This window comes from Pleurocapsa minor HA4230-MV1 (genome assembly GCA_019359095.1).
Lineage (GTDB): Bacteria > Cyanobacteriota > Cyanobacteriia > Cyanobacteriales > Xenococcaceae > Waterburya > Waterburya minor.
The window spans coordinates 57,672-99,455 of record JAHHHZ010000033.1; the positions used below are offsets into that span (position 1 = coordinate 57,672).

The following is a 41,784-nucleotide window of genomic DNA, read 5'->3' on the forward strand; positions in this document are numbered from 1 at the left end:
GCCACGATCGCGGAGTATTATTTCATACCGATGCTGCCCAAGCGATCGCCAAAATTCCTTTAGACGTGGCAGCAATGAAGATTGATTTGATGTCCTTAACTGCTCATAAAGTATATGGGCCAAAAGGAATCGGCGCTTTATATGTGCGTCGTCGCGACCCCAGAGTTAAGTTAGCTTCCCAGATTCAAGGAGGCGGACAAGAAAGAGGTAGGCGATCGGGTACTCTCTATACCCCACAGATAGTCGGCTTTGCTAAAGCTCTCGAAATTGGGGTGAAATCCATGAAAAGTGAATCAGAGCGTTTAATGCAGCTTAAAAAACAACTCTGGTCGATATTTGAACCTCTAGACGGTATTTATTTAAACGGCGATTTTACTCATAGCCTGCCGAATAATCTTAATTTGAGTATTGAAGGGGTCAACGGTTCGGCTTTATTATTAGCCTTACAGCCATTAGTAGCAGTGTCTTCTGGTTCGGCTTGTTCTGCTGAATCTACTGCACCTTCCCATGTTTTAACTGCTTTAGGTAGAGATGAAAAACTAGCCCATGCTTCTCTGCGGTTTGGCATTGGTCGGTTTAATACCCCAGAAGAAATTGCCACGGTGGGAGAAACAGCGATCGCCACGATTAAATCCTTACGTCAAGCTAATTAAAGGCAAATCAAAACTAGTTTAAACATTCTGTTTTAAACAACTAATGCTACCAATAAGATACAAAGAGCCACATAAAACAGTTAATCGGTCTGGATCTCGATCAGATTGAGCGATCGCCATATCCAATGCCTGAGTAACATCCTGATGGGTTTGGCAATTGTTGAGACGAGGGCAAACTTGAATTGCCAAAATAGCTAATTCTTCAGGATTGGCGCTACTGTGACCTGGCACGGGAACTAAGTGTACTTCATCATTGGGCCTTAACAGCGCCTCAAAAATGTCTTCGTGATCTTTGGTAGATAACATCCCCATCACCCAGATAACAGGCTTATTGAGGGTGTCTACATACTGTCGTAAGGCGATCGCTGCTGCGGGATTGTGAGCGCCGTCAATTAACAAAGGACGATCGTTCCAAGTTGTCCACTGCAATCTTCCTCGCCAACGAGTTTTATTGATACCCGTTTGAATTGCTAGTTCGGGAATGTGCCATCCCTGTTGTTGTAAAATTTTGATGGTGGCGATGGCGATCGCCGAATTACTCAACTGGACTTGACCCAATAGAGGGAGAGGATATTGCAAATCTTGGTACTTTGCCCAGGTAGTTTGGTTAGATCCAGTAATTTTAACCTCGGTAGCGGGTTCAACTATGGTCATGGGTGCGTTTAATTCTTCTGCCTTGGCTTGAACTACTTCTTTGGCCGATAAAGGAAGTTGACCGACGACTACAGGGCAATTAGCCTTAATCACCCCTGCTTTCTCTCGGGCAATATCAGCTAGAGTCGGGCCTAAACGTTGCCAATGTTCTCTACTTAAGGAGGTAATCACGCTAACCAAACTACTATCCTTAACGTTAGTAGCATCAAGCCTGCCACCCAACCCCACTTCGATTACTGCCAGATCGACTTGCGATCGCGCAAAATAGAGCCAGGCTGCTGCGGTAATTACTTCAAATTGGGTCGGACTTTCGGTATCAATCGCGATCGCTGACTGGATTTCTTGTAATATTTCTACTAAAGCATTATTGGCGATCGCCTGTTCGTTAATTTGAATTCGTTCTGTCCAATCGACTAAATGCGGTGAGGTGTAGCGTCCGACTCGATAACCTGCTTCAGTTAAGATCGAGGAGAGATAGGCGCAGACTGAACCCTTGCCATTACTTCCTGCCACATGAATAATCGGTACTCGATCCTGAGGATTACCCAAGTCTGCCAGTAGCTTTTTAATTCGGTCTAAACCGAGGTGAACGCCGAAACGCTGAAAAGGATCTAGAAGAGTGCTAATCCTGTTTTCTTTAACTACCATGCCCACAACTCCGCCGAAATATCGCGACACAAATAATCATAATCTATGCTACGGTCAGAGTCTTTAATTTTTTGGAGAATTATTAATCAACTTATACTTGCTTCACCAGGAGTCAAGCTAGTTTGGCGAGAATTTTGCTCAAGCAATGTAGTTTCATGTCAGATCGGGTACTGAAACTAGATAAGATAGATAGCAAAGTTGCAGTTGCAGATCATAATTCCTCATATAAGATAAAGCGCTGATTTATGGCACAGATAGAAACTAGAACCGAACCCATGATTCTCAACATGGGGCCTCATCATCCTTCAATGCACGGTGTTTTGCGCCTCATTGTTACGCTTGATGGGGAAGATGTAATCGATTGTGAACCTGTAATCGGTTATCTTCATCGAGGCATGGAGAAAATTGCGGAAAATCGCACCAGCGTTATGTACGTCCCCTATGTAAGCCGTTGGGACTATGCAGCAGGCATGTTTAATGAAGCCATTACCGTAAATGCCCCTGAAAAGTTGGCGGGTATTGAAGTGCCAAAACGCGCTCAATATATCCGCGTCATCATGCTGGAGTTAAACCGCATTGCCAATCATTTATTATGGCTTGGCCCATTTATGGCAGATGTGGGCGCACAAACTCCCTTCTTCTACATTTTTCGTGAACGAGAGCTAATTTATGACCTTTGGGAAGCAGCCACTGGACAACGGTTAATTAACAATAACTATTTCCGTATTGGTGGTGTATCGGTCGATCTGCCCTACGGTTGGCTTGACAAGTGTGAAGATTTTTGTAATTATTTCGACCCAAAAGTTGATGAATATGAAAAACTGATTACTAACAACCCCATTTTCCGTCGTCGGGTGGAAGGAGTCGGCACAATTTCTCGCGCTCAAGCCATTAACTGGGGCTTATCAGGGCCAATGCTACGGGCTTCTGGAGTTAAATGGGATTTGCGCAAAGTAGACCACTACGAATGCTATGACGACTTTGACTGGGATGTCCAGTGGGAAACGGCGGGCGATTGTTTTGCTCGTTACCTAGTGCGGGTTCGTGAAATGCGCGAAGCGATCAAAATTATCCGTCAGGCATTAAAAGGTATTCCTGGTGGCGCTTACGAAAACCTCGAAGCACAACGGATGGCTGAAGGGCGTAAATCAAAGTGGAATGATTTTGAATATCAGTATGTCGCCAAAAAAGTTGCCCCCACCTTTAAAATCCCCGCAGGCGAACACTACGTTCGATTGGAAACTGGCAAGGGTGAACTAGGTATCTTTATCGTCGGGAATGATAATGTCTTCCCCTGGCGTTGGAAAATCCGCGCCCCTGACTTTAACAATCTACAGATTTTACCTGAACTATTGAAAGGCGTTAAGTTGGCGGATATTATGCCTATTCTCGGCAGCATCGACATCATTATGGGGTCAGTAGATCGCTAGAATAAGAAATTCAAGCTACATTTTACTAAAGGTGGGATTATCCCGCCTTTTTTATTTATTTAGGATCTCCATTTAGTCTGACCCTTTATGATGTAAGTAAAGTAGTTTCATACCATTAAAGTCATGGACACTTCAGCTAATTTTCAGGCGATCGCTCAACAAAATCAAACTAGCACCGAAGAAGCACTGCAACTCTTTGATGAACTAGAACCTGTAGACATCGAATTTATGCTTGGTAGATGGCAAGGATCGGGTTTTCCGACTCATCATCCGATGGATGGTTTACTTGAAGCTTTCAACTGGTATGGCAAAGAATTTATCTCTCCAGATCATGTCCATCCTTTACTGTTTACCGATGGTAATAGTATTTTTAAGGTTGACCCTAACCCCACAATAATGAACCTGGGACTTAGTTTCCCTATTCCTAAAAATGAAGGTCTAAAACCTTTTTATAGTGCGATGAATAAGCTACTCAAAACAGAAGAGAGTAAAGCCAGAATTCGCATGATGGAACATCGAGGTAAAGTCAGCGCCACGATGATTTATGATTATCTACCTATTAACGACGTGTTTAGAAAAGTAGATAACAATACTGTTTTAGGTTTAATGGATTATAAATCAATACCCCAACCCTTCTTTTTTACCTTAAAAAGAGAATAGCAATTTTAGTTATTTTAAGCCTAATTTTTTTCTTAACTCTGTTGCACCCATAAATAATAATGGAGTGACAATTAAACCTGTGACAATAAAGTGTAAAGGAAAGTGAAAATAGAAGTACCACAAGATTAGAACCCCGTAGGTAGAATCCATATGATCGATGAAATAAAAAAGCTGATTATTTTCATCACCAGGGGGAATATCCAAACGACGTTTAATAAAAGAATTGGGTAACTCGGCAAGATTAAATATAAAACCAACTAATAGACCAAACTCAATTAGATTGAAGTTAGAAAAGGAAATTGCTTGCCGAGAAAGAACAGGAATTATTATTTCTAATAGATTTAATAAATAAACACTGGTGACCATCGCCAGCGGTAAACTTATTAAGCCACGCCATTTTTTGTTTTCCCCAAACCAATCAATTTGAATGGGAACATTCAAGGCTTGAAACGGACTGGTTTTCCACAAAAAAGCTTCAATAACTCCAGCAATAAATAGACTAAGAGCTAGCCAAAGTAAATTTAAAGTATCTGGAATAAAGTATTGTGTCCAGCCCATTATATATATCTAAATCCCAGAAACAATATGATTTTTTAGTAATAATATCACTAAGCGTCATAATTACTACTTGGCTAATAATATTAGCAAATGTCGATTTTAGACAACTAAGCGATCGCTTGGAGATAAAGATTAATTAAATTAACTTTCCTGGTGTCTCTTGAGCATTAATCACTAAAAAATTGCCCCGCCAAATCAGTAATATCGGTTTCGGGTATTTCTGACTGCTGCCATTGCGCTACGGTGTTTAAACTACCATCAAGAAACATACTCTGACAGGCTTTTCGCTGAATTTTGCCACTGGAAGTTTTAGGAATACTACCAGTTTTGAGTAAAGCTACGGCAAAGACATTCGCCATATTTTGTTCTCCCACTGCTAGACGAATTGCCCCGATAACTTCCTCGGCGTTGAGCGTACGTAAATCAGTACGATTGACTTCATGAGCGATCACTAACTGTTCTTCTCCCCCTAGATCGATGCTAAAGGCGGCACCATGATTAGGACGAAGGGCAGGATGGCAGCTTTCCACTGTTTCTTCAATGTGTTGCGGATAATGATTTCGCCCCCAAAGAATCATCATGTCTTTAATCCTTCCCGTAATATATAGTTCACCGTCTTGAATAAATCCCAGATCCCCTGTACGAAGATAAGTCTTATTTGAGCTATCAGCTAATCTCGCTTGAAAAGTCGCCTCGGTTTGTTCTTCCCTTTGATAGTATCCTTTGCCAATACCTGCCCCTGCTGCCCAAATTTCGCCGATGCGTTTCGTAGACGGCGCGGATGCGCCATCGCCTTCACACTGAGTTTTAGTTTCAGGATTAACGATAATCACTTCGTCTCCCAGCCAAGTATGACCACAACTAACGACTGCTTTAGCATTAGGATGCTCCGCGTTTACAACTAACACCTGGTCTTGCGTTAAAGCTTGTCGATCAAGATAGGTAATAGTCGGATATTCAGAGGCATCGATACCCGTAATCAACAATGTTCCCTCAGCCATACCGTAACAGGGGTAGAAGGCTTCTTTTTTAAATCCACAGGGTTTATATAACTGACTAAACTTGGCAAGGGTTTCTGCCCGCACAGGCTCCGCTCCTGTAAACGCCACTTCCCAATGACTAAGGTCTAAACTAGCTCTTTGCTCGTCGGTAATCTTTTGGCAAAGAAGATCGTAGGCAAAATTTGGCCCGCCACTAGTAGTTATCTGATATTTAGACAATGCCTGTAACCAGAGAAAAGGCTGCTGTGCCAAAGCGATTGGTGACATTAATACCGCAGGCAATCCAGCAAATAGAGGCTGCATCACCCCGCCAATTAAGCCCATATCGTGAAACATGGGTAGCCACATCAGGATTTTAGTTTGAGGATGATGACCAAAAGATTGATAAATAACTTCAGAGTTGTGCAGCACGTTGCCATGAGTCACCATTACTCCTTTGGGTTGTCCCGTTGACCCAGAAGTATATTGTAAAAACGCTAAAGTATCACCGTCAATTTTAGGCGATCGCCAATGCTCGGCCAAACCCAGATCGACTCGATCGCTCTCTATCCAGGGTAAAGCTTTGAGCTTGAGCGCCATGGTGGGATGAGCTATTAACTGTCCTTTGACGCGATCGGCAAATTCGTGGGTAGTTAAGGCAATGGAGGCTTGACAATCGACAATCCGATCTTGATACTGGCTAAGTGATTTAATATGCTGTCGGGGATAGTCGGTAACGGCAACAACTCCAGCATAGAGACAACCCATAAAAGCAGCAATAAACTCTAAACCAGCAGTATAGGGATAAACCAATAAAGCGCGATCGCCTGGCTTAACTTTAGTCAACAACTGTACGGCGATCGCTCGTGCCTGAAGATCTAATTGTTGGTATGTACAGCTACCAGATTCATTTTCGCCATCGGCTAAAAAGGTATAGGCAGTTTGATAGGGTACAATTGTCGCTTTATCAAGTAAAACATCTACTATGGTGGAATTAATTACCATTCGTTTACCATTCTTTAAACAATGACTGTAAGATTTCCCTATAATGTAGTCCAATAACGGAGGAAGGTAAAATCGTGGGGAGTATAAAAGTAGCAATTGTCGGTATAGGAAACTGTTCCAGTTCTCTTATCCAAGGAATCGAATACTACCGAGATAAACAGGCAGAAGATGCCATTGGCTTGATGCACTGGGATTTGGGAGGCTACAAGCCTTACGATCTTGAGGTAGTTGCTGCGTTTGATATTGACCAGCGCAAAGTAGGCAAAGATGTCGCCGAGGCGATTTTTGCTCCTCCTAACTGTACAACTGTTTTCTGTGAAAATGTACCCCAAACTGGAGTGAAGGTACAAATGGGCGCAATTCTAGATGGTGTGGCAGCCCACATGCAAGATGCTGATGAAAAATATACTTTTGTAATTAGCGATCGCCCTGAACAGTCAAAAGCAGATATTGTCAACATTCTTAAACAGTCTGGGACAGAGGTTTTAGTCAATTACCTCCCTGTGGGTTCTCAAGAAGCCGTGGAGTTTTATGCTGAATGCGCTTTGGATGCAGGAGTCGCTTTTGTTAACTGTATTCCTGTCTTTATCGCTAGCAAGACATTGTGGGCAGAAAAGTTTAAAAGTCACGGGATTCCCATTATCGGCGATGATATTAAATCGCAGTTTGGGGCAACCATTAGTCACCGCACTTTAGTCGATTTGTGCAAAAAACGCGGGGTTAAAGTCGAACGTACTTATCAGCTCAACACTGGCGGTAATACTGATTTCCGCAACATGCTCGATCGCAGTCGTCTAGATTCTAAAAAAGAGTCGAAAACCGAAGCCGTACAGGGCGTAATTGCTAAACGCCTAGAAGATGAAGATATTCATGTTGGGCCTAGTGATTATGTCCCTTGGCAAAAAGACAACAAGGTAGCATTTATTCGCATTGAAGGTAAATTGTTTGGCGATGTGCCAATGAATTTAGAAATGAGACTTTCCGTCGAAGATTCTCCCAACTCCGCAGGGGTGGTCATCGATGCCATTCGCTGTTGTAAGCTCGGTCTAGATCGCGGTATTGGTGGCGTACTAACAGCGCCTTCTGCTTACTTTATGAAGCATCCACCAGAGCAGTTTACTGATGATCAAGCCTATCAAATGACTGAGGCTTTTATTGTCGAGCAATAATCTAATCTTATTAGCGTTGGTAATTTAATGTATTACGTACAAAATGTTTCTGTTCGTAGCCATCAGCTATTAGCTTTTTAAATGCGATTAAGAAAATGATAATTTTGAAATCATACTTTGATTTACCAACTGCATCTTATTTTTAAATTGATCGTTAGATCTTAGGGGCGATTGAATTGATTAATCGCCCTGACAAGCTTTTACTTGGCTTTTAACCACCACTAATTTTCTCTTTAGTGCTTAAAAGTGTTGCAGTAAAATCATCTCCCACAAATACTTTTAATTCTTTATTCTTGAGGCGATAGCTACTTATGATATGCTAGGCAATCAAATCTACATGACAACTTTTGAAGAAGTTGAAAAATTAATCGAAACTGCTATCAATTTTCAAATAAAAGAATTAAGATTAAATTTTTCATGTAATTATAAATCAACTATACCTGATTCTATTGGTGATATCTCAAGCTTAGAATATTTATCCATTGATGACTCTCCTAGATTTATTGAAAAAATACCTGACAGCATAGGTAAGTTGTCTAACTTAAAAACGCTTTATCTTAAAGATTTTAATTATGCATTAGAATACTTACCAGAAAGTATTGGTAAGCTTAAAAAATTAGAAAAACTTTATATCACTGACTGTTGGCGACTTAAACAATTGCCAGAAAGTATTGGTGAATTAGAGAATCTCAAAGAACTTACACTTCTCGGTTGTCATAGTTATCTCACCTATTTAGAGAAATTACCAGATAGCATTGGACAGCTTAAATCGCTCACATATCTTTTAATTCACAATACTTCTATACATTCATTACCTGATACTATAGGCAATCTAGGCAATTTAGAACGTTTAGAAATTGGTGGTAATGAAAATTTACTAACACTACCTAATAATATTGGCAAATTACATCAGCTAAAACATCTCGATATTGAAGGAGGATATTTAACATCTTTACCAGATAGTATTGGTGAACTGCAAAATCTTCAAGAATTAAATGCTCAAAGCAATCATATAAAATATTTACCAGATAGTATTGGTAACTTAATTCGGCTAAAAGATTTAAATCTTAGTTATAATTGTCTAGTACAATTGCCAGACAATATTGGTAATTTAACCAAGTTAGAACATTTAGAACTTATTTGTAATAACTTAACGGGATTACCAGAAAGCATTGGTAATTTATCTGCACTGAAATATCATATAGATATTTATGATAACCCTCTTAAATCGCTTCCTGACAGTGTATCAAAATTACGAGTAGATATAAATTGGTAATTTATTCAAGCTTTTGATTTGCAAAAATTAGTGCGATTGGACTTTTTTTGTTTAAGTTTTTCGATTTTCCAATTTAAGCTGCAATTCAAGTTAGCTTAATTGACTTCAGAACCCAATCACAGCAAGCATATCAAATACGCGACAGATTTTTAACCACCACTGAGTTTCGCTTTATAGCCAATTTTGGTCAGCGTCTCTAATAGTTTCTGTTTATGATCGCCCTGAATTTCCAAACTGTTATCTTTCACCGTCCCGCCACTGCCACATTGGCTTTTTAACTTCTTCAATAGCTGACTAAGAGTTTCTGGTTTATGCTGAAACCCAGTGACAATAGTAACAGTCTTACCCTTTCTACCCGATCGCGTTGTCTGTATTCTTAAATCTTGTTGGTTGGGTGGTAAATCAGGAACTCCCCTTGCCATAGCTTTGGAGTTATCTACGTTGCCGAACTCTTGATATGCAATCGGATTTTGCTTTGATTTCTTTTGACCAGCCATATTTATTTGATTAATCATTAATTTGCTGATAGCTAAAACAATACTATCAAGTTCTTACACAACCACAGCAGTACCAAGATATGATGTTTGTGCAATTAAGGTAGTATTAATTAAGCATCATGTCTGTAGGAAAAGAACCATCAGAAATTTTAGAGCGCAAGCTAGCTTACAAAGGGCGTAAGTTTGACTATGAAGTTGTGAAACTGCGTTTACCTAATGGAGTGGAGGGAGAATGGGAATGTATTCGCCATCCAGGGGGAGCTTTAGCTGTTCCCGTCACCGCTGATGGTAAGTTTGTCCTGGTTAAACAATATCGCTTCACTGTAGAAGGTAGATTGCTCGAATTTCCAGCAGGCACAGTAGAAGCCAATGAGTCTCCTTTTGAGACAATTAAGCGAGAAATAGAGGAAGAAACGGGCTATAGAGCGAATAAATGGCAAGATATGGGCAAATTTATTCTCGCCCCTGGATATTCTGATGAATATATTTATGCTTTTTTGGCACAAGATCTAGAAAAATTAGCTATCCCACCACAGCAGGATGAGGATGAGGATCTTGAGGTGGTGTTAATGAGCGAGTCGGAATTAGAAGCAGCTATTCTAAACGGTGAACCGATTGATGGCAAATCCATCGCCTGTTTTTACATGGCGCGGGCTTATTTAAAATCAAGCTAGATCAAGTTAACTCCTGGAAACGTATAGTTATTTTAGAGCTTTTAAAATATTTAATAGAACCATGAAACTCAGAATTAAATTTTGTCTACCCGCATTTATCTCCAGTGTTTTCACTTTAGTTATTGCCTTGCTCGTGACGATTTCCTGGGGAGTTGCTCCTGCTTGGAGTGCTGATTACAATAAACAATCTTTGATTAACTCAGATTTTTCCCACCAAGATCTAAAAGATGCTAGTTTCGACCATACTAATCTGCGAGACAGCGATCTGAGTTTTATTGATGCTACGGGGGTACGTTTTTTCGGGGCAAATTTGGCTCAAGCTAACTTGGAAGGTGCTAACCTCAGCTACGCCAGTTTAGAATCAGTGCGTCTTACCCGTGCCAATTTAACCAACGCAATCTTAACAGGAGCATATCTAACTAACGCTTTGATGAATGAAACAATCATTACAGGAGCAGATTTTACCGATGCTTTGCTCAGTCCTACCACGGAAAAAAAGCTCTGTGAAGTTGCCAGTGGCACTAACCCCACTACAGGTCGAAATACAAAAGATACGCTGTATTGTCCTTAACATAAATATTTCAGTAATTAAGCGATCGCCATCATTGTTGGTAAGCTAAAAGCTAAGAGCCAAAAGCTATATGCCCTAAAGGACTAGCTGCGCGTCGCGAAGCGGTATCCTTTAGGAAGAGCTTGTTAATCAAGCATGAAAAGGTAATTTCTCACTAGTGAAGTTATGTTGATAATTCTGAGAATTCTTAAGATTCTCTTTATATTTGTGTTAGCTTTTGAATGTGTTCAAATTTACTTTATTGCGGATAGTCGTTAGGCTAAAATTCAACATTATGAGAAATACTAGTATAGAATCAAGAATCGTCCATGCGGTTTGGTCTTCTGTATCAGCTATCAACCAACAGGTGTTGTTGCAGCTAGACGATCAAGATTTAATCCAGCAAATCATGCGCCAGATTGATAAATCTTCGAGTTGGAGTTCGGAAGAGCGCCAGAATTTAATTGGCTATATTAGCTCTAAAGTGATGTTGATTAGAGATATCGCAGGGTCTTAATTTTGTTGCCCCAAATCACAAATTTGGCAAAAATGTCACAATATAAAGAATTAAATCTAGTATAGTGACCCAGAGTCCGACCCTATAGAACCACTTGTGAATCTAATCGCTGCTAATTCTGAGTTAAATCCGCAAGAATTATTTCCCTTTGAGCTAGACGAATTCCAACATAAGGCGATCGCCGCCTTAGCAGCAAACAAATCTGTAGTCATCTGCGCTCCTACAGGTTCAGGAAAGACTCTAATTGGTGAATATGCCATTTATCGCGCTCTAAGCCATGGTAAGCGAGTTTTTTATACCACTCCCCTGAAGGCGCTTTCTAATCAAAAGTTTCGCGATTTTCAGGAACAGTTTGCCCAAGGAGACTCGCGCAAGATTGGGCTACTCACAGGAGATACGATTATCAATCCGAATGCTGATGTGGTAGTTATGACCACAGAGATTTTTCGGAATATGCTCTACGAAACGCCGATCGGCCAGTTAGGTACATCTCTAGCCGATGTTGAAGCGGTGGTGCTGGATGAGTGCCACTATATTAGCAATCGCTTTCGGGGGACAGTCTGGGAAGAATCAATTATTTATTGTCCACCCCAAATTCAGCTAGTAGCTTTATCTGCAACGATTGGTAATCCCCAGGAGTTGACCGACTGGATTACGAAGGTGCGTAATTCTAAGCCGAACAATGCCACCAAATATGAGTGCGAACTAATTAATTCTGATTTTCGCCCTGTGCCTTTGCGCTATTACTTTTGCGATCGCAGTGGGCTACACCGATTGTTAAATCAAACGGAAACCGAGATCAGCCCCAAACTTAAGTCCGTCGCTTCCCGTCAAGGACAAAAGCCCAAACGCTTGAAAATTAAAGACTGTCCCAAAATTTATCAGGTGGTGCAGCAGCTACAAAATAAAGACATGCTCCCAGCGATCTATATTATTTTTAGCCGACGGGGTTGCGATAAGGCAGTAGAAATGATCGATGGTCTGGCTTTAGTTTCCGCCGAAGAAGGTCAAAAAATTGAAAGTATTTTACTGTATTTCTTTTTAACTAATAATGTTGAGCTTCAGACAGCATTGTTAACCCATTTTGGTTCAGTTAACGCCGAATTAGCTGAATTACTGCGAGATTATCTAGCCGATAATGAGCAGGCAGAGATGAACTTAGCTAATTATTTAACAGCCAATCCCAATCAAAAATATTTACTGTGGCAATTCTTGTGTGAGAATTCCCAAATTGCTCGCATTGACCAGATTGAGCCTTTAATGCGGGGAATTGCGTCCCACCATGCAGGTTTGCTCCCCGCCTGGAAAGAACTGGTCGAAAGACTGTTTGAAATGGGACTGGTCAAGATTGTTTTTGCTACTGCTACTTTAGCAGCGGGAATTAATATGCCTGCCCGTACTACGGTCGTGTCTGCTCTTTCTAAACGTACCGATGGGGGACATAGTATGCTTAGTCCCTCAGAATTTTTGCAGATTGCAGGTAGAGCTGGTAGAAGAGGCAAAGATCAGGTGGGTCATGTTGTGACGATCCAAACTCCCTTTGAAGGGGCAAAAGAGGCTGCCTTCCTGGCAACTTCAAGCGCGGAACCCCTAAGAAGCTGGTTTACTCCTTCCTATGGCATGGTGCTGAACCTACTGCAAAAATACACTTTACCTGAAGTCAAAGAATTACTAGAACGTAGTTTTGCCGAATATCTGTCGCAAAAAAGACTCGCTCCCGAACAAACGGCGATCGCTGAAATTACCACCGAACTGGCGAGGTTAGATATTTCCCTGGCTGCCATTCCCCCAGGAAAATTAGCTGGCTATCAGAAACTGCGAGAACGGGCGGTTGAAGAACAGAGATTACTCGACATTTTGCAACAACAGGCAGAAATTAACCAAAAAAATCAGCTTAAGCCTTTAGTTCCCCAAATAGAGCCAGGCAGAATTATCGGCTTAAAAGGTAAACATATTCGCGTCAACTCCCCTCTGGCTGCGGTATTAATTGCTAAAATTCCTGGTTCAGGTAGAGCGCCTAATTTACTTTGTTTAGCGGCCGATAACTATTGGTATGTTGCTGCTAACGCTGATGTTACTGAAATTAACCCTGGAACTTTGACTGATGCAGAAATAGCCGAAATTGCTTTACCTCCGCTAGATAACGTCAAACTAGGCAAATGGCTTAAAGGAGATGAATTCACCGCCCTCATTGTCAAACAAATAAGCGATCGCATCATCCCCATTGCTCCTGCTGCCGAAGTAACCGAACAACAGCAGAAACTAGATCGACTACAGCGAGAGATTGATTGCCATCCCGTACAACAGGTAGACAATCCTAATCAACTGCTCAAAAAATATCAAAAGCGACTGCAACTACGGGATAAACTACACAAAACTCAGATTAAGTACCAAAAGCAAAAGTCGAATCAATCCTATTACTGGGAAGAGTTTCTCAATCTGATCGAAGTTTTACAGGAATTCGAGGCTTTAAAAGAATACAGTCCTAGTTTCTTAGGTCAAGCAGCAGCGACTATTCGCGGTGACAATGAACTTTGGTTAGCCTTAGTCTTTGTCTCTGGGGAATTAGAACATCTTGAACCCCATCATCTGGCAGCTACCGTCTGTGCTTTAATTACTGAAACTCCCCGCGCTGATGTTTGGTGTGATTTTCCTCCCCCACCTGAAGTGTTAGACGTTTTGGGAGTCAACAAATCAACCGAAAGCAGTTCAGCCATCAGAGAAATTAGAACTCGTCTGTTTCAGGTACAGCGTCGTCATGGAGTTGGTCTACCCGTTTGGCGCGAATATGGACTGGTGGGATTATGCGAACAGTGGGCGTTAGGAATGAATTGGCAAGATCTTTGTGACAGCGTTAGTTTAGCAGAAGGAGATATTGTCAGAATGCTCCGCCGTACTGTTGATGTGCTGTCGCAAATTCCGCAAATTCCTAATATTTCTAGTACCCTATCTAACAATGCCAGAGAAGCAAACGCAATGATGAAGCGTTTCCCAATTTAATATGAAGTCCGTTTAGACAATTCCAATTAAAACTCGCGCAAAGACGCAAAGGCGCAAAGATTATTGTAAGAAGTAATTAAGCGGACTTGATATAAACCGTCGCTAGCGGGAAACTCTCACTTTGAGATGGACTATTCAAGGAAGTAGGAAATAGGAAGTAGAGAATTAAAGTATAGGGTTTAGAGTCTTTGGAGGATATTAGTGCCATGGGTATCAGTCCCACAGGTACTGTAAAGATGATGTTTTGTGGCTAAAGCCTGAACTATTTCTGTTTTTCCAGGACTAGGCTGCCAAATTTGAGGGTTGTTATAAGCATAGTAAGTTTCTACAGCATCAATATTCAATTGCGCAGCAGCAGGAATTAACTGGCTCGCTGAGAGACGATAGCGTTCTGGGTGAGCTAAAACAGCCAGTCCTCCAGCTTGATGAATACTCTCAATTACTCGTTCGGCTTGAGCAGCTTCTTCATGGGGTCTATTTCCTTGCAGATATGAGCTGATTGCAGGATGCTCTGGATTGAATCCATAACCTAAGATATGTACTTCCACTGACAATAATCTGGAAGTGATTTCTGTACCTGTCCATAGCTGAGGTAAGTTTTTTCGCTCTAAACTAATAGTGTCAAGATAAGATGCTGCTTCTTTAAAGCCATCTACAGAATGATGATCTGTAATTGCCAAACCTTTTAAGCCGATCGCGATCGCCTGCTGGATTAAATCTACTGGCGTTAATTGACCATCTGAAGCAATAGTATGTAAATGAAAGTTGTATGAGTGAGGACAACTAGCAGCATCAATTGTCTTCCAAACACTCATCAAGTGTCCAATATCCTGTGCTGTCGGTTTGAGAGAATATGTCACAACCATATGCGTCAATAGATAGCCGAGAAGTGTTTCTAATTGTTACAAATAACATAACAAAATAAAAGACCCCTTGGGAAAGCTTTGAATAACCAATAACTATAAAAAAATTCTTAAATCCCTTGACAGATATGACTTTAAGGTCATCAAAAAAAATGATATCGATCCCAAATAAAAGATATAGAATTAGTTAATAATTTTTACATGACGACTTTGCTACCTGCTGTCCTTCCTGTGGGCTTGATTATTTTGATTGGCTTTGTTGTCGGTCGTACTATTCCTCTACAGCGTTCAACCCTCTCTCAGCTATCCCTTTACGTCTTATCTCCCGCTTTGGTGATTAGTAGTTTATATCGTACTGAGGTGTCTTTAGATAGTTCCAGTAAGCTTTTACTTGGCTTTGCTTTAACATCCCTCAGTCTCTACCTAATTGTCACCGTCATCAGTCGTCTCTTGAGCCTACCTGCTCCTTTAAGTCGAGCTATTACCGCCGTAGTTATGTTTCCTAATAATGGCAATATGGGTCTGCCAGTCGCCACTTTCGCTTTGGGGACAGCAGGATTAGATCGGGCAATTATCTATATGCTGGGTTCTGCCTTTTTGATGTTTTGCTTTGGCCCAGCAATGATTCGAGGTAAGGGGATCATTGAGGGTTTTAAACTTACTCTCAAGCTACCGCTGTTGTGGGCATTTTTATTTGGTCTAGGCTTGCATTACTGGTCGCCAAAAATTCCTTGGGGATTAGACAAGGGTATTGAGCAGTTGGGTGCAGCAGATATTCCCATCGCCTTGATTTTATTGGGAATTCAATTATCCCAGACTCGTTTTCGACCAGAGATTAAAGAAATTATTTTAGCGATCGCTCGTTTGACCTGCGCGCCGATGATTGCCTATGTCATTGGTAGACTACTTCAGTTAGAAACTCTCAATTTACAGATCCTTGTTTTAGAGAGTGGGATGCCCACCGCAGTTAGTTCCTTCGTGATTGTCAGTGAGTTTGGTGGAGATCAAGATTTAGTAGCCAGGGCAATTGTTACTTCTACTTTAATGAGCTTTATTACGTTGCCGATTTTATTATCGTTTTTGTTAGCTCTTGGCGCTTAGTTGTCTATTTAAAAGGTTTAATTAGGTAAAAGATATTGAATCACTACTCTTCAACACTCGATCATCAAAAGCGTTTTTGGCAATTAGCGATCGTCAATGTCATTTCTAACCTGATGGTGCCATTGGCTAGTCTGGTTGATGTGGCATTTTTGGGTCATTTGACGGAAATTCGTCATTTAGCGGGGGTGGCGATCGCTACAGTGTTATTTAATTATATTTACTGGACTTTTGGTTTTCTGCGCATGGGGACGACAGGATTAACCGCCCAAGCCAGAGGTAGAGGAGATACGCAAGTTGAGATCCTAATTTTGTTACGCAATAGTGCGATCGCTGTAGTTATTGGAATCATTATTCTCTTGCTACAGCAACCCCTAAGAGAAATTGGCTTTAACTTACTCCAAGCCGATCCTGAAGTGCTTCAAGCAGGGAGAGCTTATTATAACGCCCTGATTTGGGGTGCGCCTCCTACTTTACTCAACTTTGTCTTATTCGGTTGGTTTTTAGGGCGAGAACAAGGAAAAGGAGTCTTGCTCATGTCTTTGGTCAATAATGGCGCTAACATTGCTCTAGATTATCTGTTTGTGGTTCGCTGGGGACAGTCAAGCGCGGGGGCGGGTGGAGCAACGGCTATTAGTCAATTAATCACCCTAATTATGGGATTAGCTTTGGTATACCGCGAACTGGCGGGGATATCTTGGCAACAACAGCGATCGCAGATCTGGGAATTATCTGCCCTCAAGACTGCTTTTTTCCTCAATCAAGATATTTTGATTCGTACCTTAGCCTTAATATCCACCTTTGCTGTGTTTACTAACCTCAGCGCCACAATGGGAACAACGATTTTAGCTAGTAATACGCTCTTATTGCAGGTGGTTACTTTGGCAGCTTATTTTATTGATGGTGTTGCCTTTGCTACTGAAAGTATTGCGGGAAATCTCCACGGACAAGGGACAAAAGAACAACTGCTGCCGTTATTAAAATTAGCGGGTAGCGTAAGCTTGCTCGCTGGCTTGGGTTTTGCTGCCGTGTTTAGCTTTTTCCCTCGGCCTTTATTTGGTTTATTAACCAGTCACGCAGAAGTAATTCAGCAAATTAGTAATTATCTCTGGTGGTTATTTCCTGTATTGGGTTTTGGTTCAATCGCCTACATGCTCGATGGCTATTTTTTAGGCTTAACCGCAGGTAAAATTTTGCGCCAATCTACTCTAATTGCAGCAATCATTGGTTTTACACCGATGGCGATCGCTGCTTGGTATTGGCAAACTAATCACTTACTCTGGCTAGCTCTAGCTCTATTTATGGCAACTCGAAGTATTACTTTAGGCTGGAAAATTAATTATTCAGGCATCACTACTTGTAAGCTAGATTGATACAACTCAATAATATTGATGCGAGAAGTAGGATGTTGAGAAAAATATTGAAGAGTATCAATTGGTTAAGTCGGCATTGGTTATATTGTTTAATCTCTGGACTAATCGCGTTTTCGATTGTTTTTGTCCAGACTTATGGGCTGAAATCCTCAGCTTCATCATCTCCAGTGATTGCCGCAGCACCACCAGAATTAGTGGATTTAGAGCAATTTTCTGATTTAGTGAGCAAGTTAGAGGCGAGATGGGAAAAGACTTATGAACAGTACTTTGACCGCGATTTTGCTCATCAATCGAACTTAGGTAATCAAATTGCCAAGCGTTTACAAGAAGTTCAAGAGCAGACAAATATCTCTCCAGCGGTTATTTGGGCTATGCCAACAGATAATTTTTTAGAATTAATCTTAGTTACTCCTAAACAACAGCTTGTGATTAAAAAAATCCCTGGAGCAAATCTGGAGAGATTGACCAAGAGAATTAATGAGTTAGGAGTGGCAATGAGCGATCGCACTTCTCTTGATTATTATCCTCCAGCCAGATTAATTTACGATTGGATCTTTAAACCTCTCGACCCCTATTTAGAAGCCGAAAACATCGATACTCTATTGCTTTGCACTGGCCCCAAACTGCGTTCTCTTCCTTTTGCAGCGTTACATGATGGAGATAAGTTTGTCATCGAAAAATATAACTTGGCTCTTATTCCCGCTTTTAGCTTGACAGATACTAATTATCAAGCACAGCTAGATCGACAGGTTTTGGCAATGGGAACATCCGAATTCGAGAACTTGCCTCCGCTGCCTGGAGTAGGAATTGAGCTAGAAACTATTGTGCCAAAGTTATGGTCAGGACGCAAAATAATCGATCGAGATTTTACGGTGGCTAATCTGCAAGATGTTCACCAACGAGAAGGCTTCGAGATTATTCATATCGCTTCCCACTCTGAGTTTAATCCTGGTTCCCCTGATGATTCGTTTATTCAGTTTAGCGATCGCCGATTAAGTTTGGCTCAAATTGAGGAGTTGAATTTAGAATTACCTCCCGTTGATTTATTAGTTTTGAGTGCTTGCCAAACCGCTTTAGGAGATGAAGATGCGGAGTATGGTTTTGCTGGCTTAGCGATGCAAGCGGGGGTCAAATCTGCTTTAGCTAGTCTTTGGGCAATTGATGATACAGGAACGGTTGTACTGATGAGTGACTTTTATCAGCAGTTGAAATCTACCCCTAGCAAATCAGCAGCATTGAGACAAGCCCAAATGAATTTGCTGCAACGGAAAATTTTTGTGGAAGAATCTCAAATCCAAGGCTTAGACGTAGCTGTCGATCTGGCTCAAATAAGTTCAGCTGAGCAAAATCAAGACTTCACCCATCCTTATTATTGGGCGGGATTTACCTTGATTGGCAATCCTTGGTAGATCAATAGCTCTAAGTTGTAAGCTTTAAGCTCTAAGCTCTAAGCATTTTGATGGGCGATCGCTTATACAGAGCATGGCATTACTATACTCCTGCACATGCTCTTGCTAACTCTAGGCTACTGTTGCCTGATTCAACAGATTTTGGACATCTGCGGTTTTCATCCGTGCGCCCAAGGTAGTAACTATCTTAGATGACGCTAAAGACGCTAAACGCCCTGCCTCTGGATAACTCATGCCGTTAGTAATACCGTAAAGAAAAGCACCTGCATACATATCTCCTGCACCAACAGTATCGATCGCCTTCACAGGAAATGGCTCAATCTCGATTAACTGTTCACCGTCGAAAACCACTGAACCTAATGCTCCGCGAGTCACGGCAAACCTTTTAGCTAAAGTTTTAAGATATTCAATTGCTTCATCAAAATCTTCGGTTTCTGCCATTAATAAAGCTTCTGACTCATTAGCAAACAGAAAATCTACCCCTGAACCAATAATTTCTAGTAGTCCCGATTTAAAAAATTTGACCATATTGAGATCGGCTAGGGTAAACGCCACCTTATTTCCCGCAGCTTGGGCAGTTTCTCTGGCTTTAATTGCCGCTTGCTTGCTGCTTTCGCCACTAACTAAATAACCTTCAATATAAGTATATTCAGCCTGTTCAATCGCTTCAGGAACAAGTTCGGCATCACTAAATTCCCCTGAAATCCCCAGAAAAGTATTCATCGTGCGATCGGCATCAGGAGTCACAAAGACTAAACATTTGCCCGTTACACCTGATTTTGCTACCTGGCTTTCTAAATTAGTTACTACACCACAGTCGATTAAATCTTGGGTATAAAAATTCCCTGGTTCGTCATCTGCTACCTTGCAAGAATAAAACGCTTTTCCGCCAAACTGACTAACCGCAATTAACGTATTGGCTGCTGAACCACCACAGGAACGTTTTTGCTCATAGTTCGCTAAATTACTGACAATTTTATCCTGGCTATCTTGGTCTAAAAGAGTCATCACACCCTTTTCAATTCCCAGGTTTTGTAATACTTCTGGTGATACTTCAAACTCAATATCTAATAGAGCATTACCCAGAGCGTACACATCATATTTCGCCATAAATTACCTCAAGTCATTAATCTAATTAACTTTAAGCAAGATAGCATTATTAGCACTTGGGTATCAGTTGCGATCGCTAATTAAAGAATCTATAATTACACCCTTTTTAGGCGAACTTTTTTGAGGCTATCAGGAGATAAAGGCTGGTTATCTAAGTCAGAGAGAGCATTTGCTTCAATTTCTGAATCACTCATAGAATTAAGCCTTTCTAAATCAGTTAAATCTTCTGATTGTTTCGCTTTGTCAATCGTTGTCCGAGTAATAGAGTTTTCTTTCATATCTGGTTGTCTGAAGCACTAAGAGATCGCTATCCAGTTTTACTCAGCTTCTTGCCAGCCTTCGATAGTTGCTACCAAAATATTGATCAGTGGATGATTAACAGCTTCTTTAAAAGTTTCTATACCAAAGGCTTTGAGAGCATTGATAACTTTGGCTTTTAATGTAGGATTATTCTCAATTTGGTCAACAGCTTTGCCTATAACTATATTTCTCTCTTTGCCTGTGGTTGTGGGATATGTTTCGGACAACTGTTCTAGAAGATGTTGAATTTCTGCTGCTGCTTGAGCTAGATTTTGTTGTTCTGCTTCATTAATTACTCCTGCGACTTTTGCATTATCTTTAATTTCGCCACCATTCATGTGACCGATGCCGAAATTTCCGCTATTAATATGTACTACCGAACTGGGATTAGTATTGATATTCAATGGAATCTTACCCTTTAATGCTAAATGTCCTTCAGAAGTAATTTCTGTAACTAAAATAAGATCTATTTTAGACTTACCAGGATTTTGACTTTGCTTATGTTCTCTTAATTCGATAAATTTTGAGCTTTTTAGCTGATTTAAGATTACTCTAACGTCATGTATATTTAGATTAAGATCGCTGGCGATTTGACTGTCTTTAATAGGACAATTTTCGGCAATTTCCTGTAATATCAAGATTTTTTCTGGCTCGAACATTTCATTTTCCTTGGCTACTGTTTGATTAATTTGTATTCCTGGTAATAGAAGCCTTTCATATACATGGGCAAGAAATTCATTTTTGGCTTTTAATTCTCCTTCTAAACCAGATATTATGCGCTCATATCTAAGAATTAAATTTTCTCTTACTTTATCTTTACTAACTCCAGGTGGAACACTAACTTTTAGAACTATTAATCCGTCTTCTAAAGCTTTATATTTTCGCAAAAATAATTGTCCACCATCGGTATTATAAATTTGTATATTTTCCTCATTAAAAGCATAAGCAAATGCTTTCCAATTAATGCCATAACTAAAGATTAAATTGGCGGTATTTTCAACTTCCTGAAAGATTTTAGTAAATTCCCCTGGTTCAAAGTTTTGCTTGGGATCATGAGGAAGACGTTTTTGTTTATCTTGCTCTAAATAAACAAAATCACAAATTGCATTGTTCAGGTTGGTTTTACTGTTAGTATGCCAGTATTCTATGCAAGCTCCAGTAAAAATCGCTCTCTCGAAGTTAGTTTCCAGTGCTTGAATCCTACTTAGATTTGTTTCACTGAGATTTATTCCTCTAAGATCTTTTCCACTGAGATTTACCCCACTGAGATTTACCCCACTGAGATCTGCTCCATTGAGATTTACCCCACTGAGATCTGCTCCATTGAGATTTGCTTTACTAAGATTTGCTTTACTAAGATTTGCTCCACTGAGATCTACCTCACTAAGATTTGCTTTACTAAGATTTGCTCCACTGAGATTTGCTCCATTGAGATTCAACCCACTGAGATTCAACCCACTAAGGTTTGCCCCTCTAAAATCTGCCGTTTGGATATACCTCCTACGGCGATATCTTCTACTGAGATCTGCCTCACTAAGATTTGCTTCACTGAGATCTGCTCCATTGAGATTTGCTCCATTGAGATTTGCCTCACACAGATCTGCTCCATTGAGATTTGCTCTATTGAGATTTGCCTCACACAGATCTGCTCCACGGAGATTTGTCCCACTGAGATCTGCCTCACACAGATCTGCCCTACTGAGATCTGCCCTACTGAGATTTGTCCCACGGAGATCTACCTCACACAGATCTGCCCCACCGAGATTTACTCCACAGAGATCTGCCTCACTGAGATCTATCCAGCGAAGATCTACTCCAGGGAGATTTGTCTCCATAAGAATAGCCTCCCTAAGAATAGCCTCACTAAGATCTATCCAACTGAGATCTGCCTCGCCGAAGTCAGCTTCTATTCTACGGTTTGTTTCTCTCCATTTGTTCCAAACCTCTACTCCTTGCTTAAGCAAAGCAAGATGTTCTTTATTTGCCATCTTGTTTCATCCCTGTCCATTTCTTTGACAACTTACCAGGGCTAATATTTTTCTTCTTTCTCCCATAAAGTATTGATAAGCGATCGCCATTTTGTAACGCAATTGAAGCTTCTCACCTAATCATAAAATATTCGCACTTTTTCAACTTTGATTAACAATTTTTCTTAAGTTTTTATCAGAGCAAATAGAGATTAGCCGCGATCACCCACGATAAAAATTCACCTTTAATTCATCTCAAGATACAGGGAAAATTCACAGTCGCTGATTTAAGAATAGTGCGATCGCTTTCCTTCTTGTTGCCTGATGCGCACTGATTAATCTGATGACATCGCCTAGAGCCGATATAATTATCCTAAATGGATTAGCGCTTAACAACTAGTTTTTAGTCGCCCCTGCTCTTAATATGTCATCATCCAATTTAAAAACCTCTGTTGAAGAACAAGAAGATTATCTCAATGAGCTTCCTGGTGAAGTGGAAATGTCTCTGTTCGATCATCTAGAAGAACTACGTCTACGACTATTTTATGCCTTAATTGCCGTGGCGATCGCAGCTCTTGGCTGTTTTATCTTTGTTAGACCGCTTGTTCGCACCTTAGAAGTACCCGCCCAAGGTGTTAAGTTTCTCCAGCTAGCTCCAGGAGAGTTTTTCTTTGTTTCGATTAAGGTAGCTGGCTATAGTGGCATGGTATTAGCAAGCCCTTTTATTTTGTACCAAATTGTGCAATTTGTTCTACCAGGACTTACTAGAAAAGAACGTCGGCTACTTGCTCCCGTAATTTTTGGCTCTAGCATCTTGTTTTTTGCTGGCTTGTTTTTTGCTTATATTGCCTTAATTCCTGCTGCGCTCAATTTCTTTATTAACTACGGTAGCGATGTAGTTGAGCAGTCTTGGTCAATTGATAAGTATTTTGAATTTGTTTTACTGCTGCTGTTTAGTACGGGGTTGGCTTTTCAGATTCCCATTGTACAGCTTATTTTAGGCTTTCTTGGTATTGTTAATTCGGCACAGATGTTTGCGGGTTGGCGCTACGTAGTGCTAGGTTCAGTAATTATGGGAGCAGTACTGACTCCTTCAACAGATCCTTTAACCCAGTCTTTACTAGCAGGAGCGGTATTGGGATTATATTTTGGGGGTATTGGCGCAGTTAAGCTACTGGGAAAATAATGGTTGTCTATTTTAACTCCAAAGCTTAATTGAAACTAGCGGTCATTGAATCATTATTCCAGCCTGGTTCTTAAAACCAAAATTACATCAAGACTGACAGTAAAAGACCAATGACAACAAAGGCACAGCTTAAAATTACTAGAATACTAAGCTGTTGATTCAGAATTGCTTTTTTGTTCAGTTTATCTAAATGATTAGAAATATGGTAGACCTGTTTTTCTAGGTTAGCGCACCGATTTTCCAGAGAAAACTTGCTATTTTCATATCTCTTGGCGTCACTATTGCCAACATTTTTTCGCTGATTTCCTCGATCATTATTTAAATTATCGAGTAGTTTTGACTGCTGTAAAATTACGGATTTAAGTTGCTCTATTTCCTGAGAATTCGACTGAGATTGGGTTGCTTTATAAAGATACTGTTCCAACAAACCTGGCCCCAGCTGAAAATATCCTTTATAGGCAGAATAAACTGCATTAATCAACTCTTTTTCAGGAGTATTTTTTTTAAGATAGCCTTTTGCACCTACTTGTAAAGCAGCATCTAAATAAGTGTCATCATTATGAACACTAATAATTAAAACATTTGTATTGATAAACTGCTCGGAAATAATTTGAGTAGCTTCTAGTCCATCCATGACAGGCATTTCAATATCCATTAATACTACATGAGGATGGTGAATCTTGATTAACTCGATCGCTTCTTTACCGTCATTAGCACAACCAATCAGCTCTAAACCAGGGTCAGCTTCAATATAGTTTTTGATAATTTCTTGAACTGTTTTTTGATCGTCTACTATCAAGACTTTGATCATTAGCTTGGGGTATTTTACTGATAGATTAACTTTAAAACTACATTATAATGTCAATAAATATAACAGACAGGGAACTAAAAGTCACGACACCTGACTTATAGAATCTAATAGAATCTAAATAGCAATACAAATATACCTCGAAAATATTAAGAGACAACTAATAAACTGATAAATTGATAAATAGTATACCTAATACTTCCAGATTTCAAAGCTTTCCATAAGCAGATTAATTACTTAACTTAAGATTAGATGAAATTAAATTATTCTGACATCTTCGTAACTCTTTCTACAAACAAAATAGAGTTAATGGTAGATTTTTATAGTCAGCTTTTAAACCAGTCGCCAGCGATTTATCAACCCCCGATTTATGCAGAATTTCAACTAGAAAAACTTCGGCTCTGTATTTTTCAACCTAAATCTGAACGCCAAGCAGAATTTAGTAATCATAGTAGCAGTATGAGTCTCTGTTTAGAAGTTGAGAATTTAGTCCAGGCGATCGCTCATATTTCAGCTTTAGGTTATCCACCTCCTGGAGAAATTATTGAAGCATCCCATGGTCGAGAAATTTATGCTTATGATCCTGGCAAAAATCGCTTGATTCTACATCAATCTCCAACTGAGTAACCTTGATGGTGTAGATTAAATACCAAATAATCAATCGCAACTAAAAAACCAGAGAGCTAATTTTAGTCTCTGGCAATATGTAAGTTAATTCTATTTATTTACAGTTAAAATTATTCTTTAGCTGTTTCGGCTGATTGTTCGCTCACTTCTGTGACTCCAGCATCTTCTGTCTCTACAGGTTTTGCTGGTAGAACTATGGAAATAGCCGTACGTTCAGGATCGTCTAAGACTTCTGCTCCTTCAGGTAAGACAATCTCACCTACCTGAAGCATACTACCAATTTCAAAGTTAGTAACGTCAATCTCAATGGACTCAGGAATACTATCGGCAGCGCAAATAATTTTCAACTCAGTCATAATTTGATCGACAATGCCACCTTCTTTCGTTCCCGCAGCTTTACCAGTCAATACAAGAGGCACAACAATCTCTACCTGTTGTTTGGCAGAAACAGTGAAAAAACTTAGGTGATTTAAAGTTCTTTTCCAGGGATGAGCCTGTACCTCTCTAATCAAAGCCTTACCTTTCCAGGAAATATCAGGAACGTTGAGATCGATCAAGGTATTATTGATGGCTGCCTCTCTCAATAATAATTGAGCTTCTTTGGCAGGAATTGTTAAAGAAATTGAATTGGCTCCATCATGACCGTATAAAGCGGCGGGAATTAATCCTTCACGGCGTAAAGCTCTTGGTTTACTCCCCTCTGGACGGGATTTACATTCTACTGAAATGTTCATATTGTTTGGTTGATAGTAACTAAATATGGTTAATCTGGTTTAATCTGGTTCAAAGTTGCTCCAAGCTAGCAAAAGTTATCAGCTTGTTGTTTGAGCATTAGGTATTAGCAGCCTACTCAACAGGAACACCATCGGCATCTAACAAGGCTCTTTTTGGACCATGAATCGGATCTTCGACTATAATTGTCTGATCGCGACCTGGCCCGACGGAAACAATGGCGATCGGCACTTTCATTAACTCTGCCAGATACTTGAGATAATTCAGCGCTTTTTTCGGTAAATCCGCTAGAGAACGACAGCCTGTTGTATCCTGCTGCCACCCTGGTAAGCTTTTATAAACAGGTTTGCAGTTAGCAAAATGACTAGCGTTAGTGGGAAAATGATTGCAAATTCCGCCATCTATTTCGTAAGCTACACAGACCTTAATTTCTTCAAGTTCGTCTAGTACATCCAGCTTGGTAATGGCTAGACAATCTAAACCATTGATTCTGACTGCATAACGACCAATCACCGCATCAAACCAGCCACAGCGACGACGACGACCTGTAGTAGTACCAAACTCAGCACCTAATTCTCCCAATAGCTCACCAACCCGATCGTTAAGCTCTGTAGGGAAAGGCCCTTCGCCCACACGAGTCGTATAGGCTTTTGCCACACCGATTACTCGATCGATAGTAGTTGGCCCTACTCCTGCGCCGACACAAGCTCCTCCAGCAATCGGATTAGAAGAAGTAACGTAAGGATAAGTACCATGATCTAAATCTAATAAAGTTCCTTGCGCTCCTTCAAACAGAATATTTTTTTTCTCGTTTACTGCTTCATAAATTTTGAGAGAACTATCGACAACAAATGGCTTAAGGTATTCAGCGTATTTTAGATACTCTTCAATTACTTTCTCTGGGTCTAAAGGAGGTAAATTATACAGTTTTTCTAAAATTACGTTTTTATAGTTAATCGTCCAGCCCAGCTGTTTACGCAGATGCTCCGAGTTCATTAAATCTAAAACTCGAATACCTGTTCGCTCTGATTTGTCAGCATAGGTCGGCCCTATTCCTCTACCAGTAGTGCCAATTTTATATTCACCCCTGCTTTCTTCTGATGCCTGATCGATCTTGCGATGATAGGGCATAGTTACATGGGCTGTCTGAGATATATGTAGGTTATCTACTGTCACTCCCAAAGCTTTAAGCTGCTCTATTTCTTCGATCAACACTTGAGGATCGATTACTGTCCCTGAGCCAATAATACATTCTGTATTAGAATACAAAATTCCCGAAGGGATTAAGTGCAGTTTAAAAGTTTGTCCAGCTACAACAACTGTATGTCCTGCATTTACTCCACCTTGGGAGCGTACCACGACATCTGCCGAGCGACTAAGTAGATCGGTTATTTTTCCTTTTCCTTCGTCACCCCATTGGGCGCCGATCACGATAACATTAGCCAAGAGTTTATTTGGAAGCTAAAGTTTACACAAACTATTATTATGGTGATTTGCTGTACATAATGTCAACAAATCTTAGTTAAGAAGTTAAAAACAGAATGCAATTGCTGCAACAAGTAAGGATTATTGACCCCGTTCAACAGGTGGATCGGTTAGCGGATGTGTTGATTATCGACGGTAAAATCAAGTTAATCGACGACCAGATTACTAATTATCCTACTGAGACCTCAATTATCAAACCGAAAGGCTTAGTTTTAGGGACTGGACTGGTAGATCTCTATAGCCACAGTGGAGAGCCAGGCAACGAAACCAGAGAAACTTTGTTTCAGCTATCTCAAGCGGGAGCGATGGGAGGATTTACTCAGATCGGCATTCTGCCTGATACAATTCCTGTCATTGATAATGCTGAAGTGATTACGGGAATCAAGCTCAAAGGCGATCCGCAGGCTAGGCGTGAGCCTAATCGCTTTAATCATCAAGGTAATCAACAACTTACTCTACCTCGACTCAATTTCTGGGGTGCAGCCTACAGCCAAACCGATCACAAGATGAATGCTCTTGCCGAATTACAGCCAGAAATCGTTGGTTTTACTAGCAGACACAATTTAAGCAATCTTCACGTCTTAAAACAGATTTTAGAATATCTTCAGCCCCAGCAGAAACCGATCGCGATCGCTCTCCATCAAAATGAGCTAACAGGAAATGGTGTAGTTAGGGAAGGAAATGCCTCGATTCGCTACGGTATGTCAGGAAATCCTGGTTTTTCAGAAGCAGCAATCATCGCTGCTGTTTTGGAGATAGCGGCAGAAATTCCCACGCCGATCCATATTATGCGTGTCTCTACTCAACGAGGAGTAGAATTAATTGCCGATGCCAAAGCCAGAGGAGCAACTGTAACCGCAAGTACTAGCTGGATGCATCTTTTGTGGGATAGCAATGCTCTTGGTAGCTACAGCCCCAATTTACGCCTTGAACCACCTCTGGGTAATGAGTCAGATCGAATTGCTTTAATTGATGGAGTTCGTCAAGGAATTATTGATGCGATCGCCATTGACCATCACGCTTATACCTATGAAGAAAAAACCGTCGCTTTTGCTCTAGCACCTCCAGGAGTTATCGGCTTAGAGTTAGCTTTAGCCTTATTGTGGCAACGATTTGTTCAGAGTGGAGCATGGTCGGCAATAGAACTCTGGCAAGCCTTGAGTAGTCGCCCCCGTCAGTGTTTACAGCAACACCCCATAGCGATCGCCCCAGAACAAGCGATCGATCTAGTTTTATTCGATCCAGAGAAAAAATGGATTGCTAATCAAGATAATCTCAAGTCTCCTGCTGCCAATACACCTTGGTATAACCAAGAAATTACGGGCAAAGTAATTAAAACAATGAGTCCTAAAGGATTAGCTTCGCGTCACAATGAGCAATGACCAATGAGCAGTGGTAGGGTGGGCAATAACGCCAATTGTGCTGCAAAATTTTTAAGCTTTTTGATGCCCACCACATAAAACATCAGTAATCAGTAATCAAAAAATGTTACTTCCAATTAGATTTTGGGCATCATAGGAAGGTAATTTCCGCTACTGTAGCCCAATTCGGATGTCTGAAGAAATAGTAGGAATTCTGCAACAGCAAAATTCTCTTTTAAATCGAATAGAAGAAGTTCTAGCCGAGAATCAAAGACTCAGAACAGAATTTCAGCAGTTAATCGAGCGAGAAGAAAGATTTCGGCAAATTGCGGAAAATGTACGCGAAGTTTTTTTTGTGATTTCGGCTAAAACCGACGAAATTCTCTACATTAGTCCAACTTACGAAAAGGTTTGGGGGCGTAGCTGTCAGAGTTTGTACGAAGATCCTCAGTCCTGGCTATTTGCCATTCATCCTGATGATTCATTTAAAGCGATCGCGACAATCGAAACTCAGTTTAGGACAGGTGATGATTTTGAAGAAGAATATCGCATTGTTCGTCCCGATCTGTCTATTTGCTGGGTAAGGGTTAGAGCCTTTCCTGTCAGAGACGTGATGGGCAAGGTCAATCGCTTTGTGGGTATAGCCGAAGATATTACTAATCGTCGAGACGCTGAAGAAGCTTTGAGAAAGAGTGAAGAACAGTTTCGGCTTACCTTTGAAATGGCGCCCATCGGCATGGCAATCAGTACTCTGAAGGGCAAGTTTACCCGAGTCAATCAAGCTCTATGTGATGCACTCTCTTATTCAAAAGCAGAATTATTAGAATTATCTTTTGCTGAAATAAGTCATCCCGACGACTGGGAAATGCACTATAACTTGGAGCAAAAATTAACCAACAGCAAAGAAACTAGTTTTCAAATTGAGAAACGTTTTATCGCTAAAAATGGTTGGGTAGTGGATACTTTGCTCAAAGTAGTAATGGTCTGCGATGCCCAAGGAAAACCACTGCATTTTAACAATCAGATTGTCGATATTACCAAACGAAAATCAATGGAAGAGCGCCTACGTCACGATGCTCTACATGATGCTTTGACAGGACTACCCAATCGAGCTTTATTTATGGATCGTTTGGCTCAACAGCTAACCAAAAGCCAGAGTCAGAGTAAATATTTATTTGCGGTCTTATTTCTCGATCTAGACCGATTCAAAGTAGTTAATGACAGCGTGGGTCATTTAATCGGCGATAAGCTACTAATTGAGATCGCCCGTCGCTTGAAACAGTCAATCGCCCCAACGGATACAGTCGCACGCTTGGGGGGAGATGAATTTACAATTCTGTTGGAGAATATTTCTTGTCAAACTGAGGCTACCTTGGTCGCCGAAAGTATTTATGAAACCTTGACATCTCCCTTTCATATTGAAGGATACGAATTATTTTCTACCGCCAGTATTGGTATTGCCCTATCATCCCAAGGATATGAAAAGCCTGAAGATATTTTGCGGGATGCTGATTTGACGATGTACAGCGCCAAAGAACAAGGTAAAGCAAGGTATAAAGTATTTGAACATTCATTGCGCGATCGCGCTGTCCAAAGACTAGAATTAGAAACGGATCTGCGTAGAGCTTTAGAACGAGGAGAATTTGAGGTTTACTACCAGCCAATTACTTCCCTAACTCTTGGCATATTATCTGGTTTTGAAGCCTTAGCTCGTTGGAATCACCCCACAAAAGGCGCAATTGGGCCAGGTGATTTTATTCCCGTATGCGAAGAAACTGGTTTAATCGTTCCTTTGGGCAACTGGTTACTGAAAGAGGCTTGTAGAACTGCTCGTAACTGGCAACTAAAATATCCTGAACATCCAGCGATTAAAATGAGCGTTAATCTTTCGGGACAACAATTTCGCGAGGAACAACTGGTAGATGAAATTGGCAATATCCTGGTCGAGACTGGTCTGTCAGGAAAATTTCTCAAGCTAGAAATTACCGAAAGTATTTTAATTGATAATTTAGAAACAGTTACCGAAATTATTCTCAAGTTAAGAAAACAAGAAATTCAGTTTAGTATTGATGATTTTGGCACAGGATATTCATCTTTAAGCTATTTACATCGTTTCCCCGTTGATACGATTAAGATAGATCGTTCCTTTGTCAGTCAAATGCAGGCAAACGGCGATAATTCAGCTATTGTTAAGGCGATCGTCACTCTGGCTCATATGCTGGATATGGATGTCATTGCCGAGGGAATTGAAACAACCTCTCAGCTAGCTCAATTAAAGTTGCTTCAATGTGAATATGGGCAGGGTTTCTTTTTCTCTAAGCCTTTAAGTAAAAAGAATGCTGAGGCTTTGATCGCCAATTCAACCCAATGGTAATTACTGATTACTGACTAAGGAGTATGAGCAGTATTGGTATCACTATGAGATTTTGAGGGAGAGCGATCGCTCTAGTAATAAGTCTCGTTATATTCCCAAGCGGTTGTTAGCAAAAATGGAGAAACTGGAGGCTGAGAAAGCAGCAGTCAGAGAGATTCTTAAAATATTTAGGCTAGTTGAATAGATTGATAGGAGCAATTGCTAAATTAAGAGTAAAAGAAGCAATTTAATCGATCCATGACAGGAATTGACCCTGCGATTCTAGAAGCTGCTATCAAAGGTTTGGCTACAGCTATTGGTAAAGTTGTTGGTGAAACTGGCATTAATCTTATAGGTGCCACAAAGAGTCAATTACTAGATGGTGCGGGTAATCTGACTCAAGCTGCTCAAGATTTACTGTTTCGTATTTCTAAAAAGTACATAGCCAACTATACAGAGCGACATGGAACTCTGAAAGTTTTGGGGATGGGTAAACCAGTCAGTTTGGATTCTGTCTATACCAATGTTAATTTTCAGGCAGATATTATTTCTTGTTATCAATCTCTAGATGCTCAAGAGCAAGTATTTCGTACCAGAGAAAAGGAAGATCGACAGAAACAACCAGGACTTGAAGTTGCCAATGAAGAACAGTATTTAATAGTTTTAGGCAATCCAGGAACGGGTAAAACGACTTTTCTACAGGAGGTAGGACTAGAAGCTTTAAAAGGCAAAGGAAACGGAGAGTATCACCATCCCTGCATTCCTGTTTTATTAGAACTAAGAAATTTTCGCTCAGAAGAAATTAATATAGTTCAAGCGATCGCTTTGGAATTTCAAAACTGCGGTTTACCCGAATATCAAGAATGTACAGAAGAGTTGTTAAAAAAGGGTAGATTGCTAATTCTCTTGGATGGTTTGGACGAAGTACCAAGCGATCGCCTAAGTGAAATTACAACTCAAATTAGGAATTTAATAGACTGTTATTCAAATAATCGCTTTATTGTTTCTTGTCGCATTGCTGCCTATCGTAACTTTGATAATTTTCGACGTTTTACTGATGTAGCGATCGCTGATTTTGATGACGAGCAAATTGAAACTTTTATTGGCAAGTGGTTTGAGTCTCACTCTCAACCAGAGTGGGGGCAGCAATGTTGGGAGAAATTAAACAGTGGTGAACATAACGCCACCAAAGAACTAACGAGAACTCCGCTGTTGCTGACCTTAATTTGCATCTTATTTAAGAAGCGTGGTGAGTTCCCCAATAAAAGAGCTACTGTCTATAACGAAGCTTTGTGGACATTGTTATCTGAGTGGGATGCTTCTAAAGAAATTGTCCGTTCCGCACCTTACGAAGGAATGGATACCAAATGCAAAGAGATTATGCTGGCAGAAATTGCCTATGATAATTTTGTCGCCGATAACTTGTTTTTTCAACAAGTAGAAATCACCCAGGCAATTGAGCAAATTTTACGGGAGATGTTACCCGATGAAAGATTTATTGATGGACGAGCCGTTTTGAGAGCCATTGAAGAACAACATGGAGTTTTAGTTAGCAGAGCAAATGATACTTATTCCTTTTCTCATCTAACTCTTCAAGAATTTCTCACCGCCCAGCATATTGTTGATAACGGTATTGACATTAAAGATTTAGTTACTAATCATCTTTGCGATCGCCGTTGGCAAGAAGTATTTTTGATTCTGGCTGGTTTAAGAAGAGCTGACGAGCTGTTATTAACAATGGAGCAAGTAATTAATTCTTTAGTTGATGTTCCTAAGTTGCAACGTCTACTTATTTGGGTAGAGCGAATAACAGATAAAACTAAAGGAGATATTCAACCCGTAGGCAAAAGATCTTGTGCTATTGGTTACGCCAAAATTATCGCTTACGCTCACGCTATTACTGTCGCTAATCTTAGTCGTTACAATTTCGCTGTCGATAACCCTGACATTATCGGTCACGGTTTTGGTTCTACCATTCTCATTGGCTACGCTTACACCATTAATAACGCTCATCTCGCTGTATCTCTTGTCCACGAAATCGCTATCGTTTTCCCTAACGCTATCGATTACTTTACTGGCTACATTCAATGGTCAGAAAAATATCAAATTTATCAGGATGTAAGTTATTCTGAGCTAATTGCTACTCTTAAACAATTCAAACAGCTGGTGCCTAAGTATAGTGAACCAAGAGAAGTTCGTCAAAGTCTTGGTAAACAAATGATTGATGTTTGCTTACAAGCTTTTCATCTTGCTCCAGAAATAATTAATTTATCAAAAGAAGAATTTGATAGGTTAGACAGTTATCTTGATGCCAATCTGCTGATGGTGGAATGTAAAAACTCGGCAGTGCGAGTATCGCCAGAAACTTGGGAGGGAATTGAATCGAGGATGTTATTACCTGCTAGGAATATTTGATAGTTTCTGCACTTCAATCAACCCCAGCAGATTCTAGATGTGCGATCGCCTTCTATAATATTGATGCTTTACTTATCGAGGCGATGCAATTAGATTAATTAGTGCGCGTCAGGCAACTAGATATGAAAGAAACTTCTATTACTCGGATAACTATTGACAAAGCGAAAAAATTAGAAGATTTGACGGATTTAGAAAGGCTTAATACGATGAGTGAGTCTGAAATTGAAGCCAATGCCCTTTCTGACTCAGATAATCAACCTTTATCTTCTGATAGCCTTAAAAAAGTTCGTCGAAAAAGAGAATGAATAGATTTTTCAATCAGCGATTTTGCCCGTGGAAACTAGAGCGATCGCCTTTAAAAACTTTTCCAGATTTTCGCCAATTTAACAATCTACTTAGCCTTTAAGCAATTACTAGACTTCTAGCCTGATTCAATACTTGGGGTTTAGCTGCTTGATTTTCGATGCGCGAATTTATGGACATAGTTAATTCCGCAAGCTCTAATAATTCTTGATTAATTTCATGTCCATTAACAATAAACCAATCCAAAACTGTTGCCAGATGCCAAATTGTTTGCGAACCTTTGTAGACAGGATTAGGAAAGGTAGGTTTGCTGACAAATTTCTGTATATTCTGTCTCGTACATTCAAAGATATTAGCTAACTCTTTAATGCCAACCAAATCGGGAGATACATGAATTACCTCTGCTGTAGCGAATACTGATTTCACATTAGCGATCGCACTTTCTATGGCATCAAATGCCGAATCTGATTCACGGATAAAATCCAGAGCTAGATAACCAGGTTTACCAATTCCAGGCAAAGCATCATCACAACCAGCTTCATAAAGTAGATCGAGATAGACTTCAGGATTTTTATCGCCGTGATTTAATCTAAACATCAAAGTAAAATCATATTCTTTCATGTCAATCGTTTCCTAAGTTTTCTTGATTCCCTTGATTTAAGATGAATGCAGTTATCTACGACTCGTCTAATCTGCTTGGCATGATTTGAGGGTTTTCTAGGAGTACTCCAAATGCTAGTGATACAAAATTCACCACATCGACAATTGTCATCCCGATTCGGACAATAAATTTGCCCCCACGAATGAGAACTAGAACCTGCTTTTTTAAGCGTCCATCCATTTTCAACAGCATGAGCTATTGCAGCACGAATTTCTTTATTAGGATGTTTTTTAGCCATTCTTATTTTAGTAATTACTTGACTTAGTTGTCAAGTGACAACCAAAGATTCGTAATACCAATATAATATAAAGTCGTCCAAGTCATTCCAAATAGAGAACGTACGCACGTACTAAATAATAATTTTTCTAGAGGATGTATTTTGAATAATACTTTTGACTTGAAAATCAGCCAGCTCGTACGAAAATTAATTGGAATGACTACACTGCTTTTATTTGCTGCTTAATTTATGTCCTTCAATGACGATCTCATTTTCTCTCAAGCAGCGTAACCAGCCATGAAGACGGCGAATGGCATCCCGATTTTTTAATAATCCTGAGTTTTGTTCTTTTTTGGTTAAGCGAACAAACTTTTTATAGCTAGGATAATCGGGCGCTACCAAAGCATCTTTTTGATGCAAGATTAAAGGATTAGTTTCGTCCGAAATATCATGATAGGTGACAGAGAGATTATGCAGATCTACTTCCATAGTTGCCTGGAGAGCAGGATGTGCTTTAGTATCAAACTCTGGATAGACTAAATAAGTAATTTTGGGTTTATTGTAGTAAATTTTAACGATATTAGCGTTTTCCAAGCGATAAAAATTACGGCTAGCACAGCCTTCATATAGTCTCAACAAAGGAGGTAGTTTTTCTAAGGCACTAATGTGTACAGCAAGCGCTCCATCAAGTTGTTTGCCAATATTACTAGTCTGACAAAGATTAGCAATTTTTTGCAGATCTCCGACATGAATTAATAGAATATCGGCAATGGTACAGGCTTGTTTATAGCTACCAAATAAGGCTTTGACATCGGCTTTAATTTCAGGAGCGAGTTTTCTAATTGTCGGACGACCACTGAATTTACCTAATGCTAAGTAGACTAAAAGATCTTGACGACGTTTTTCGGCGATCGCATCCCATTCGTGACGATCTGTTGCCTGGAGAATTAATTTAAAAGCGCGCTGGAAGCTGCGAAATTCGCCTTTGATAGCTTCTTCTGAGGCTAATTCACCCTTAACTGGCAAACGACCTCTTTTGGTATAAAAATCCATTAGAGGAGTCAATAAGTCTCGGTAGTCTTCAAAATTTCTGACTTTTCCTTGAATACGTGGAGTACTCAGACGAGAATATAAACGAGAAGCACGGAAAAACTCGGCTTCAGCTTCCTGACGAAAGACTAAGTAAATTCCTAAACCAGCAGGAATTGATTCTACCTCTAGTACCTGGTCAATATATAGTTTTAGTTCTTCCTGTTCATAATACTTTTGGAAGGTGTTGCGGTTAGTCACTACACCATCGCCATATGCTACTAAACCACGACGGCGATCGTCTACTAATACCTGTGCCGAGATGATTAACACTCGTTGAGTCAATGACCACGCCTTAATCAAAGCCTGTCTTCTTTCGGCTATATCTTCAATGACGTTAATGATATAACCCAAGTTGACAATATCGGCAGGCTCAAGATTAGTATTTGGGCGATAAAAAGGATCCCAACCCGAGGCTAAATAGCCATAGCTTTTAATCTGTTTAATATCTTCACCACAGCCACAGCCGTAATCAAAAAAGCTAGTTCCTTCTCTAAATAAATCAGCTTCTAGAGCAATTCTGACAGGACGAGATAACTCTGAACGTTTCAGGGCTGCTTTGTGTCTCTCGATTAAGATGGTTTGCTTTTGTGCCACAGGAGAATCGATAGGACAGGCAACATGATGCTCGACTAGAGAAACGCCTTGCTCTAAGAGTAATCGAGTCCACTCTTGCAAAGTCCCAATATGTCGAGAATTGTCTAACAAGCCCAAGGCTACCTCTCCTTTAGTTAATTCAGCAAAGGTTTGATACAGAGGATAATTTTTACCCACAAAAGTTTCTTTGCGATGCAAAATTGGTGGATTATGGGAGTTGTGATATTGTCTGACTGATACCTGTTCTGTAACTAAATCCACCACAATACTCTGATGTAGTTGAGGGTGTGGATCGCGATCGAAGTCTGGATAGTATAAATAAGAAATTTTGGGTCGATCGGTCCCAAATTTGACAATTGTGGCGCGGTCAAGATTATTGACCAGATTTCTGGCTCGACTCTCATACTCTTTTAGCACAGGATCGAGGTTAGATAAAGCATTAGCATGGACATACAAAGCATCGGGTAAATGTTTGCCGATAATGCTGTTTTTACAGTGAGAGACAATTGTGGAAAATTTTTCAAGAGTTACCATCGTTCAGTATCAGTCAATTTGAATTATAGCTAGTTAAACATGAAACATCATATTGGTTTTAGTCAGTCAGATCTTGGTGCAGATGCCCCTCAATCGGTAATATTATCTGGAGAGCCTGAGCGATCGCACTATATCGCGCAAACTTACTTGGAAAACGTCAAATTACTATCACAATATAGAGGACTTAATAGTTATTTGGGCAAATTGCCCAACGGTAAGCCTATATTAGTTGCTACTAGTGGAATGGGCGCTCCTTCTTTAAGTATCGTAGTCAATGAATTAGTGCAAGTTGGAATTAAGCGGTTTATTCGAGTTGGTACTTGTGGTTCAATTCAGCCTTTTATTTTAGTTGGTGACATTGTTATATCCCAAGCAAGTTTATGTCGGCAAGGGGCAGCTTTAGACATTGCTCCCCCAGAGTATCCTGCCGTCGCAGATCCCTTTTTAACCGTGGCTTTGGTTAAAACCGCTGCTAAATTAAATATTCCCTATCATTTAGGTATTACCGCCTCAGTAGACAGTTTTTATGAAGGACAAGAAAGAGTTGAGTCTTCGGCTAATCCCCATCTTCAGTCTTGGCTTAGAGGAATTACTGCCCAATATCGCCAGCTCAACATTTTAAATTACGAAATGGAAGTAGGAACGTTATTTAAAATGGCAGGAGTATACGGTTTTCGTGCTGCTTGTGTCTGTGCCGTTGTCGCTCAACGCACCGCAAACGAGTCAATCGTAATTGAGGATAAAGATGCTGCGGTTAAACTAGCTATTGAAGTAGCTATTAAGACCATTTCTCAAGATTAAAACTTAGTTTATGAGCGAGATAACCCTTCAATCTCTGTCTTCGTAGACAGCTTTTTAACTTGAGAATTTGACCCTAAAGAACGTTTAGCAGATACTTCTAGCTCCACTTTTAATCCTGGCTGGAGATATTCTGGAGGAATTGGCAGCTGCCCCAATTTTAAGGTAAACAAATTTCCTGATTGAGCGATCGCTTCTGGGGGAATTGCTCCTTCATACTTGGTTTGATAAACTGTACTTCTCCCACCAAAAAAGTTCTTATCCTCTGATTCTTCGCCGACACGGTATGTAAGGGAAAAATCGGTAGCAATTAAATTTGACTGTTCAGCCTCGTCAAATACATCTAACTCTAAATTTGCCCCCTGTCCAAATAAGCCATCAATCTTTAAATCATCTACATCCTCGGTATGGACAGCATTAAATACAAATAGCTCCGTCAGCTTATCTCGTTTGGTGGCTTTAGTTTCTAACCAAAGATCTTCGGGCAAGACAATATTGGCATCATTTGCTCCTTTAAGACTCAGGGTAATTGGCTGATCCTCAAAATTTTCTACTGGCTGGGGAGCATCCCACACCACCAAAACAGAATGTTCATGACGTGCTACCAACTCTTGATATTTGTCAGCAATAATCGAACCTGGAGCCAACAAAGATGAGGCATTATTTTTACTCTGCCAAATGTTCCTCGATAGTGTAAAACCTCGACCTTGTAACTCACTAATCGGTGCGGTGACTTCTGGAAAATCAGGAGAGAGGGATTTATCCAGATTAATTAGGGTTAAATTGCCAATTTTGCCCTTGACACCTTTCCTGCCTTCTCTTCCCTTTCTACCTGGATAGCCGTCAGTACAGCGAAATTCTTGAGTAGTACAATTATAGTCAGGACTTCCAGGTTCACCAAAGCAGGTTTCTTCATTCCAAGAAGGGCGATCGCATTCACAACCTGCTCCACCCTCCCCTGCTCTGCCAGGATTACCACCTTCCCCTCCCGCAGCAATCACATAGATCTGCTTAAGATACTCTTTGTTACTGGTGTATACCGTTAAAGAGGCGCCATTACCTCCATTCCCGCCATCTCCGCCATCTCCTCCACTACCACCATCAGCACCCTGCAAATTCTGACCAACATCTTCCGTTGTCTGCTCACAAACAGCATTTTGACCTTTTGCCCCTGGTTTTCCAGTTGCACCATTTCCTCCCGCTAAATCAAGAGTCATAGATGTTCCATCAGCAAACACCGTCAAGTTATCGCTATTGCGACCATTTTCTCCTTTTACTCCTGTTTCTCCCGTATCTCCACTTTCGCCTAAAGTTTTCACCTCTGCTGCCAGCACGTTAGAGCAGAGAAGTGATGGCATAACATTCGCCGAGGTAACAAATTGCGGAATAGATAGAATCGTCACAAATAGAGACAGTTTACTAAAAAAACGTATGTGCATAGTTAAATAAAACTATTTTGAGCGCATTTTATTTATATTCGTTGTTCGTGTATCGCACATATTTATGTTTTTGTCATTATTTTGCCAGCTTTAATTGATAAAACTTAGTCTTTATAAACAATAACTGAAGTAAATTTTGCCTAATTTAATCGACAAACAAGATTAATTAAATATATAAGTAGTTTTTAATACTATGTGTCAGATTCAGATATCTTAGGTATAAAGGCTTAAATGTGCAAAATACAATGAAACGTTGGTTAATAAGTTTATTGATCATTATTTCGCTCAATGCCGTCGGACTGGTGTACTCCGCTGACGCAGCAAGTAGCATTCAAACTTCTAATCTTACAGAACAGCAAATTTCTCAAGGTGAAAAAATCGCCAAAAAAGCTTTTCAAGCAGCACAGCAGGGCGATTTTGCTCGCTCAGAAACTTATTGGACAACTTTAGTCGAAAAGTTTCCCGAAAATCCCGCTGTTTGGAGTAACCGTGGCAATGTTCGCATTGGTCAATATAAACTAGCTGAAGCGATCTCTGACTTCAACCATTCAATTGAAATTGCCCCAGAATACCCTGATGCTTACTTAAATCGAGGAATTGCTTACGAAGGACAAAAACTTTGGTCTCAGGCGATCGCTGATTACAATCAGGTATTATTAATTACTCCTCAAGATCCAGTTGCTTTAAATAATCGAGGCAATGCTAAAGCAGGACAACAACAATGGCAGGACGCATTAAATGACTATCAAAAAGCTGCCGATCTTGCTCCCACTTTTCCAATAGCACGTGGTAATGCTTCGCTAATTCAATACCAATTAGGCGATCGACCTGAAGCAATTCGTAATATGCGCAATTTAGTTCGTAAATATCCCATGTATTCTGATATGCGTGCTGCGCTGGCTGCAACTTTATGGGTAGAAGGAAAACAAGGCGAAGCAGAAAGTAATTGGGTCGCAGCGGTTGGTTTAGACAATCGCTATCAAGATCTTGACTGGATTGAAAATATTCGCCGTTGGCCACCTGCAATGATTCAAGCTTTATCCAGATTTTTAAATCTCAGTTAGCATTTTAAACATCTAAGCTCGTCATCAAAGACTATTGTGAAACACATTCAATCTTAAACTCATGACTAATTCGCTTTCACCAGAATCCATGTCTTTCCCTGAAGCGATCGCGGCTACTCAATCTTTAATGAATCAAATTCAATCTAATCAATTAAGTGAAGTTGAAGTTCAACAAAGAGTTTCGTCTATACTAAGCAGCAAAAATGGTGGAAGAGGATTTTTTGTTGCTTATTTGACCAGCGACATGTCCTTGGCAGATAATCCTTCTACAGGAGTGCTGAATGGATTAAAATCTGCTACGGAAATTTCTAGCGAGTTATTAGTCAAAAATTTAGCTATGTCTTCAGCTATGATTGTTGCCCATAGTCTCAATCATGATTTAGAAAATGTTGCTGGATCTCAAAGAGTTTGTCAACGTACCTGTAATCTAATTCAACAACTTAACCTGCAATTGATTGAAAAGAAGCTCCAAGAAATACAGGACACGATTAAAAATGGCAGTGGTAAATATCAAAAGTTTATAGAGCGATGGGGTTACAGTACCAAACAAAAAAAAGCAATTCAAGATACTATTTCTAACTTGATTTAGTTTAATTTTAAGTGAGTTACATCTTACATCTATTTCAAGTATCTTCAGAAACTGGGTCAACCTCAAATTTATAGCCGACACCTCTGACAGTTTGAATAAAAGATGGTTCTGCCGAATCAATCTCAATTTTTTTACGAATCTGACCAATGTGAACATCAACGACTCTTTGATCTCCCACGTAATCATAATCCCAAACACTTTGAATCAATTCATCTCTGCGCCACACTCTTCCTGGGCGGGTAGCTAAAAAATGCAGTAAATCAAATTCTAATGCTGTCAACAGAATAAACTGCTCGTTAATTTTTACTTCTCTACGAACTGGGTCAATAACCATATTGCTAAAAACTAAAGGTTGTTTCTCTGATGTAGAAACTGTCCGCTGTCTTTTCAAAATAGCTTTGACTCGATATTCTAATTCTTGAAGATCAAAAGGTTTAGTCAAATAATCGTCTGCACCCTTCAAAAAACCTTCTTTTTTGTCAGCAGCATCAGATCTACTTGTTAACATTAAAATAAAAACATCAGTATTTTTCTGCATCTCTTCGCACAAGTTATAGCCTAAAGCATCAGGAAGATTAACATCTAATATGACTAAATCAGGGTTAAACTGTTCAAAAGTCTTTAATGCACTTTGACCGTCTACAGCAGACTCAAGTAAATAATCTTTTTGACTCAGAAAACGAAATATTAAATTGCGAATGGCTGGGTCATCATCTACAACTAGAATTTTGGCGGAAGCGGTATGCATAATTTTAACCAGTAAACTAAAAAAATAAAGCGAAAAATCGCTCAGAAAGATGAGCAAAGCTTACATTCAGTCTTCTAGACAATTATCTATGCATAACTGGATAATGCCAAGAACATAAATCATTAATCATTAATCATTTTTAAAATTATACTAATAAAAAAATCTCATCTTTACCAAATACTTGCTGATGAAGTATCTATAAATGAGATTCTTGCCACGCTATACATAGCATTTAATTATTATATGGATATGAAAAGGAAAAAAAAGGAACCTGGCACTGAGCTATTTTCCCGAGGGGCTACCCCCCAAGTATCTTCGCCGCAACAGCGTTTCACCATCGAGTTCGGGATGGGGTCGAAGTGGGTCCACTGCGCTACTAGCACCAGG

36 protein-coding genes and 1 rRNA gene (1 of these 37 cut by a window edge) are annotated in these 41,784 nt (G+C 40.1%); 21 read left to right on the top strand and 16 right to left on the bottom strand.

All coding sequences use genetic code 11. The features are described from left to right. On the top strand, nt 1-653 hold the 3' portion of the coding sequence (locus KME09_22945; GenBank protein ID MBW4536793.1) for an aminotransferase class V-fold PLP-dependent enzyme. It extends 505 nt beyond the left edge of the window; only the last 653 of its 1,158 coding nucleotides appear in the window; its start codon lies beyond the left edge, outside the window; the stop codon is at nt 651-653. Between the two features lie 18 nt (nt 654-671). Here the strand turns inward: KME09_22945 and KME09_22950 are convergent, their stop codons facing one another. Continuing rightward, complete coding sequence (locus tag KME09_22950) at nt 672-1,955, bottom strand: bifunctional folylpolyglutamate synthase/dihydrofolate synthase (protein MBW4536794.1); 1,284 nt, start codon at nt 1,953-1,955, stop codon at nt 672-674. Between the two features lie 245 nt (nt 1,956-2,200). Here KME09_22950 and KME09_22955 point away from each other — a divergent pair, with 245 nt between their 5' ends. Together KME09_22955 and KME09_22960 are read left to right on the top strand one after the other, a co-directional pair. Continuing rightward, a complete protein-coding gene (locus tag KME09_22955) occupies nt 2,201-3,385 on the top strand; it encodes an NAD(P)H-quinone oxidoreductase subunit H (protein ID MBW4536795.1) in 1,185 nt (394 codons plus the stop codon). Nucleotides 3,386-3,508: 123 nt separating this feature from the next. Next, nucleotides 3,509-4,045, top strand: coding sequence for a DUF4334 domain-containing protein (locus KME09_22960; protein MBW4536796.1), 537 nt, complete (start codon nt 3,509-3,511; stop codon nt 4,043-4,045). A gap of 9 nt (nt 4,046-4,054) precedes the next feature. On the opposite strand, the gene KME09_22965 is transcribed toward KME09_22960, so the two are convergent. Next, nucleotides 4,055-4,603, bottom strand: a complete 549-nt coding sequence (locus KME09_22965; GenBank protein ID MBW4536797.1) for a CDP-archaeol synthase — start codon at nt 4,601-4,603, stop codon at nt 4,055-4,057. Between the two features lie 167 nt (nt 4,604-4,770). Next, the gene (locus KME09_22970) at nt 4,771-6,588 is read right to left on the bottom strand and encodes a fatty acyl-AMP ligase (protein MBW4536798.1); all 1,818 of its coding nucleotides are present in this window, start codon (nt 6,586-6,588) and stop codon (nt 4,771-4,773) included. Between the two features lie 74 nt (nt 6,589-6,662). On the opposite strand from KME09_22970, the gene KME09_22975 reads away from it, so the two are divergent. Together KME09_22975 and KME09_22980 are read left to right on the top strand one after the other, a co-directional pair. After that, complete coding sequence (locus KME09_22975) at nt 6,663-7,757, top strand: inositol-3-phosphate synthase (protein ID MBW4536799.1); 1,095 nt, start codon at nt 6,663-6,665, stop codon at nt 7,755-7,757. Between the two features lie 337 nt (nt 7,758-8,094). Next, a complete protein-coding gene (locus KME09_22980; protein MBW4536800.1) occupies nt 8,095-9,033 on the top strand; it encodes a hypothetical protein in 939 nt (312 codons plus the stop codon). A gap of 149 nt (nt 9,034-9,182) precedes the next feature. Here the strand turns inward: KME09_22980 and KME09_22985 are convergent, their stop codons facing one another. Then, nucleotides 9,183-9,530: a translation initiation factor gene (locus tag KME09_22985; protein ID MBW4536801.1), complete on the bottom strand. Its 348-nt coding sequence runs from the start codon at nt 9,528-9,530 to the stop codon at nt 9,183-9,185. 119 nt (nt 9,531-9,649) lie between these two features. Here KME09_22985 and KME09_22990 point away from each other — a divergent pair, with 119 nt between their 5' ends. The 4 genes from KME09_22990 (at nt 9,650) to KME09_23005 (ending at nt 14,271) form a co-directional block, all read left to right on the top strand. After that, nucleotides 9,650-10,204 (top strand): NUDIX hydrolase, encoded by a 555-nt coding sequence (locus KME09_22990; GenBank protein ID MBW4536802.1) that lies wholly within the window; start codon nt 9,650-9,652, stop codon nt 10,202-10,204. A 61-nt stretch (nt 10,205-10,265) separates the two neighbouring features. After that, nucleotides 10,266-10,775: a pentapeptide repeat-containing protein gene (locus KME09_22995; protein MBW4536803.1), complete on the top strand. Its 510-nt coding sequence runs from the start codon at nt 10,266-10,268 to the stop codon at nt 10,773-10,775. Between the two features lie 274 nt (nt 10,776-11,049). Beyond that, complete coding sequence (locus KME09_23000; protein ID MBW4536804.1) at nt 11,050-11,271, top strand: hypothetical protein; 222 nt, start codon at nt 11,050-11,052, stop codon at nt 11,269-11,271. 96 nt (nt 11,272-11,367) lie between these two features. Next, the gene (locus tag KME09_23005) at nt 11,368-14,271 is read left to right on the top strand and encodes a DEAD/DEAH box helicase (GenBank protein MBW4536805.1); all 2,904 of its coding nucleotides are present in this window, start codon (nt 11,368-11,370) and stop codon (nt 14,269-14,271) included. Nucleotides 14,272-14,450: 179 nt separating this feature from the next. Here the strand turns inward: KME09_23005 and KME09_23010 are convergent, their stop codons facing one another. Beyond that, nucleotides 14,451-15,137, bottom strand: a complete 687-nt coding sequence (locus KME09_23010; protein ID MBW4536806.1) for a PHP domain-containing protein — start codon at nt 15,135-15,137, stop codon at nt 14,451-14,453. A 198-nt stretch (nt 15,138-15,335) separates the two neighbouring features. Here KME09_23010 and KME09_23015 point away from each other — a divergent pair, with 198 nt between their 5' ends. Genes KME09_23015 through KME09_23025 form a run of 3 tightly spaced genes read left to right on the top strand, consistent with a single transcriptional unit; the run spans nt 15,336 to nt 19,014 of the window. Beyond that, nucleotides 15,336-16,235 carry an AEC family transporter gene (locus tag KME09_23015; GenBank protein ID MBW4536807.1) on the top strand — a complete coding sequence of 300 codons (900 nt, stop codon included), beginning with the start codon at nt 15,336-15,338 and terminating at the stop codon, nt 16,233-16,235. 35 nt (nt 16,236-16,270) lie between these two features. Beyond that, nucleotides 16,271-17,605: an MATE family efflux transporter gene (locus KME09_23020; GenBank protein ID MBW4536808.1), complete on the top strand. Its 1,335-nt coding sequence runs from the start codon at nt 16,271-16,273 to the stop codon at nt 17,603-17,605. A gap of 32 nt (nt 17,606-17,637) precedes the next feature. Further along, entirely contained in the window at nt 17,638-19,014 is a 1,377-nt protein-coding gene (locus KME09_23025; GenBank protein MBW4536809.1) for a CHAT domain-containing protein, read from the top strand. Between the two features lie 111 nt (nt 19,015-19,125). Here the strand turns inward: KME09_23025 and KME09_23030 are convergent, their stop codons facing one another. The 3 genes from KME09_23030 to KME09_23040 all read right to left on the bottom strand — a co-directional run bounded on the left by KME09_23030 (nt 19,126) and on the right by KME09_23040 (nt 22,412). After that, nucleotides 19,126-20,124 carry an adenosine kinase gene (locus KME09_23030; GenBank protein MBW4536810.1) on the bottom strand — a complete coding sequence of 333 codons (999 nt, stop codon included), beginning with the start codon at nt 20,122-20,124 and terminating at the stop codon, nt 19,126-19,128. A gap of 95 nt (nt 20,125-20,219) precedes the next feature. Continuing rightward, nucleotides 20,220-20,402, bottom strand: a complete 183-nt coding sequence (locus KME09_23035) for a hypothetical protein (GenBank protein ID MBW4536811.1) — start codon at nt 20,400-20,402, stop codon at nt 20,220-20,222. Nucleotides 20,403-20,441: 39 nt separating this feature from the next. Further along, complete coding sequence (locus KME09_23040) at nt 20,442-22,412, bottom strand: pentapeptide repeat-containing protein (protein MBW4536812.1); 1,971 nt, start codon at nt 22,410-22,412, stop codon at nt 20,442-20,444. A gap of 403 nt (nt 22,413-22,815) precedes the next feature. On the opposite strand from KME09_23040, the gene tatC reads away from it, so the two are divergent. Further along, a complete protein-coding gene (gene tatC / locus KME09_23045) occupies nt 22,816-23,577 on the top strand; it encodes a twin-arginine translocase subunit TatC (protein ID MBW4536813.1) in 762 nt (253 codons plus the stop codon). Nucleotides 23,578-23,659: 82 nt separating this feature from the next. Here tatC and KME09_23050 read toward each other — a convergent pair whose 3' ends face one another. Continuing rightward, nucleotides 23,660-24,388, bottom strand: coding sequence for a response regulator transcription factor (locus tag KME09_23050; GenBank protein MBW4536814.1), 729 nt, complete (start codon nt 24,386-24,388; stop codon nt 23,660-23,662). Between the two features lie 249 nt (nt 24,389-24,637). Between KME09_23050 and KME09_23055 the strand changes: the two genes are divergently transcribed. Beyond that, nucleotides 24,638-25,012 carry a VOC family protein gene (locus tag KME09_23055; GenBank protein MBW4536815.1) on the top strand — a complete coding sequence of 125 codons (375 nt, stop codon included), beginning with the start codon at nt 24,638-24,640 and terminating at the stop codon, nt 25,010-25,012. A gap of 110 nt (nt 25,013-25,122) precedes the next feature. On the opposite strand, the gene KME09_23060 is transcribed toward KME09_23055, so the two are convergent. Both KME09_23060 and KME09_23065 read right to left on the bottom strand, forming a co-directional pair. Beyond that, nucleotides 25,123-25,746 (bottom strand): 50S ribosomal protein L25/general stress protein Ctc, encoded by a 624-nt coding sequence (locus tag KME09_23060; GenBank protein MBW4536816.1) that lies wholly within the window; start codon nt 25,744-25,746, stop codon nt 25,123-25,125. A 112-nt stretch (nt 25,747-25,858) separates the two neighbouring features. After that, nucleotides 25,859-27,190: an adenylosuccinate synthase gene (locus KME09_23065; protein ID MBW4536817.1), complete on the bottom strand. Its 1,332-nt coding sequence runs from the start codon at nt 27,188-27,190 to the stop codon at nt 25,859-25,861. A 95-nt stretch (nt 27,191-27,285) separates the two neighbouring features. On the opposite strand from KME09_23065, the gene KME09_23070 reads away from it, so the two are divergent. The 4 genes from KME09_23070 (at nt 27,286) to KME09_23085 (ending at nt 33,663) form a co-directional block, all read left to right on the top strand. Continuing rightward, the gene (locus KME09_23070; GenBank protein ID MBW4536818.1) at nt 27,286-28,611 is read left to right on the top strand and encodes a dihydroorotase; all 1,326 of its coding nucleotides are present in this window, start codon (nt 27,286-27,288) and stop codon (nt 28,609-28,611) included. A 169-nt stretch (nt 28,612-28,780) separates the two neighbouring features. Beyond that, the gene (locus KME09_23075) at nt 28,781-30,964 is read left to right on the top strand and encodes an EAL domain-containing protein (GenBank protein MBW4536819.1); all 2,184 of its coding nucleotides are present in this window, start codon (nt 28,781-28,783) and stop codon (nt 30,962-30,964) included. A gap of 237 nt (nt 30,965-31,201) precedes the next feature. Continuing rightward, nucleotides 31,202-33,358, top strand: coding sequence for an NACHT domain-containing protein (locus KME09_23080; GenBank protein MBW4536820.1), 2,157 nt, complete (start codon nt 31,202-31,204; stop codon nt 33,356-33,358). Between the two features lie 122 nt (nt 33,359-33,480). Beyond that, on the top strand, nt 33,481-33,663 hold the full coding sequence (locus KME09_23085) for a hypothetical protein (protein ID MBW4536821.1): 183 nt from the start codon (nt 33,481-33,483) through the stop codon (nt 33,661-33,663). Between the two features lie 97 nt (nt 33,664-33,760). On the opposite strand, the gene KME09_23090 is transcribed toward KME09_23085, so the two are convergent. Both KME09_23090 and KME09_23095 read right to left on the bottom strand, forming a co-directional pair. After that, complete coding sequence (locus KME09_23090) at nt 33,761-34,282, bottom strand: DNA-binding protein (protein ID MBW4536822.1); 522 nt, start codon at nt 34,280-34,282, stop codon at nt 33,761-33,763. 488 nt (nt 34,283-34,770) lie between these two features. Continuing rightward, on the bottom strand, nt 34,771-36,759 hold the full coding sequence (locus KME09_23095; GenBank protein ID MBW4536823.1) for a DNA phosphorothioation-associated putative methyltransferase: 1,989 nt from the start codon (nt 36,757-36,759) through the stop codon (nt 34,771-34,773). 39 nt (nt 36,760-36,798) lie between these two features. On the opposite strand from KME09_23095, the gene KME09_23100 reads away from it, so the two are divergent. Beyond that, nucleotides 36,799-37,560 carry a nucleoside phosphorylase gene (locus tag KME09_23100; protein MBW4536824.1) on the top strand — a complete coding sequence of 254 codons (762 nt, stop codon included), beginning with the start codon at nt 36,799-36,801 and terminating at the stop codon, nt 37,558-37,560. An 8-nt stretch (nt 37,561-37,568) separates the two neighbouring features. Here the strand turns inward: KME09_23100 and KME09_23105 are convergent, their stop codons facing one another. Next, complete coding sequence (locus KME09_23105) at nt 37,569-38,996, bottom strand: collagen-like protein (protein ID MBW4536825.1); 1,428 nt, start codon at nt 38,994-38,996, stop codon at nt 37,569-37,571. 245 nt (nt 38,997-39,241) lie between these two features. Here KME09_23105 and KME09_23110 point away from each other — a divergent pair, with 245 nt between their 5' ends. Then, nucleotides 39,242-40,060 carry a tetratricopeptide repeat protein gene (locus KME09_23110; protein ID MBW4536826.1) on the top strand — a complete coding sequence of 273 codons (819 nt, stop codon included), beginning with the start codon at nt 39,242-39,244 and terminating at the stop codon, nt 40,058-40,060. Between the two features lie 61 nt (nt 40,061-40,121). Beyond that, complete coding sequence (locus tag KME09_23115) at nt 40,122-40,649, top strand: hypothetical protein (GenBank protein MBW4536827.1); 528 nt, start codon at nt 40,122-40,124, stop codon at nt 40,647-40,649. A gap of 34 nt (nt 40,650-40,683) precedes the next feature. On the opposite strand, the gene KME09_23120 is transcribed toward KME09_23115, so the two are convergent. After that, the gene (locus KME09_23120) at nt 40,684-41,397 is read right to left on the bottom strand and encodes a response regulator transcription factor (GenBank protein ID MBW4536828.1); all 714 of its coding nucleotides are present in this window, start codon (nt 41,395-41,397) and stop codon (nt 40,684-40,686) included. A gap of 269 nt (nt 41,398-41,666) precedes the next feature. After that, nucleotides 41,667-41,784, bottom strand: a 5S ribosomal RNA gene (gene rrf / locus KME09_23125).

Bases quoted from the DNA above. Each gene is read 5' to 3' on its own strand.
- KME09_22990 (MBW4536802.1), top strand. From the start codon at position 9,650: ATGTCTGTAGGAAAAGAACCATCAGAAATTTTAGAGCGCAAGCTAGCT.
- KME09_23025 (MBW4536809.1), top strand. From the start codon at position 17,638: ATGTTGAGAAAAATATTGAAGAGTATCAATTGGTTAAGTCGGCATTGG.
- KME09_22960 (MBW4536796.1), top strand. From the start codon at position 3,509: ATGGACACTTCAGCTAATTTTCAGGCGATCGCTCAACAAAATCAAACT.
- KME09_23085 (MBW4536821.1), top strand. From the start codon at position 33,481: ATGAAAGAAACTTCTATTACTCGGATAACTATTGACAAAGCGAAAAAA.
- KME09_23110 (MBW4536826.1), top strand. From the start codon at position 39,242: ATGAAACGTTGGTTAATAAGTTTATTGATCATTATTTCGCTCAATGCC.
- KME09_23120 (MBW4536828.1), bottom strand. From the start codon at position 41,397: ATGCATACCGCTTCCGCCAAAATTCTAGTTGTAGATGATGACCCAGCC.
- KME09_23075 (MBW4536819.1), top strand. From the start codon at position 28,781: ATGTCTGAAGAAATAGTAGGAATTCTGCAACAGCAAAATTCTCTTTTA.
- KME09_23050 (MBW4536814.1), bottom strand. From the start codon at position 24,388: ATGATCAAAGTCTTGATAGTAGACGATCAAAAAACAGTTCAAGAAATT.
- KME09_23080 (MBW4536820.1), top strand. From the start codon at position 31,202: ATGACAGGAATTGACCCTGCGATTCTAGAAGCTGCTATCAAAGGTTTG.
- KME09_23040 (MBW4536812.1), bottom strand. From the start codon at position 22,412: ATGGCAAATAAAGAACATCTTGCTTTGCTTAAGCAAGGAGTAGAGGTT.
- KME09_23060 (MBW4536816.1), bottom strand. From the start codon at position 25,746: ATGAACATTTCAGTAGAATGTAAATCCCGTCCAGAGGGGAGTAAACCA.
- KME09_23090 (MBW4536822.1), bottom strand. From the start codon at position 34,282: ATGAAAGAATATGATTTTACTTTGATGTTTAGATTAAATCACGGCGAT.
- KME09_23000 (MBW4536804.1), top strand. From the start codon at position 11,050: ATGAGAAATACTAGTATAGAATCAAGAATCGTCCATGCGGTTTGGTCT.
- KME09_22970 (MBW4536798.1), bottom strand. From the start codon at position 6,588: ATGGTAATTAATTCCACCATAGTAGATGTTTTACTTGATAAAGCGACA.
- KME09_23030 (MBW4536810.1), bottom strand. From the start codon at position 20,124: ATGGCGAAATATGATGTGTACGCTCTGGGTAATGCTCTATTAGATATT.
- KME09_23105 (MBW4536825.1), bottom strand. From the start codon at position 38,996: ATGCACATACGTTTTTTTAGTAAACTGTCTCTATTTGTGACGATTCTA.
- KME09_23010 (MBW4536806.1), bottom strand. From the start codon at position 15,137: ATGGTTGTGACATATTCTCTCAAACCGACAGCACAGGATATTGGACAC.
- KME09_23055 (MBW4536815.1), top strand. From the start codon at position 24,638: ATGAAATTAAATTATTCTGACATCTTCGTAACTCTTTCTACAAACAAA.
- KME09_22995 (MBW4536803.1), top strand. From the start codon at position 10,266: ATGAAACTCAGAATTAAATTTTGTCTACCCGCATTTATCTCCAGTGTT.
- KME09_23035 (MBW4536811.1), bottom strand. From the start codon at position 20,402: ATGAAAGAAAACTCTATTACTCGGACAACGATTGACAAAGCGAAACAA.
- KME09_22985 (MBW4536801.1), bottom strand. From the start codon at position 9,530: ATGGCTGGTCAAAAGAAATCAAAGCAAAATCCGATTGCATATCAAGAG.
- KME09_23100 (MBW4536824.1), top strand. From the start codon at position 36,799: ATGAAACATCATATTGGTTTTAGTCAGTCAGATCTTGGTGCAGATGCC.
- KME09_23095 (MBW4536823.1), bottom strand. From the start codon at position 36,759: ATGGTAACTCTTGAAAAATTTTCCACAATTGTCTCTCACTGTAAAAAC.
- KME09_23015 (MBW4536807.1), top strand. From the start codon at position 15,336: ATGACGACTTTGCTACCTGCTGTCCTTCCTGTGGGCTTGATTATTTTG.
- KME09_22950 (MBW4536794.1), bottom strand. From the start codon at position 1,955: ATGGTAGTTAAAGAAAACAGGATTAGCACTCTTCTAGATCCTTTTCAG.
- KME09_22980 (MBW4536800.1), top strand. From the start codon at position 8,095: ATGACAACTTTTGAAGAAGTTGAAAAATTAATCGAAACTGCTATCAAT.
- KME09_22955 (MBW4536795.1), top strand. From the start codon at position 2,201: ATGGCACAGATAGAAACTAGAACCGAACCCATGATTCTCAACATGGGG.
- KME09_23070 (MBW4536818.1), top strand. From the start codon at position 27,286: ATGCAATTGCTGCAACAAGTAAGGATTATTGACCCCGTTCAACAGGTG.
- KME09_22965 (MBW4536797.1), bottom strand. From the start codon at position 4,603: ATGGGCTGGACACAATACTTTATTCCAGATACTTTAAATTTACTTTGG.
- tatC (MBW4536813.1), top strand. From the start codon at position 22,816: ATGTCATCATCCAATTTAAAAACCTCTGTTGAAGAACAAGAAGATTAT.
- KME09_23115 (MBW4536827.1), top strand. From the start codon at position 40,122: ATGACTAATTCGCTTTCACCAGAATCCATGTCTTTCCCTGAAGCGATC.